This window comes from Chitinophagales bacterium, from assembly GCA_020636535.1.
Classification (GTDB): Bacteria; Bacteroidota; Bacteroidia; order Chitinophagales; family JADIYW01; genus JADJSS01.
The window spans coordinates 288,358-346,028 of sequence record JACJXT010000013.1 but is presented as its reverse complement, the minus strand read 5'-3'; the positions used below and the strand labels follow the sequence as shown (position 1 = coordinate 346,028).

52 protein-coding genes and 2 tRNA genes (2 of these 54 only partly in view) are annotated in these 57,671 nt (G+C 29.9%); 28 read left to right on the top strand and 26 right to left on the bottom strand.

Translation table 11 applies throughout. The features are described from left to right. The 4 genes from H6553_13760 to H6553_13745 all read left to right on the top strand — a co-directional run. On the top strand, positions 1-214 hold the end of the coding sequence (locus tag H6553_13760; protein MCB9034898.1) for an AAA family ATPase. 752 nt of this gene lie to the left of the window's left edge; the window shows 214 of its 966 coding nt (coding positions 753-966); its start codon lies beyond the left edge, outside the window; the stop codon is at positions 212-214. 302 nt (positions 215-516) lie between these two features. Next, complete coding sequence (locus H6553_13755; GenBank protein ID MCB9034897.1) at positions 517-1,713, top strand: hypothetical protein; 1,197 nt, start codon at positions 517-519, stop codon at positions 1,711-1,713. Between the two features lie 91 nt (positions 1,714-1,804). After that, a complete protein-coding gene (locus tag H6553_13750) occupies positions 1,805-2,299 on the top strand; it encodes a TlpA family protein disulfide reductase (GenBank protein ID MCB9034896.1) in 495 nt (164 codons plus the stop codon). A 1-nt stretch (position 2,300) separates the two neighbouring features. Continuing rightward, positions 2,301-2,966 carry a thioredoxin family protein gene (locus tag H6553_13745; protein MCB9034895.1) on the top strand — a complete coding sequence of 222 codons (666 nt, stop codon included), beginning with the start codon at positions 2,301-2,303 and terminating at the stop codon, positions 2,964-2,966. A gap of 455 nt (positions 2,967-3,421) precedes the next feature. On the opposite strand, the gene H6553_13740 is transcribed toward H6553_13745, so the two are convergent. The 7 genes from H6553_13740 to H6553_13710 all read right to left on the bottom strand — a co-directional run bounded on the left by H6553_13740 (position 3,422) and on the right by H6553_13710 (position 9,155). Continuing rightward, positions 3,422-3,751: a helix-turn-helix transcriptional regulator gene (locus H6553_13740; protein ID MCB9034894.1), complete on the bottom strand. Its 330-nt coding sequence runs from the start codon at positions 3,749-3,751 to the stop codon at positions 3,422-3,424. A gap of 120 nt (positions 3,752-3,871) precedes the next feature. Next, positions 3,872-4,204, bottom strand: a complete 333-nt coding sequence (locus tag H6553_13735; GenBank protein ID MCB9034893.1) for a helix-turn-helix transcriptional regulator — start codon at positions 4,202-4,204, stop codon at positions 3,872-3,874. A gap of 82 nt (positions 4,205-4,286) precedes the next feature. After that, positions 4,287-4,952 carry a tRNA (adenosine(37)-N6)-threonylcarbamoyltransferase complex dimerization subunit type 1 TsaB gene (gene tsaB, locus H6553_13730; GenBank protein ID MCB9034892.1) on the bottom strand — a complete coding sequence of 222 codons (666 nt, stop codon included), beginning with the start codon at positions 4,950-4,952 and terminating at the stop codon, positions 4,287-4,289. A gap of 123 nt (positions 4,953-5,075) precedes the next feature. Next, complete coding sequence (locus H6553_13725) at positions 5,076-6,719, bottom strand: S41 family peptidase (GenBank protein MCB9034891.1); 1,644 nt, start codon at positions 6,717-6,719, stop codon at positions 5,076-5,078. 123 nt (positions 6,720-6,842) lie between these two features. Further along, complete coding sequence (yidD, locus tag H6553_13720) at positions 6,843-7,076, bottom strand: membrane protein insertion efficiency factor YidD (GenBank protein ID MCB9034890.1); 234 nt, start codon at positions 7,074-7,076, stop codon at positions 6,843-6,845. Positions 7,077-7,331: 255 nt separating this feature from the next. Further along, positions 7,332-8,306: an AI-2E family transporter gene (locus tag H6553_13715; GenBank protein MCB9034889.1), complete on the bottom strand. Its 975-nt coding sequence runs from the start codon at positions 8,304-8,306 to the stop codon at positions 7,332-7,334. A 69-nt stretch (positions 8,307-8,375) separates the two neighbouring features. Then, the gene (locus H6553_13710) at positions 8,376-9,155 is read right to left on the bottom strand and encodes a diaminopimelate epimerase (GenBank protein MCB9034888.1); all 780 of its coding nucleotides are present in this window, start codon (positions 9,153-9,155) and stop codon (positions 8,376-8,378) included. Between the two features lie 143 nt (positions 9,156-9,298). Here H6553_13710 and H6553_13705 point away from each other — a divergent pair, with 143 nt between their 5' ends. Beyond that, complete coding sequence (locus tag H6553_13705; GenBank protein ID MCB9034887.1) at positions 9,299-10,789, top strand: Do family serine endopeptidase; 1,491 nt, start codon at positions 9,299-9,301, stop codon at positions 10,787-10,789. Positions 10,790-10,908: 119 nt separating this feature from the next. After that, on the top strand, positions 10,909-11,898 hold the full coding sequence (locus H6553_13700) for a hypothetical protein (GenBank protein ID MCB9034886.1): 990 nt from the start codon (positions 10,909-10,911) through the stop codon (positions 11,896-11,898). Between the two features lie 57 nt (positions 11,899-11,955). Here H6553_13700 and hemW read toward each other — a convergent pair whose 3' ends face one another. Further along, the gene (gene hemW / locus H6553_13695) at positions 11,956-13,101 is read right to left on the bottom strand and encodes a radical SAM family heme chaperone HemW (protein MCB9034885.1); all 1,146 of its coding nucleotides are present in this window, start codon (positions 13,099-13,101) and stop codon (positions 11,956-11,958) included. Positions 13,102-13,479: 378 nt separating this feature from the next. Here hemW and H6553_13690 point away from each other — a divergent pair, with 378 nt between their 5' ends. From H6553_13690 to gldN, 8 genes are all read left to right on the top strand, one after another. Next, positions 13,480-15,162, top strand: coding sequence for a hypothetical protein (locus H6553_13690; protein MCB9034884.1), 1,683 nt, complete (start codon positions 13,480-13,482; stop codon positions 15,160-15,162). 19 nt (positions 15,163-15,181) lie between these two features. After that, positions 15,182-15,991, top strand: a complete 810-nt coding sequence (locus H6553_13685) for a DUF4271 domain-containing protein (protein ID MCB9034883.1) — start codon at positions 15,182-15,184, stop codon at positions 15,989-15,991. A 12-nt stretch (positions 15,992-16,003) separates the two neighbouring features. Next, positions 16,004-16,855 (top strand): uroporphyrinogen-III synthase, encoded by an 852-nt coding sequence (locus H6553_13680; GenBank protein MCB9034882.1) that lies wholly within the window; start codon positions 16,004-16,006, stop codon positions 16,853-16,855. Between the two features lie 32 nt (positions 16,856-16,887). After that, complete coding sequence (locus tag H6553_13675) at positions 16,888-17,868, top strand: PorP/SprF family type IX secretion system membrane protein (protein ID MCB9034881.1); 981 nt, start codon at positions 16,888-16,890, stop codon at positions 17,866-17,868. A gap of 103 nt (positions 17,869-17,971) precedes the next feature. Next, the gene (locus H6553_13670) at positions 17,972-19,264 is read left to right on the top strand and encodes an SUMF1/EgtB/PvdO family nonheme iron enzyme (protein ID MCB9034880.1); all 1,293 of its coding nucleotides are present in this window, start codon (positions 17,972-17,974) and stop codon (positions 19,262-19,264) included. Between the two features lie 69 nt (positions 19,265-19,333). Beyond that, on the top strand, positions 19,334-20,188 hold the full coding sequence (gene gldL, locus H6553_13665; protein MCB9034879.1) for a gliding motility protein GldL: 855 nt from the start codon (positions 19,334-19,336) through the stop codon (positions 20,186-20,188). Between the two features lie 46 nt (positions 20,189-20,234). After that, positions 20,235-21,791 (top strand): gliding motility protein GldM, encoded by a 1,557-nt coding sequence (gldM, locus tag H6553_13660; protein MCB9034878.1) that lies wholly within the window; start codon positions 20,235-20,237, stop codon positions 21,789-21,791. Between the two features lie 20 nt (positions 21,792-21,811). Then, on the top strand, positions 21,812-22,675 hold the full coding sequence (gldN, locus tag H6553_13655; protein MCB9034877.1) for a gliding motility protein GldN: 864 nt from the start codon (positions 21,812-21,814) through the stop codon (positions 22,673-22,675). Between the two features lie 40 nt (positions 22,676-22,715). On the opposite strand, the gene H6553_13650 is transcribed toward gldN, so the two are convergent. From H6553_13650 to H6553_13640, 3 genes are all read right to left on the bottom strand, one after another. Beyond that, on the bottom strand, positions 22,716-24,506 hold the full coding sequence (locus H6553_13650) for an excinuclease ABC subunit C (protein ID MCB9034876.1): 1,791 nt from the start codon (positions 24,504-24,506) through the stop codon (positions 22,716-22,718). A gap of 311 nt (positions 24,507-24,817) precedes the next feature. Further along, entirely contained in the window at positions 24,818-27,046 is a 2,229-nt protein-coding gene (locus H6553_13645; GenBank protein MCB9034875.1) for a penicillin-binding protein, read from the bottom strand. Next, a complete protein-coding gene (locus tag H6553_13640) occupies positions 27,046-30,216 on the bottom strand; it encodes a tetratricopeptide repeat protein (protein ID MCB9034874.1) in 3,171 nt (1,056 codons plus the stop codon). The genes H6553_13645 and H6553_13640 overlap by 1 nt, the downstream gene beginning before the upstream one ends. Positions 30,217-30,297: 81 nt before the next feature. Here H6553_13640 and H6553_13635 point away from each other — a divergent pair, with 81 nt between their 5' ends. From H6553_13635 to H6553_13615, 5 genes are read left to right on the top strand one after another with little or no spacing between them, the layout of a single operon-like run. Next, positions 30,298-31,137 carry a hypothetical protein gene (locus H6553_13635; protein MCB9034873.1) on the top strand — a complete coding sequence of 280 codons (840 nt, stop codon included), beginning with the start codon at positions 30,298-30,300 and terminating at the stop codon, positions 31,135-31,137. A 4-nt stretch (positions 31,138-31,141) separates the two neighbouring features. Then, the gene (locus H6553_13630) at positions 31,142-31,549 is read left to right on the top strand and encodes a polymer-forming cytoskeletal protein (protein MCB9034872.1); all 408 of its coding nucleotides are present in this window, start codon (positions 31,142-31,144) and stop codon (positions 31,547-31,549) included. 31 nt (positions 31,550-31,580) lie between these two features. Further along, entirely contained in the window at positions 31,581-31,742 is a 162-nt protein-coding gene (locus tag H6553_13625) for an AtpZ/AtpI family protein (protein MCB9034871.1), read from the top strand. Further along, positions 31,743-32,123: a hypothetical protein gene (locus H6553_13620; protein MCB9034870.1), complete on the top strand. Its 381-nt coding sequence runs from the start codon at positions 31,743-31,745 to the stop codon at positions 32,121-32,123. Then, positions 32,113-32,868 carry a hypothetical protein gene (locus H6553_13615; protein ID MCB9034869.1) on the top strand — a complete coding sequence of 252 codons (756 nt, stop codon included), beginning with the start codon at positions 32,113-32,115 and terminating at the stop codon, positions 32,866-32,868. Before H6553_13620 ends, H6553_13615 begins: the two co-directional genes overlap by 11 nt. 17 nt (positions 32,869-32,885) lie before the next feature. Here H6553_13615 and H6553_13610 read toward each other — a convergent pair whose 3' ends face one another. The 5 genes from H6553_13610 to H6553_13590 all read right to left on the bottom strand — a co-directional run bounded on the left by H6553_13610 (position 32,886) and on the right by H6553_13590 (position 36,623). Next, on the bottom strand, positions 32,886-33,362 hold the full coding sequence (locus tag H6553_13610; GenBank protein MCB9034868.1) for a hypothetical protein: 477 nt from the start codon (positions 33,360-33,362) through the stop codon (positions 32,886-32,888). Beyond that, positions 33,362-34,480 (bottom strand): DUF4221 family protein, encoded by a 1,119-nt coding sequence (locus H6553_13605; protein MCB9034867.1) that lies wholly within the window; start codon positions 34,478-34,480, stop codon positions 33,362-33,364. Before H6553_13605 ends, H6553_13610 begins: the two co-directional genes overlap by 1 nt. Positions 34,481-34,485: 5 nt before the next feature. Beyond that, positions 34,486-34,836 carry a hypothetical protein gene (locus H6553_13600; GenBank protein ID MCB9034866.1) on the bottom strand — a complete coding sequence of 117 codons (351 nt, stop codon included), beginning with the start codon at positions 34,834-34,836 and terminating at the stop codon, positions 34,486-34,488. Positions 34,837-34,918: 82 nt separating this feature from the next. Beyond that, on the bottom strand, positions 34,919-35,833 hold the full coding sequence (locus H6553_13595; GenBank protein ID MCB9034865.1) for a hypothetical protein: 915 nt from the start codon (positions 35,831-35,833) through the stop codon (positions 34,919-34,921). 1 nt (position 35,834) lies between these two features. Further along, a complete protein-coding gene (locus tag H6553_13590; GenBank protein MCB9034864.1) occupies positions 35,835-36,623 on the bottom strand; it encodes a TatD family hydrolase in 789 nt (262 codons plus the stop codon). 318 nt (positions 36,624-36,941) lie between these two features. Here H6553_13590 and H6553_13585 point away from each other — a divergent pair, with 318 nt between their 5' ends. Both H6553_13585 and H6553_13580 read left to right on the top strand, forming a co-directional pair. After that, positions 36,942-37,787, top strand: a complete 846-nt coding sequence (locus H6553_13585; GenBank protein ID MCB9034863.1) for an SDR family oxidoreductase — start codon at positions 36,942-36,944, stop codon at positions 37,785-37,787. Positions 37,788-37,805: 18 nt separating this feature from the next. Continuing rightward, positions 37,806-39,185, top strand: coding sequence for an aldehyde dehydrogenase (locus H6553_13580; GenBank protein ID MCB9034862.1), 1,380 nt, complete (start codon positions 37,806-37,808; stop codon positions 39,183-39,185). Positions 39,186-39,556: 371 nt separating this feature from the next. Here H6553_13580 and H6553_13575 read toward each other — a convergent pair whose 3' ends face one another. The 4 genes from H6553_13575 to H6553_13560 all read right to left on the bottom strand — a co-directional run bounded on the left by H6553_13575 (position 39,557) and on the right by H6553_13560 (position 45,887). Continuing rightward, positions 39,557-41,167 carry an IS1634 family transposase gene (locus H6553_13575; GenBank protein ID MCB9034861.1) on the bottom strand — a complete coding sequence of 537 codons (1,611 nt, stop codon included), beginning with the start codon at positions 41,165-41,167 and terminating at the stop codon, positions 39,557-39,559. 202 nt (positions 41,168-41,369) lie between these two features. Then, the gene (locus H6553_13570; GenBank protein MCB9034860.1) at positions 41,370-43,889 is read right to left on the bottom strand and encodes a ribonucleoside-diphosphate reductase subunit alpha; all 2,520 of its coding nucleotides are present in this window, start codon (positions 43,887-43,889) and stop codon (positions 41,370-41,372) included. A 64-nt stretch (positions 43,890-43,953) separates the two neighbouring features. Continuing rightward, a complete protein-coding gene (locus tag H6553_13565) occupies positions 43,954-44,934 on the bottom strand; it encodes a ribonucleotide-diphosphate reductase subunit beta (protein MCB9034859.1) in 981 nt (326 codons plus the stop codon). A 335-nt stretch (positions 44,935-45,269) separates the two neighbouring features. Beyond that, positions 45,270-45,887, bottom strand: a complete 618-nt coding sequence (locus H6553_13560; protein MCB9034858.1) for a polysaccharide deacetylase family protein — start codon at positions 45,885-45,887, stop codon at positions 45,270-45,272. 391 nt (positions 45,888-46,278) lie between these two features. Between H6553_13560 and H6553_13555 the strand changes: the two genes are divergently transcribed. Then, positions 46,279-47,805: a glutamate--tRNA ligase gene (locus H6553_13555; GenBank protein MCB9034857.1), complete on the top strand. Its 1,527-nt coding sequence runs from the start codon at positions 46,279-46,281 to the stop codon at positions 47,803-47,805. 59 nt (positions 47,806-47,864) lie between these two features. Here H6553_13555 and H6553_13550 read toward each other — a convergent pair whose 3' ends face one another. The 3 genes from H6553_13550 to H6553_13540 all read right to left on the bottom strand — a co-directional run bounded on the left by H6553_13550 (position 47,865) and on the right by H6553_13540 (position 49,243). Further along, the gene (locus tag H6553_13550; GenBank protein MCB9034856.1) at positions 47,865-48,398 is read right to left on the bottom strand and encodes a dCTP deaminase; all 534 of its coding nucleotides are present in this window, start codon (positions 48,396-48,398) and stop codon (positions 47,865-47,867) included. A gap of 106 nt (positions 48,399-48,504) precedes the next feature. Further along, positions 48,505-48,786: an HU family DNA-binding protein gene (locus H6553_13545; protein MCB9034855.1), complete on the bottom strand. Its 282-nt coding sequence runs from the start codon at positions 48,784-48,786 to the stop codon at positions 48,505-48,507. Positions 48,787-48,907: 121 nt separating this feature from the next. Beyond that, positions 48,908-49,243, bottom strand: a complete 336-nt coding sequence (locus H6553_13540) for an iron-sulfur cluster assembly accessory protein (protein MCB9034854.1) — start codon at positions 49,241-49,243, stop codon at positions 48,908-48,910. 98 nt (positions 49,244-49,341) lie between these two features. On the opposite strand from H6553_13540, the gene H6553_13535 reads away from it, so the two are divergent. The 6 genes from H6553_13535 to H6553_13510 all read left to right on the top strand — a co-directional run bounded on the left by H6553_13535 (position 49,342) and on the right by H6553_13510 (position 53,292). Further along, complete coding sequence (locus H6553_13535; protein ID MCB9034853.1) at positions 49,342-49,878, top strand: hypothetical protein; 537 nt, start codon at positions 49,342-49,344, stop codon at positions 49,876-49,878. Then, on the top strand, positions 49,856-50,596 hold the full coding sequence (locus H6553_13530) for a 5'-nucleotidase C-terminal domain-containing protein (GenBank protein ID MCB9034852.1): 741 nt from the start codon (positions 49,856-49,858) through the stop codon (positions 50,594-50,596). Before H6553_13535 ends, H6553_13530 begins: the two co-directional genes overlap by 23 nt. Then, on the top strand, positions 50,586-51,518 hold the full coding sequence (locus tag H6553_13525) for a metallophosphatase (GenBank protein ID MCB9034851.1): 933 nt from the start codon (positions 50,586-50,588) through the stop codon (positions 51,516-51,518). The genes H6553_13530 and H6553_13525 overlap by 11 nt, the downstream gene beginning before the upstream one ends. Positions 51,519-51,596: 78 nt before the next feature. Then, positions 51,597-53,039 carry a chromosomal replication initiator protein DnaA gene (gene dnaA / locus H6553_13520; protein ID MCB9034850.1) on the top strand — a complete coding sequence of 481 codons (1,443 nt, stop codon included), beginning with the start codon at positions 51,597-51,599 and terminating at the stop codon, positions 53,037-53,039. Positions 53,040-53,114: 75 nt separating this feature from the next. Next, positions 53,115-53,201: transfer RNA gene (locus H6553_13515), tRNA-Ser, on the top strand. Between the two features lie 16 nt (positions 53,202-53,217). Then, positions 53,218-53,292: transfer RNA gene (locus H6553_13510), tRNA-Pro, on the top strand. Between the two features lie 251 nt (positions 53,293-53,543). On the opposite strand, the gene H6553_13505 is transcribed toward H6553_13510, so the two are convergent. The 3 genes in view from H6553_13505 to H6553_13495 are tightly spaced (each overlapping or abutting the next) and all read right to left on the bottom strand, a layout consistent with a single transcriptional unit that may run on beyond the window. After that, a complete protein-coding gene (locus tag H6553_13505) occupies positions 53,544-54,218 on the bottom strand; it encodes a DUF1361 domain-containing protein (GenBank protein ID MCB9034849.1) in 675 nt (224 codons plus the stop codon). Continuing rightward, positions 54,215-55,558 carry an exosortase N gene (xrtN, locus tag H6553_13500; GenBank protein MCB9034848.1) on the bottom strand — a complete coding sequence of 448 codons (1,344 nt, stop codon included), beginning with the start codon at positions 55,556-55,558 and terminating at the stop codon, positions 54,215-54,217. The genes H6553_13505 and xrtN overlap by 4 nt, the downstream gene beginning before the upstream one ends. Next, a protein-coding gene (locus tag H6553_13495) for an XrtN system VIT domain-containing protein (protein ID MCB9034847.1) crosses the window boundary here: on the bottom strand, positions 55,539-57,671 show its 3' portion. Its footprint extends 381 nt past the window's final position; only the last 2,133 of its 2,514 coding nucleotides appear in the window; its start codon lies off the right edge, out of view — the gene reads right to left on this strand; its stop codon occupies positions 55,539-55,541. The genes xrtN and H6553_13495 overlap by 20 nt, the downstream gene beginning before the upstream one ends.

Genomic DNA, 57,671 nt, shown 5'->3' with positions numbered 1-57,671 from the left:
AAATGAATTTGTAGCTTGGGGAGCAGGACCAAGAGCATCGCAAGCATTAGTTATAGCAGCCAAAGGATATGCTGCTATACATGGTAAATACTCACCAGACATAGAAGATGTACAAGCAGTAGCATTGCCAATATTACGACACAGAGTAATTAGAAACTTTAAAGCAGAAGCCGAATCAGTTTCTCTAGAAAAAATACTAAAAGAGTTGTTGTAGACTAATATATTTTATTATTATAATAGTATATTGTACTTCTATTGATTTCAGAAATAGTTAATACTAACTGCTTTTTATACCATGAGTTACGCACATGGTTACTTCAATTGAAGTATTTCATACAAATAGAAAGTAGTGCGTATTACTTTAACTTTATTAGCACGATACATGCTCTTTTAAGCAGTAAAGCGTGGCGTAACTACACAATCTAAAATAATAACCTATTTTTCCTAATGCGTAATTTGAGTTAATTCAAATTATTAAGATTTGCACAAATACTTTACCTTTGAACTTGCTAGTTGATGAAACCTAAATGGAGTATTATAAGTTTATTTTTCTTGTTCTTTGTAGCAAGTGTAGGAACACTACTTCGTTCAGCTCAATTTATTCCTAAACACTTTATCTTTCAAAACTTAGTACATGCACATTCGCATATTGGTTTCCAAGGTTGGATATATACTAGCTTATTTCTTTTCTTAACAACTAGTTATCTTACTCAACAGCAAATTGAAAATGGCAAATATATACTACAATTTAAACTTACTGTTTTTATTTTGTTAGCTATTTTACTAGCATTTGCCATACAAGGTTATGCTTTATTCTCTATTATCTTTTCAACCATATTTCAATTATTTAATTATTGGTTTATTATTAGATTTTTTAAAGATACACGCCAAAAGAAAGCATGGTCGCTGGTATTTATAAAAACAGGATTAATTGTAGGTATACTATCTACTTTAATGCCATTTTTAATAGGATTTTTAGCCGCCAAAGGTTTTAATGGAACAGAAATATATCACGCAGCAGTATATGCTTTCTTGCATTTACAATACAATGGTTGGTTTTTATTTGTAGTTATAGGTTTGTTGTTGCAATATGTAGAAGAACGACAGATAAAATACAAGACTACACCCATAAAATATTTCTATATATTAATGAGTGTTGCTGTAATTCCTGCAATTTCCTTGTCTTTTCTTGGAATGAGTTTTAGTCGTTATTTTTTAATTCCTGCTTACTTTGTAGCCATAATTCAACTAGGAGCATTGTTCTGTTTTATAAAATCATTTAGTGGTGTATGGAAATCAATTACAGTACAAAACAGTCAATGGATTCAAAGTTTATGGTGGATTTTTATTGTTTCTTTTATTTTTAAAATGATACTTCAATCGTTATCAGTAATACCATTATTTAATGCATTAGCATTCAACAACAAATTGATTATTCTTGCTTATTTACATTTAAATTTCTTAGGAATATTTACACCATTTATATTATTTATACTATTTACAAAACAATGGCTTCCATTAAACCATTTTACAAAAATGGCTTTACTATTATTTATATTTGGATTTATATTTACTGAACTAATTTTATTTACAGGTGGAATAGGATTGTACTATAATCTTACTAGTATAATTATTGCAAGTTTAGGTATTGTATTAGCAGTTGCTATTTTGATATTAAATAGTATATCATATAATTATATAAAAATAAAATAATATTAGGTATATTGCATAAATAAGTTAATTAGTATTAATTTTTATTTAGAACGATTCTAAACTTAAAAATGAATATTATATTTGGCTGATAATGAGATTATTTTTAATATCCTTTTTAACAATTACACTTGTTTCGTGTAAAACAAAAACAACCAAAGTAGTACCTATTCAACAAATAGTTGACTTTAATGGCTATCAATCGTATGTAGAAAATACAAAAGATACTTTATTATTGGTCAATTTTTGGGCAACTTGGTGTAAACCATGTGTAGAAGAATTGCCTTATTTTATTAAAGCAAGTCAGACTTATTCTAGCAAAAAATTTAAAACTGTTTTTGTTTCTTTAGATAGAGCTGCCGATTTTGAAACTAAAGTAATTCCGTTTACCACTGAAAAAAATATGCAAACAGACTTATTATTACTTAATGATGTTAAAAATATGAACACTTGGATTAGAGCCATCAATGAGCATTGGACTGGTGCAATTCCTGCTACTATTTTGTATAAAAATGGCAAGCAAATTTATTTTCACGAAGGTCAATTAAAAGAAGATGAATTAAATCAATTAATCAACAAATATTTATAATATGAAAAAAATCAACCTAATTGTAATGGCTTTGTTTTTAGTTGTAGTATTTACAGCTTGTAAGCAAAACGCAAAAGAAACAACAGAAGAAACCGAAACCGTTGTTGTAGAAGAAACAACACCTACTGGCTACAAAATTGGCGATGAAGCTACCGATTTCTCGCTTAAAAATGTAGATGGCAAAATGGTTTCATTAGCAGACTATCCAGATGCAAAAGGATTTATTATTGCTTTTACTTGTAACCACTGTCCGTATTCTATTGCTTACGAAGACAGAATTATTGCACTAGATGCAAAATATAAACCACTTGGTTATCCAGTAATTGCTATCAATCCAAACGATCCAGCAGTAAACGAAGATGATAGTTTTGATAAAATGGTAGTAAGAGCAAAAGAAAAAGGATTTACTTTTCCTTATTTGTTTGATGATGGACAAAAAATATTTCCGCAATATGGAGCTACAAAAACACCACATATGTTTGTATTGAATAAAGAAGATGGCAAAAATATTGTTAGGTATATTGGAGCAATAGACAATAATTATGAAAATGCAGATGATGTTTCTGAAAAATATGTAGAAGCAGCAGTAGATGCATTATTAGCAGGCGAACCAGTAAAAACTGAAACTACAGCTGCTGTTGGTTGTGGAATTAAAGTACAAGAATAAATAGTCAAATTTAATTTAAATCGAGAAAGAGTTGTCTTAATGGCAACTCTTTTTTTATTGCTAACCTGAGTTCGGTCTAAAAGTTATGATAAAATACTGTTTATCAATAATTTGGATTTAAACAAATATTATAAAGGTGATACAGCTACGCTGTATTTCATAAATTTTCTATCATTTCTAATAAGGTTGAAGTTCTACGCACTTCCTATTTAGAACAAGAAGTATGAAATACTTCAATTTGAGTAACCATGTGTGCAACTCATGGTATAAAAAGTACCTAATGCATAATTTGGGTTTATAAATCAACTTGGTATAAAAAACCAATATACAAAATATTGGTCTTGTTTATTATTCACTATAGTCTTACCTAATCAAGTTGAGATTCTTGTAAATAAAAAAATCCATAACTTAACAACTGCTAAGTTATGGATTTTGGGTTTTAAGAAAAAATAAATTTACTTTTTCTTAGCTTTTTTTGGAGCTGCTAATTGCTCATCAAATACTTCAATACCTTTGTGAAGTTTTTTGAATTTGTCTTCATTCAAAGAATAAAAGATTTTCTTGCCGTCTCTTCTTGTAGAAACAGCATTTACACCTCTTAATACTTTAAGGTGTTGAGAAGTAATTGATTGCTCAATTTTTAGTGTGTTGTAAATTACATTTACATTCACTTCTCCTTTTTCGTTAATCAACTTAATGATTTTGAAACGAAGTGGATGAGCCACTGCTTTTAATAGTTCAGCTGCTCTTTCCAATTGTCCTTGATTTAATTCAATTTTTGCCATAATTTTTTTTTAATTAATTATTAGTTATGTAGTACACAAATATAATAGAATATTGTTAAATAACAAACTAATATAAGAAAAAAATGAATTTTCTTAAAAAAAAATGTGGATAAGTCTATTCTAGCCAATTAATTCTCTTAGAATATGGTTGATTTCACTGATTCTATCTTTGTTTACAGAATAGTAAATATTTTTTCCGTCTCTTTCTGTTTCTAGTACACCAGATCTTCTTAATAAAGCCAAATGCTGAGAGGCAACAGATTGCTCTACTCTTAGTTTTACATAGATTTCTGTAACTGTCATTTTACCATTCGTTTCTATCAATTCTATGATTTCTTGTCTTAGTGCATGATTCACTGATCTTAGTACTAATACTGCTTTTTTTAGCGTATGCAAGTCAAAACTACCATTATTGTTTACTGCACTTGCTTGTTTTGGAATTCCCATTGTCATAATTAATTTGTTTTTTTATTGAATAAAGAGTTTGTTTACATATTAAGTAGTTATGTAATATCAAAAGGTTGCAAACAGATAATTATTTTTTTTGATTGGTGTAAAATGACTTGGTATAATTGGGTTTGGTATATGCTACATCTGCAAAGTTTTTTGCTTTTAATTCACTGATAGTTGGTAACCATAAATGTTTAGCAGAATAATTTGTATCATTACATATTGTAGTATTTAATGTGGATAACTTTTTGAATTTTTCTGCACCATTTCCAAAAATGAGATATTTTTTTTCGCTATTAATAAAGTTTGGCGACTCATTTACAACAATATATGGTTGGTCTGCTAGTACTTCTTTAAAGTTTTTATCATAAATAGCCATAAAAACTTCATCGCGTCTTGCATCTATAGTTGGTATAAAGTAATCATATTTGTTTTGTACTTCTATATGTGCGTAGCAAGACACTAATAATGTAGAACAAGTAATTAATGGAATATTGAGTGCATAACAAATTGCTTTTGCAGCGGCACTTACAATTCGTAGTCCTGTATAAGAACCTGGACCATTGGTAATAGCTACTGCTTCTATATCTTGCATAGTAATATTGTTGCGTTGCAAGATGTTTTGTATGAGTACATTTATTTTTTCTGAAGCATTGAATGCGTTGGCTTCTACTATTTCATCTACAATAACAGAAGTTGTAAAGAGTGCTACAGAACATTGTTTTACAGCTGCATCTAGTGCTAATATCATTATTTATATTTTATTATTTTTTCTCGCAGAAATCGCAGATTCTAGTAGAAGACATTTCTAATATTTTTAAGCAAAGTGTATTATAGTATACTTCTATTACTTATTACATATAAATAACATTGTTTAATTATTTATTCCTAATATTTTATGATACTCGCCTGTGTTGCTTAATATATCTACTGCTTTTTTTACTTCTTCATCAGATTGCAGTGCATTTTCTATTCTTCCTGCTTCGTAATTGTATCTGCTTACAATTTCTTGTTGTAGTAATTGTTTTATTTCGTTCTTGTATTTATAAATGTCTTGTTCTTTGTCGTGTTTTATTTTTTGTTCTAAGTCGTTGATTAAACTCATTACACTTGCTGACACACTATCTTTCTGAACATCTTTTTTTAATTCTGCTAAAGCATCTTCACTATAAGTAGTATAATCGTAATCTTTGCCTTTTAATGCATTTACAAAATCATCGTACTCTGCATCCGTTAATTTAAATTTATTGCCATCTCTTAGTGTTGGATGTTCTACAAAATATTTATTGGCATAATCAAATATAAAATAATCTCTAAATAAAGTAGCTGTAATAATTCCCCATTGATGTGATTCCATTTTAATATCTGGTTCAATACCTGCACCGTCTTTTACAATTCTACCGTTTTTAGTTTTGAAAGATTTTCTAAGAGAGTCTGGAACTGCATTTGCATTGCCATCATCATCTCTATGTGAGTAATCGATTCGTTGAATACATCTTCCGCTAGGAATATAATATTTAGAAATGGTAACTTTTAACTGAGATTTATAAGCAATTGGTTTGGTAATTTGCACTAATCCTTTTCCGTAAGTATTTTGTCCGATGATAACACCTCTGTCTAAATCTTGCATAGAACCAGAAACAATTTCTGATGCAGAAGCAGAACCACCATCGGTTAAAATAACCAAAGGAATGTTTACATCTACAGGATCTGCAAGCGTTGGATAATCTACATTGTAATCTGTAACCTTACCTTTAGTACTTACTATATTAATGCCTTTGTTTACAAATGTATTGCAAATGGTAATGGCTTCGTTAAGCAAACCTCCGCCATTTCCTCTTAAGTCTAAAACAATGCCTTTTGCACCTTGAGCTTTTAAATCTTTCAATGCATCTTGTACTTCTTTACCTGCATTTTCTGTGAAAGATTCTAGTTTCATATAGCCAATATTGTTGTTTAGCATTCCGAAGTATGGTACATTTTTAATTTTAATTTCTGCTCTATTAAAAGTATATGATGCTTCTTTATTGGTAACTGCTTTTATTACTTTCAACGATAATGGTGTGTTTGGTTCGCCTTTTAGCAATTCACTCACTTCATCTGGAGAATAATCCTTACAAGATTTTCCATCAATCTCTATAATTTTATCGCCAGCTTGTAAACCTGCTTTTTGTGCTGGATAACCTTCGTACGGTTCGGTAATCATTACCAAGCCATCTTGTCTGCCAATTCTTGCACCAATGCCACCATATTTACCAGTAGTTTGTAGGCGATATTCGTCTATATCTGCACCAGTAATATAATTGGTAAATGGATCTAAACCTTCTAGCATTTTATTAATACCATCGGTCATAATTTTATTTGGATCTATTTCATCTACATAGTTATAGTTTAACTCTTTATATAATGTAGTAAATATTTCTAAGTTTTTGGCTATTTCAAAATATCTATTATTGTCGTCGTTTGCTCGAGTGGTTAATACTAAAAACAATAATAAGATTAAGATGTATTTTTTCATAAATTGTCGATTAATTATTACAAGTACTAAACTACTATTTTATGAGCTTCAAAATAGTTAAAATTATTGAACTGAAAAGTAATTAGGTGAGAAATTGTTAAAATTTTAATTTTTAGTATTTTATTAAGGAACTGGATCGTAACCACTTCCACCCCAAGGATGACAAGACAATATTCTTTTTGCTGCTAGATATCCGCCTTTAAAAAGTCCATATTTTTGTAGTGCTTCTAATGCATATTTAGAACATGTTGGTTGATACCTACATTTACCTTGACCTAAATATGGTGATATTCCTACTCTATATAATGTAATTAATAGTATAAATGGAAAAGTAATTATTTTATTGAGTAGTTTCATTTTTTTATAGTAGTGAGGTTTTTTTGAAGATTGTTAGAACCAAGATTTTTAGATATTAGATTTTTTTGATTAATGAGATGATTATAAAAATATAAGCATTTTTGCTAACGCTTAGGTTGATGACATAAGATAACTATTTTTTATGCTAAATTAGTAATTTTATTGAAGTAATGAAAAGTATAGAAGTATTTAGATTTTATAGAAGATTGCTAGAACCAAGATTTTTAGATTTTTTGTCTTGGTAAATTTATACTTTTACTTCTTTATTCCATTTTGAGTGCCTAGTAGTCGTACAAAAATTTCGGCTCCTTCTATTTGTGCTAATACTACTTTTACTAATACTGTTAATGGAACTGATAGAAACATTCCTGGAATTCCCCATAAAAATCCCCAAAATAATAAACCTACTATTACTGCTATTATATTTAATGATGCTCCTTTACCTAAAAAATATGGTTCAATTGCAGATGCGAGTAGTGCATGATAAACATAAGCAATTACAATTAAAAATAAAGCAGTAAAAGCATTGTCAAATTGTATTAAACCTAGAAAGAATACTGGTACTAAGGCAATTAATGCTCCAACTAATGGTATGAAATTTAACATGAAACTTAAAAATCCCCACATAAAAGCAAATCTTAAGCCAAATAGTTTACAGATAATAAACACACCTATTCCATATAAAAAACTAGTAAAAAATTTTACTTCTACATAACTCACTATACCTGTTTTTACTTCTTCAAACGAAGAAATAAATTTTCCACTTTGTTCTTCTCCTGCTAAATAATGTAAATAGTTTTCATAACGCATTATTCCAGACATTAGAATAACTAAATAGACTATGGTTAGTAAAAATTCTTCTAGAAATTCTCCTACATTACCAATGAAAATAGTCGATTTATCGGTCATGAATTCTTTAGTAAAAGTATCTATCATTAAATCTATATCTAGTGTTTGCCCAGAAAATGATTCGTAGTGTGATAACAATTGGTCTAACTTTGTTTTTAGTTGAAATATAATTTCTTCTTTATCTCTAATTAGCTCTTGAAAAGTATTATAGAATAAATAGCCAACGCCTACCATAATACCTATGCTTAATAACCACAATAGTCCAACACCAACAAATAAAGGTACTTTTTTTTTGTCGAGCCATGCTAGTATTGGTTGAAACAAGACTGCTAGAAATAATGCTAATATTAATGGAACTAATATATCACTAAATAAGTTCATCAAAAATAAAATAGTTATTCCCGTAAAAAAGAATAATATATTTCTAATAGAGTTTAAGTGCTTTTCCATCTAAAGTTCAATCTTTCCGTTAAAAACATTTACAGCTGGACCTTCTAACCAAATATCACTAAACTGATGATTGTTTTGAGTAAAATAAACGCGTAATTCTCCACCTGGTGTTTGAATTGGTAATGAACCTGCATTTATTGCTTTTATACTTGCTACAGTTAAAGCAACAGCTACAGTTCCTGTACCACAAGAAAGCGTTTCATCTTCTACACCTCTTTCGTAAGTACGCATACTTATATTATCTATATCATTAGTATTAATAAAATTTACATTGATGCCTTCTTTAGCATAAGTATCATTGTATCTAATTGCTTTTGCTTGTGCTACAAAATCATCAATGGTGATATTATCTTTCATTAAAACAAAATGTGGCGAACCTGTAAACAAAACAAAAGCATCTCCATCTTTATCAATTTTATTTACATCTATCATCTTTAATTTTACTGCACCATCTGCTTTTATTTCAAAATCATGTTCTCCGTCAATAGCAATAAATTTGCCTTTATTCGTTGTAATACCTAACTGAAATGCATAGTGTGCAATACATCTTCCACCATTACCACACATGGTACTTTCATTGCCATCTGCATTGTAGTATACCATTTTAAAATCGTAGTGGTCATCGTTTTCTATCAACATTAAACCATCTGCACCTATACCAAATTTTCTATCGCATAGCTGTTGAATTAGTAATGTATTTTTATTAAAAATCAAATTTCTATTATCAATAATAATAAAATCGTTGCCTGTTCCTTGATATTTTGCAAATGTTTGAAGCATCAATCAAAGGTAGAAGTTTTAATTTACATTAGAATTTAAAATTGGTTAACTTTTCAGCACCCTATTTTTACACTTCTTTATATTTGAAAAGCAACTTAGGCATTTATTTTGTGTTTATAGTTTATAGATAAAATTTGATGCATATGAAAAAATATATAGTGATACTGTTTGTAGGAATTGCGAGTGCCTTATTAGCACTTGGCATTCAGAATAAAATAATTAATAAAAGACAAAATAATTTAAGTAATAACACTAGTAATAGTGCTAACTTTAAATTTGCCAATTACGGACCAACTACTTCTGAAAATGCTTTTGTTGTAGCTGCTAAAAATAGTACGCCTGCTGTAGTGCATATTAATACTTCTTATAAGGTAGATAAGAAGAGCATGCAACAAATGAATCCGTTTTACCAATTTTTTGGTTTGCCAGAAGGTTACGAAATGCCAGACCAAACGCAAGAAGGTGCTGGCTCAGGAGTTATCATTTCTAGCGATGGATATATTGTTACCAATAATCATGTGGTAGAAAATGCTAGTGCAATAAATGTAAGCTTATATGATAATAGAAACTACAAAGCTAAGGTAATTGGTACTGACCCAACTAGCGATTTAGCTGTGCTTAAAATTGATGCTAAAGATTTAGATTTTCTACAATTTGCTAACTCAGATAATGTTGAAGTTGGGCAATGGGTTTTAGCTGTAGGTAATCCGTTTAATTTAGCATCTACGGTTACTGCTGGAATTGTAAGTGCTAAGGCCAGAAATATTAATATTTTAAGAGAGAAAGCAGGCAATATGGCTGTTGAATCTTTTATACAGACAGACGCTGCTGTAAATCCTGGTAATAGTGGTGGTGCTTTGGTTGATTTGAATGGCAATTTAATTGGAATTAACGCTGCTATTGCTACACCAACTGGTTCTTATGCTGGTTATTCGTTTGCAATTCCGTCTAACTTAGCACAAAAAGTAGTGAAAGACATTATGGATTTTGGTATTGTGCAAAGAGGTTTTTTAGGTGTTAATATTAGAGAAGTTGATGATGAATTAGCAAAAGATTTAAAATTAAATAAAATTGCTGGTGCTTATGTGGTAGATGTTGTTAAAGGAAGTGCTGCTGCAGATGCTGGTATTAAAAATGGCGATGTGATTACTAAAATAGAAAATCAAGAGATAAAAAATACTGCCGATTTAACTGAACATGTTGCAAGATATAGACCTGGCGATAAAATTGATGTTACTATGATTAGAAATGGTGATGTAATAAACAAATCCGTTACACTTAAATCTAAAGACAATACAACGAGTTTAATTAGTAAAACTGATGTTGAAAGTAGTACATCTTCTGGTAATGTAATGCAAGACTTAGGTATAGAAGTAAGCGAAGTAAATTCATTAACTGCTAAAAAATTAGGTATTGCTGGTGGTTTAGAAATTAAGAAAGTTAACAACAATGGTTTGGTTGCAAAAAATACCAATATTAAAGCAGGATTTATTATTGTAGGAGTCAACAATCAAGCCGTAAGAAATAAAGATGATTTTGAAACTATTGTAGCCAATAGCAAAGGTGGTGGTATTTTATTACAAGGAAAATATGTAGGACAATCTGGTATTGAATACTTTGCTTTTGGTTATTAGTAATTTACTTCTGTAAGATAGACTGTTTTATAAACAGAAAGAAATGATTGCTATTTGATTGACAAATATCTATACATCAATACAAAGACTAGTCACAAATTATTATCTTGCATGATTAAATGCTTTATAAATATCTAACATTATTATTAAATATACCACTTTTATTAATAGGTTTTTTCTTATTGAATAGAAGTGCTGGTTTTTTTGTAGATGGAGCTTCTTCTATTGCTAGAAAAATAAAGTTGCCAGAATCTATGATTAGTTTTACTATAGTCGCTTTAGGTGCATCATTACCAAAACTCTTCACCAATATTTTAGCAGTTATGAATGGTTATGATGATTTAGTCATTGGCAATGTAATTGGTTCAAACATATTTAATTTATTAGGAATTATTGGTATTGTTGGATTATATCGACCAATAAGAGCCAATCGTTATACTTTATTTATTGGCATACCATTTTCAATTTTATCTGTAGTGTTATTGTATTTATTGTCTAATAATATATTGTTTGGTACAAAAAGTATAGTGCTAGGTTTATCTAATTTTGATGGTTATATTTTGCTCATTGGATTTATTGGATTTATGACCTATGGTTACTTCAATGTGAAAAAGCACAATGCAATTTGGTTTGAAGAAAGTCATCAAAAAATAGAACACTACGCTATATGGTTTGCTGTACTCATGTTTATTATTGGTTTGATTGGTTTGTATGCAGGAGCTATTTTAGTAGTCGATAATTTAATAGACATCTCAAGAAAATATCACTTGTCGCAACGATTTTTAGGTCAATTTGTACTAGCACTTGGTGGCTCTTTTACTATGTTGTGGTGGACACTCAACTTTAAGACACATCAAAGTAAATTTGAAGTTAGTTCATTAATAGGAACCAATGTGTTGAATATTTTTGGTATGTTAGGAGTCTGTGCAGTTATTGCACCAATGGCTTATAATACTTCATTTAATATAGATATTTATATATTAATTGCTATCTCTATTTTGTTAATGTTGTTTTTGTGGACAGGAAAAAAACTAAATCTAAGTTTAGCTAAGTGTAGGTTTTTAGTATTGTTATTAATAGTATATATGGTATATTTATTTGTTAGATGAAATTAGCACAAAAGAAAACAGTGCAAATTATTAATCAATTAATGAATTTATAAATTGTTAAACTGATTCCTCAACCCAAAATAATTGTTCAGTGATAAAATCGCAGAAGAGTTTGCCTTCGTCAGTTAGTATATAAGTACCATTATTGGCATTTACCCAAGCATTTCCAATAAACGGACTCACCTCAAATTCAAAGTAGCGTCTTAGTTCATTGCCAAATAATTTTTCAATTCTAGCAGACTGAACGCCCCATTTTGTTCGCATTCCTGTTAATACAAACTCATTGTATTGTTCTATATTGGTCAATGTTTCCTGTTCATTTGGAATATTATTTGAATTAATACTGTTAATATATTTTATATTGTTATTAATATTCCAAAATCTTGATTTGCCATTGTACGAGTGTGCAGATGGTCCAATACCTAAATAAGGTTTTCTATTCCAATAATTACTGTTGTGTATTGCATAGTTTTTATCGGTACAAAAGTTAGAAATTTCGTACTGAGTATAACCATGCATTTTGGTAATGGCTTGTAAAATTCTAAAGTGAGTTGCCATTTTCTCTTCATCTACATTAGCTACTTTATGATGTTCTATTTGATAGTGTAAAGCTGTTTTTTCTTCTACAGTTAAAGCATAACACGACAAATGTTTGATGCCAAATTCAATTAAGGTCAGTAAATTTTTTTCCCAATTTTTATCACTTAAAGTTGGTGTGCCATAAATCAAATCGCAAGTAATATTATCGAATTGTTGTTGCTGAGCTAGCGTAATACTATCATATGCTTGTTGAGTAGTATGTGCTCTGTTCATATATTTTAAATCATCTTCAAAAAAAGACTGAATACCAATTGATAGTCTGTTTATTGGTGTATATGCTTTTAAATCTTTTAAATATTGACTATTTAAATCATCTGGATTCGCTTCTAGAGTAATTTCAGGAAAATCATCAACATTAAAAGTATTGTATATTTTATTTAATACTTTAATTATATCTGCGGTATCTAAAATACTAGGTGTACCACCACCAAAATAAATACTACTAATTTGAGTGTTCGGTTCAAAAAAATTAGCTTGTAAATCAATCTCTTTAACCAAAGCATCAACTAAATCATTTGTGTTTTGTAGTTGCGTAGAAAAATAAAAATTACAATAACTACACGCTTGTTTACAATACGGAATATGTACATAAATTCCTGCCATAAACACAATATTAGAAACTATTACTGAATATTACCAATGTAATCAATAAAATAATTAGCGTTAACCTAAAAGTAAGAAGAACTTTTAGAGTATAATCAAGAGTGACCTTCAAGAAATTTAGTGAGAACAAATAAAAAAGCGTTAAGAAAATATTGTTGTTTGAGCAGAGCAAGTTTCAAGATTTTTAGCTTTTTTATGTGGTTCAAGCGTTAAGAATTTATTGTAGTCTTGATTTTTTGTTCCTTTTGTATCAAGACAAAAGGAAATGCTAATTTTATATAATGAAGTATTAATTTCAATATATTTAAAATGTATAATTTTATATAATTATAACTTGGTTGCTTTTTTATTGATATTTTTGACATTACAATTTTAGTATTGCATAAAATATTACTATATATAATATTTGTATTTTGTTTTTCCGTAGTTAAAGCAAATGATATTTTTCTGCTACAATTTAAAAGTAGTGATAAAGTAGTAAAGCAAAAACCGTTGACTTTTAAAAGTAAAGCAGCAATGGTTGAGTTTATTAAAAAGTATGCACAACAACAACAGCAAAAAGGATATGCTTCATTTTCGGTAGATAGTTTAAGTTGTACAAACGACTCGTGTATTGCTGAATTGTATTTTGGAAAAAAATATAAAAAGAATGACAATAGTATATATCATCTAAAACAAAACATCGAAACGCAATTAATCAGTTTAGAAAATAGTGGTTATCCATTCGCAAGTATTTCGTTAGATACTATTATTTGGGACAGTACTGCTATCAATTATCAATTATCAATAGATACAGGTCAGTTGATACGAATTGACAGCTTGTCAAATTTAGGAAACGCTAAAATTCATATTAATTATTTACAAAACTATCTTAATGTAAAACGAAATAAACCATATAACGAAAGCAAAATAAAAGCTATCGATGAATTATTGTATAAATTGCCATATGTAAATATTGCACAGCCAACAAAAATTTTATTTAAAGAAGATAAAGCCAATGTCTACTTTAACTTAGATAAAAGGAAAGTAAATAAGTTCGATTTTATTGTAGGATTTTTACCAAACTACAACAACACAGGAAAGTTTTTAGTTACTGGCGAAGTAAGAATAGACCTAAAAAATGCTTTTAAAAGAGGAGAGGAGATTTTTTTAGAATGGGTACGACTGCGTCCAAATTCTCAGCGACTCAACATTAAATTCAATTATCCTTTTTTGCTCAACACACCTTTAGGTATTCATTCTGATTTTAAATTAGACAAAAGAGATTCTACTGCTTTAGATTTAATTTTTAATGTAGGATTACCATACTATACTAAAACTAATAATTATATAAAAGGATATTATAATTTTTCACAAACTATAATGTTGCAAACCGATACATTGTATGCCAAAACTCAAAAAAAGCTACCTAACAATTTAGATGCATCGTACAATTTATATGGAATTGAAGCGTACTACGAAAATTTAGACTATCTCTTTAATCCTAAAAAAGGTTTTGAACTAAAACTCAATGCAGCTATCGGAACTAAAAAAATAAAACCAAACATTCAACTTACTACGCTTAGCGATGCTACAAATTTTAATTACGCTACTTTATATGATAGTATTCGATTAAAAACGGTGAAAAGTAATTTTGCTTGGTTGGCAAATTATTATCTTGGAATTGGCAAACGAAGTGTCTTTAAATTGTCCAATAGTGGAGCAGCTATTTTCAATCAACAATTGCTAAAAAACGAATTGCTACGAATTGGTGGCAATAAAATTTTACGAGGTTTCGATGAAGAATCTATTCTTGCATCGCAATATGTTTTAACTACTATTGAATATCGACTATTACTAGCAAAAAACTCTTATTTTTTTAATTTTATAGATTTTGCTTTTGTAAGGACCAACTTTGATGCACAAAAAATAAATAATTTTCCATTTGGATTTGGTGCTGGTATAAATTTTGAAACTAAAATTGGTATTTTTGGGCTCACTTATGCACTCGGAAGGCAAAATCAACAAGCAATTAGTTTTAGAAACTCCAAACTACATTTCGGTTATGTGGCATTGTTCTAAGTTATTTGCTTTTTTATGCTTGATTTTATGTTCGTTTACAATAAAATCACAAGTAGTCTATAATCCAGAATTTGTAATAAAAACACTACAAACACAAAGAGACACAACAGCATACAATCAATTTACTAATCAAGTATTTTTAGAAAAAGCTAAAACATCAGTACTACAAATAGAAAGTATCAAGCAAAATAAATTGAGCATCATTCCATTTGTAGTTATTTTAATTATATTAATAGTAATAATACTATCTAGATTACTTTGGAAAGATTATATCTCGTATATCGCTCAGTCTATATTTAGTACCAAAAATTATTTACTCTATTTCAATCTACATAGATTTGATAATGTTCCTGTAATAATTATATCTATTTTGCTAGAAATAGGTTTCGTACTTTTGCTATATACTATGTTCCTTTATTTTAATGGCATTCATTTAAAGGACTTCAATTTTACTACAATACTAATTATTGTACTTGCATTTGTAGTTGTAAGAAATATAATAGAAATACTTTTTAATTGGGCATCAGACAGTTTAAAACAATACTATCGATTTTTTTATTTTAATCAATTCCATACTATTCTAATACTCTCATTGCTAAGTCTTATTGCATTAATTGGCTATTATCATCCAAACATTATACAGCTTAAAAATGTCAATTACATAGGCGTAGTTTTATTGTCTGTTATAACTATAATAGTAATAATACAGAATATAATGTTAGCCAATAAAATTTCAAATGTTAATTTCCTGTACTTTTTTATGTATATTTGCACATTCAAATTACTACCACTAGCGTTGATAGTTAAAACAGTAATAACATATTTATAAAGAGATTGATATATGGCAAAAAGGGCTACAACATCTTCAAATAAAACAACAAAAACTACCGCTAAAACTCAAGCAAAAAAGCAAGAGGTAAAAGTGCATGCAGAAGATCCAAGACCAGTTAAATCGATACTTATTTCTTTACCTAAACCAGAAACAGGTAAATCGCCTTATATAGATTTAGCCAATAAATTTAAAATAAAATTAGATTGGCGACCTTTTACTCATGTGGAAGATATTAAAGCCAAAGAGTTTAGAAATCAGAAAATATATTTAGACCAATTTAAAAATATCATTTTTACTAGTAGAACTTCTGCCGAGCAATATTTTAGAATTTGCGAAGAGATGCGTATTAAAATCTCACTAGAAAATAAATATTTCTGTTTAAGTGAAGCCATTGCACTTTATTTACAAAAATACATTCAGTACAGAAAACGAAAAGTATTTTTTGCGAATGGTAAGATGGAAAACTTGATTGAAGTAATAAAAAAATATAAAGATGATAATGAAGAAGTCTTAATTTCTAGTTCAGAAACCAAAGACAAAGCATTGAATATTTTGTTAGAAAAAGCAAGTATCAATTATAAAGAAGCAACTTTGTATAGAACAGTAGCATCAGATTTATCAGATTTAAGCGATGTTAAATATGATATGTTGATATTTTTTAATACATCAGCTATTGATTCTTTGTATAGTAACTTTCCAGATTTCAAGCAAGATAAAACAAGGTTAGCAATATATGGAAATCTTACAGCACAAGCAGTAGCACAGCACAAACTAAAAATAAATGTTTTTGCACCATTACCAGATACGCCTTCTCTTGTAGATGCCATAAAAAAATATATAGAAGTAGGCAATAAAAAATAAATTTGTTCCAATTCTTTATTACATTTACACCAATGAAGTCGCAGATAAAATTTATCATATTTGTTCTTTTCGCTAGTATCGTGCTAAATATTCAAGCACAAATTGTTCCTATTAGCACACACTATACCGTACTTCGAGACAAGTATAATCCAGCGTTCAATGGATTAGAAGGTGGTTTAGGTGTTGTGGCTAACTATAGAACGCAATGGACAGAACTTCAAAAAGCACCAAAAACACTCAATCTAGTAGCAGATATTTATCTACCACAAATTAGTAGTGGTTTAGGATTAAATATTATGAACGATAGGTTAGGAGCATATAATCAAACAGCAATAGCAATAGCATATAATTATATTCAACCAATAAAAGAAAAATTTAAAATAGGTATTGGTATTCAAGCTGGTGCCAATATCTCAAAACTAGATGGTAGTTTACTAGTAACACCACAAGGCGATTATTCTACAGGTACTAATCATAACGATGATGTTTTATCTAGTAATACTGTAAAATCAATAGCACCAATTTTAGATTTTGGTGTAGCATTACATCATAAATATTTTGAATTAGGTGTAGCATTACAAAATCTAATCAATTACAAATATGAATATCAAGGAAATATTAGTAATTTGAATACAACATTTGGCAGAACACTTAATTTTACAGCAAAAGGCAATGTAGAATTAGGTCAAAATATACACTTAAAACCAGCTGTAAATTTCCTTACCGATTTTAAAAATATTCAGACAGATATAACACTAATGGCTGGCTTTAAATATTTTATTGATGCAGGAATTAATGTTAGAGGATATAATAAAAATTCATTCGAATCGTTATCTCCTATAATAATGATTGCACCAGTGAAAAATTTACAATTAACATATAGTTATGATTTTAATTTAAATGGATTAAAGCAAGTAAATGATGGTTCACACGAAATTTCCTTATCTTACTTTTTAGAGAGTAAAAACTTGTTTAAACAACCTAAAATGATTAATCATCCTAGATTTCTGTGAAAAAAATGCTAAAATTTTGATAAATTAATAAGATTGATAACAAAAAATTTTATTTTTATTTTTAAATTCACCAACTTAAAACCAAATATAAAAAGGTATACACATGAGAAAATTACATTTTTCTATAATTCTGTTAGCAGTAGTAATGTTATTAAACAGCTGTGGAGGCAAGAGCGGTTACGAAGGTCAGTTAATTGGTTCACAAGATAGACCAAGCTGGGACAATAATTTATTGCCATATGGTATGGTTTATGTTCCTTCAGGTGTTTTCCACTCAGGAGCATCAGATCAAGACATTAATTATGCCTTCAACAATAAGCTAAAGCAAGTATCTATTGTAGGTTTCTATATGGATGAAACAGAAATTACCAATAATGAATATCGTCAGTTTGTAGAATGGGTTAGAGATTCTATGGCTCACGAGTTATTAGGTGGCGATCACTTAATCGAATCAGAAAGTGGTGGACAAGCAATTAATTGGGATATGCCAATTGATATGGATTGGAATTCTGGTACTAGTATGAGCGAAGAAGGAGAGCAGCTAGAGTCTATGTTTTATAGTGAAGCAGATAGAATTCATGGTAAAAAAGAGTTAGATCCTAGAAAATTAACTTATGAGTATACTTGGTTTAGATGGAAAGATGCTGCTGATAGAGCAAATAAAGATAAACCTAGAAGCGAATTCATTGATAGAAAAACAGTTCCTGTTTATCCTGATGAAATGGTTTGGATTAGAGATTTCTCATATTCTTATAATGAACCAATGACTAGAGCTTATTTTACGCATCCAGCTTACGATGATTATCCTGTAGTTGGTGTAACTTGGGATCAGTCAAATGCATTTTGTGCTTGGAGAACAATGCAGTGGAATGCTTATCGTTTAGCACAAAGAGAAGCTCCAATTGATGAATTTAGATTGCCAACAGAATATGAGTGGGAATATGCTGCAAGAGGCGGAAGAGAGTTATCTCCTTATCCTTGGGGTGGTCCTTATATTAGAAATACTTTAGGTTGTTTGTTAGCCAACTTTAAGCCAGGAAGAGGAAACTATCCAGAAGATGGTGGATTCTATACTGTAGGTGTTAAATCTTATTGGCCAAATGACTATGGTTTATACCAAATGGCTGGTAATGTGTCAGAATGGACGCTTACTGCTTATGATGATAACTTAACTAACTTTGTTCATGATGAACAACCAGACTATAGATATGATGCTAAAGAAGATGATCCAACAGTTATGAAGAGAAAAGTAATTAGAGGCGGTTCTTGGAAAGATATAGGATACTTTCTACAGTGTGGTGTTAAATCATCAGAGTATCAAGATTCTGCAAAATCTTATATTGGTTTTAGATGTATATTGCCTTTCTTAGGAAGAAGCTTAGGTGATTTTAACTAATATTTAAACAATTATTTCAAAATTATATCGTTTTATAAATTAAACTAATCAATTAAAAAAAATTATTTTATGGCAAATTTCTTTAAAACAAAAAGTGGCAAAAAGTTAAAAAATGCCTTGTTTGGAATCGGAGCTTCTGTAGTAATTATCGGAGCTTGGGCAAAAATCTTACACATTGCTGATCCAAAAATTGCAGGTATTCCTTTTTACTCATATATGTTAACAGCAGGTTTATTAACAGAAGCAATTATCTTCTTAATTTCTGCTTTTATTCCACCTGAGCCAGATTATTACTGGGAAAAATTATATCCAGGTTTAGATATTTATGATGAAAAAATGGAAATAGATTCAGAAAAACATGGTCACGAACCAATGGCTTTAGCAACTTCTGCTCCTAGCAATAAAAAAAGCTTATCAGGAGAATTAGATAAAATGATGGAAGCAGCTAAAATAGATCAAAATTTAGTAACTAAATTTGGTCAAAATTTAGAAGGTTTTTCTAGTAATGTATCTAAATTAGGAGATTTGGCAAATGCAACTGTTGCGTCTAATGAATTTGCTGGTGCTGCTAAAAGTGCTGCTACTTCATTAAATGGCGTTAAAGATGCTTTTGCTTCTGCTGCAGATGGCATGGGTAAATTAGCTGCTGCTTCTGGAGATGCTTCTAAATATCATGAACAAGTACAATCTGCTACTAAAAACTTAGCAGCATTGAATGCCGTATATGAATTAGAATTACAAGACACTAACAATCACCTTAAAACTATGAATAAGTTTATAGGTAATTTAGGTAATGCTATGAGTAATTTAGAGTCTTCATTAGGTGAAACAGAGAAATTTAAAACAGAAATGTCTGGTTTAGCATCTAATTTAGAAAAAATGAATAGCGTTTATGGAAACATGTTGGCTGCAATGAAAGCTTAATTTGTTCCTTATTATTCTAATTTTTTAACCAATAAAAAAGTAAATTATGGCTATACCTAAGGAGAACCGTCAGCAGATGATTAATATGATGTATCTTGTATTGACCGCACTCTTAGCTTTAAATGTTTCTGCAGAAATCTTAAACGCTTTTAAGACTATCAATAAAAGTTTAAGTAACTCAAATGAAATAGCTCAACAAAATATTAATACAACTTATAATGCCTTTGCTTTGAAAAAAGCTAAAGAACCAGCAAATGCAAGTATTCCTAAATATGAAGCACTAGCAGGTCAAGCAATGAAAGATGTAGAAGGTTTGTTAGCGTATATTAAGAACTTAAAGCAATATATCGTAGATAATTCTGGTGGTCCAGATCCAGATGATCCACTTGGTATCATGCAAAGAAAAGATGATATGGATATTTCTACTGGTTATCTAGTAGAAGGTACTAGTGGAAAAAATGGTGAAGGTTACACTTTGAAGAAAAAAATAGATGAAACTTTAGCTAAGTTAATGGCTTATGTAGATGAACCTCAAAAAGAGTTGGTTGGCTCGCAAATTGCTTTATCTACCAAAGCAACTGATGGAAATAAAGATTGGGTAAGAGAGCAATTCTACCAAATGCCTGCAATTGCATCTTATTCTATGTTGACTAAAATTGAGAATGATGTTAAGAACTCAGAGAATTTAATTTTATCTTACTTATTTAGTAAAATTGGTCAATCTGAGGAATTAATGCCTGACGAAATTGTATTTAACAATTTCTCAGCACAAATAGCATCACCATCTAAATATGTATTAGAAGGAGAAGCTTTTGAAGCAGATGTATTCTTAGCTGCAACTTCATCTAATAAAGAAGGTACTGTTAGTATTAATGTAAATGGTAGTAACTTACCAGTGAATCAAGATGGTGTAGCACACTACACTTCTAGAGCAGGTGTTGGTGAACATACTGTAAATGCTACAGTTTCTGTTAAAAATCAAAAAACAGGGCAAGTAACATCATATAAAACGGAGCCACTTAAATATACTGTTGCTAAACCATTTGCAACAGTATCACCAGATAAAATGAATGTATTTTATATTGGTGTAGATAATCCAATTACCGTTTCTGCTGCTGGAATTGCTGCTGGTAGTTTACAAGTAGGAATGTCTAGTGGCAATGTTTCTGGTAGCGGTGGTAAATACTCTGTAAGAGTTTCACAACAAGGAACTACCAATGTAACAGTAAGTGCTAGTGGTAAAACTTATGGGACATTTCCATTCCGTGTAAAAATGATTCCTGATCCAATTGCTAAGGTAGCTGGAAAACCAGGTGGACAAATTAATCCAGCTGTTTTGAAAGCACAAAATGGTGTTTTAGCAGATTTAGAAAACTTTGACTTTGATGCAAAATTTGAAGTAATTAGTTATAATGTATTTTATCAGCCAAAATTGCAAGATCCAGCAGTATTGTCTAATAATGGACCAGTATTTAATGGTGCTACACAAGCTGCAATCAATAAGGCAAAACCAGGAGATATTTACTATTTTGAAGAAATTAAAGTTAGAGGTCCTGATGGCGTTACTAGGAAAATACCAGGTATTGCCTTTAAAATAAATTAATAGATAAGAATTAAAAGATTATGAGATATTTAGTGTCGTTTATATTGTTGAGTTTGTTTATCTTTTCTGCTAAAGCACAAGATCCAAGCAATCCAACTACTCCAGTAACAACAAGTGCTGATGTAAAGACTGAAGTGTTAAAACTTCCGTGGGAAAATGAAATCTCTGGAAAGAGAACACCTATGGCAGATGAATATATTAGAGAGTCTGATGTATTTTGGTATAAAACAGTTTGGAGAGTAATAGACTTAAGAGAGAAAATGAATTTACACTTTAAATGGCCTAAAAGTCCTTTTATTTCTATCTTATTAGATGCTATTAAAAGTGGAGAAGTACCTGTATATTCTGGTATGGACGATGAGTTTAGTGTGCCTATTAGTGCAGAAGAAGCAATGAGTGTAGCTGGAGGAAGTACTGATTCCATTTTAGTAACAGATGTATTGACTGGTTTACAAAATTGGAAAGTTATTACTAATGAGGTAAACTGGGATAATGTAAATAAGTTGAGAATTAAAGAAATTTGGTACTTTGATAAACAACACTCTGTAATGAAAGTTAAGATTATGGGTATTTGTCCTTTGATAGATAACTATGATCCTACAACTGGAAACTTTAGAGCTGTTGTTCCAGTTTTTTGGACTTATTTTCCATCGTTGAGAAAAACTTTTGTGAATGCAGAAGCATTTAATCCATTTCCTAATGGTGTTTTGTTAAATTGGGATCAGGTATTTTCATTAAGATTATTCTCTAGCTATATCTATAAAATTGATAATGTTCAAGATTTCAGAATTCAAGATTACAAATCTGGAATTGATATTTTATACGAATCTGAAGCTAAGAAACAAGAAATATTTAATTATGAACACGACATGTGGGAATATTAATTAGATTTATTTTAAATGATTAATAATAAGACGGACAACTTTATTGGTTGTCCGTTTTTGTTTTAAAATATGCTATAATATTATTGGCTTGTTTTTTATTAATTACTTTTACCAATTCCTCAAAGTTGGCTTGTTGAATGTTTTTTATTGAGCCAAAGTGTTGGAGTAGTTTTTTTGCAGTATTGTCTCCAATGGAATCAATGTTGGTTAATGCTGTTTTAAGTGTAGATTTATCTCTTTTTTGTCTGTGAAAGGTAATACCAAAACGATGTGCTTCATTTCTTAAGTGCTGTATTAGTTTTAAAGTTTCAGATTGTTTACTTAAATGTAATGGTATTGGATCGTTTGGATAATACAATTCTTCTAGTCGCTTGGCAATAGAAATGACTTGCACTTTATTGTAAATATCCAATTGTTTTAAACTTTCTATTGCTGCATTAAGTTGTCCTTTACCACCATCAATTACAATAAGTTGTGGCAATGCTTGCTGTTCTTCAATCATTCTGCTGTATCTTCTATATACAATTTCTTTCATCGAGTCGAAATCATTAGCACCAATTACTGTTTTTATATTAAAATGACGATAGTCTTTTTTACTTGGTTTGCCATTTTTAAAAACTACACAAGCAGCAACTGGAAATTTTCCTTGAAAGTTAGAGTTATCAAAACACTCGATATGTGTTGGAAGTGCATTCAACTTTAAATCTTTTTGTACTGTTGCTAACAAACGATTGCTTTTTTCTTGTTGTATATTTTTTCCTTTTAGTAAACTATATTTTGCATTTTTATTAGCAAGGTCTAACAGCTTTTTTTTGTCGCCAATTTTAGGAATAGTTGCTTTTAAATTTTTATCAAAAGTAGTATTGACTTCAAACGGAATTACAATTTCGTCTGCTATTTCATCAGTACCAAAAATTTCAATAAAAGCCATAGTAATAATATCTTCCTTGCTTTCTATTTGTCGATTGTTAAAATAGAGTTGCTTGGTTTTAGTAATGTATCCTTCTTTTATAAATAAATAATTGACACATGCTTTTTGTTCTTTTTCGTAATATCCAAATACATGCATGCTATTTAGTTTTGGATTTACTATAATTGACTGATGACTGTATTCGTCTAAAAATTGTAAGCGTTTTTTTAATGCTTCGGCAGTTTCAAAATTTAATTCATTGGCTGCTTCGTGCATTTGATTTTTAATAATGCTTTTTATTTCTGAAAGCTTACCATTGAGTATTGCTTTTATATTGTTAATGTTATTGTTATAATCTATTTCTGATTGATAGCCAACGCAAGGTGCTAGGCAATTACCAATATGATACTCTAAACAGACTTTGTATTTTTTCTGCTGAATATTTTTTGGTGAAAGATTAAGTGTACAATTTCGTATTGGATATAATTTCTTAATTAGATTCACCAAATTCTTCACTTGATATAAAGAAGTGTAAGGACCGAAATATTGACTACCATCTTTTATTAATTGTCTAGTGTATTCAATTCTAGGAAAATGTTCGTTGTATATTTTTATAAATGGATAGCTTTTGTCATCTTTTAAATTGATGTTGTACTTAGGTTGTAGTGTTTTTATTAATTCGTTTTCTAGTAGTAATGCATCTTTTTCGCTGTTTACAATACTGTATTCTATATTGTATATTTTTTTTACTAATAATTTTGTTTTGGTAGATTCTTGTTTTTTAAAGAAATATGAACTAACTCTTTTTTTTAGATTTTTAGCTTTGCCTACATATAGAATTTTGTTGTTTTTATCAAAATATCTATAAACACCAGGCAATTCTGGTAAATTTTTTACAATAGTTGCTAACTCGTTATGCATTTAAGTACAAAATAAAAATTAAAATTGTCTTTCTCAACCTGTCTGCCGACAGGCAAGGTTTGATTGGGAATCTTTTTTACAACAGATTGTTGTTTTCACAGCAATGACTTTAGAGACTCTTGATAAAAATTCTTTCATTTTACTACGAAATTTTCAAGAATGATGCTTACCTCACTACAGATTATAATAATTGTTTTGTGTCGAGACAAACCAAAATGTAGTTTTTAAGATTGCCTGTCTACCGACAGGTAGACCACAATTTTGTTTGTATCTCTCAAAATTTCGAATGACGGTTAATTCTTCTCTACAAATTAATCACCTAAATTATATTCTGTATCGTAGTTTTCTTCTGGTGCATCTAACCAATTACCACTGTCGTCAAGTTGAATTTCTACTTCATCATCATCGCAGACACTCTTTAACAACTGCTCGTTAGATGGTTTAAAGAACTTGGCTTGTTTATCTAACCCAATAGACTTATCGTTATATGCTTTGTTCATAAACTTACCAAATATTGGCATTGCAGCAGCAGAACCCATACCGTTTCCTGTGTACAAAATATGAATAATTGGCTCATCACAACCAACCCAAGCACCAGCAACTAATTGTGGTGTGTAGCCAATAAACCAAGCATCGGTATTGTTATTCGTAGTACCAGTTTTTCCTGCAATTTCAATTCCAGATAAACCAAACTTGCCTTTTAATGAAGCACCAGTTCCACCAGGACCAACTGGTCCTTTCATCATTTCTACCATTTTGTATGCAATATTATCGTTTAATACTTCTTTCATTTCTGTAGTAAAGTTTTGAATAACATTGCCATCTTTATCTTCTATTCTAACAATATATATAGGTTTTGAGTTAATTCCTGCATTAGGAAATGTACTATATACTTGCATCATTTCTATTAAAGAAATATCTGCAGCACCTAAACAAATTGGGCCATAAGGTGGTAAATCTGAAGTAATACCCATTCTTCTTGCCATATCTATTAAAGCTTTTACACCAAATTTTAGTGTAATATAAGCTGCTGCTTTATTGTTTGATTTAGTTAAAGCCATTTTTAATGTTTGTGGACCGCCACTTCCACCTCTAGGACACCAGCTTCCTATACAACCATTGCCTGGTGTAATAACCATACAAGGCGACCAACCGTTATCTACTGCTAGTGTATATACAATTGGTTTGAAAGTAGAACCTACTTGTCGTTGATTGGTACAGTGGTCAAATTTAAAGTACTGGTAATTTGGTCCACCAACCCAAGCTCTTACGAAGCCAGTAAATGGTTCAGTAACCATAAAACCAGCTTGTAACATAGATTGATAGTGTTTTACAGAATCGTAGGAAGAAGCAGTAACTTTTTTCATACCATTATAAGTATAAAGTTCCATTTCTCTCTTATCATTTTTAAAGAATTCCTCGATTTTTTTGTCCGACCAACCAGCTTGTTTAAGTGCGTACCAATGTTCTGTTTCTTTACATTTTCTAAGCAATATTTTTTTACCTATTTCTTTATTCCAAGGATTCCAACCACTTTTAAACTGTGCATCGATTATATTTTGATGTTTCTTTAGATGCTCTATAACAGCAGCTTCTGCATGTTGTTGCAATCTACTATCAATTGTAGTATATATTTTTAATCCATCTGTATAAATATTATAAGTTGTTCCATCACTTTTTGGATTATCTTTTGCCCACTGTTTTAAAAATTTAGACAATTCTGTTCTAAAGTATGGAGCAATACCATCATTAGCAGATTCTGGATGATAGTCTAACTTTATTGGTTTATTAATGGCTTGTTCGTATTGCGTATTAGTAATATAACCTAACTCTCGCATTTTGTATAAAACGGTATTTCTTCTTTTTTTTGCATTTTCTGGGAATTTTTTTGGATTGTGTAGTATTGGATTTTGTGCCATTCCTGCAAAAATTGCAGCTTCGTCTATGTTGAGTTCTCTTGGCTTTTTGTTGAAATAAATTCTAGAAGCACTTTCTATACCAACTGCGTTGTAAGTAAAATCGAACATATTGTAGTACATAGCAATGATTTCTTCTTTGGTATATCTTCGTTCAATCATTAATGCTAATATATATTCTTTTAATTTTTGAATAACCCTAGTAACTAAGTTGCTTGGTCTTCTATGAAACATCATTTTAGCCAATTGCTGAGTAATGGTACTACCACCACCTCTACTTCCCATAAAGACTATGGCTCTGAAAGTAGATTCTAAATCGACACCAGAGTGGTTATAAAACCTTTCATCTTCTATTGCTAAAAGTGCTTTTTCTGACCAAGGTGATAAATCTGAAAAAGCAATATTACTACGATTGTTGACATAGTATTTTCCAATTAGCACAGAATCTGCTGAATAGATTTCTGATGCTAAGTTGCTGTTTGGATTTTCGATTTCGTCGAATGTAGGTAGTTTTCCAAATAAACCTAATCTAACAAAGAGAAAAAATAAACTTACAAAAGCTATGGCTGCAATAAAATATCCCCACAAATATTTAGGAGAAAGTAGTTTTTTTATAAAATTCATTATTTATTAATATAATTTTTAAAGAAATAATTTTGATACTCGTCAAAATCTTCTTGTCTTTTTATGAGTTTAAAGTTTTGATTAGAAATAACAAACCAATCTACCTTGCTTGCTTTATCACCAAAGATGAGTTGTTTTTTCAGTTCTAACTTCATTAATATTGGTGTAACTTCTTCAATGGTATCAAATTTTTTAACTAAGATGATGGCTTTGTTTCCTTCTAAGAAAACAGGATCGAATTTAAGTTTAGTATCTGGTGTTTCGCTTTCTTTGAATGCTTGTAATTTAGACAGTACATTTTTAATGTTGATGTATTGGTCTTTTAGTCGAATGGCAATAAAGAAATCGGTAGTATCATAAACAAACTCTATTTTTGGTCTTGTAATAGTATCTACAATTGGTTTTTGTTCTTGAATGTTGGCAGTAGTATCTTCTATGCCTTTCTGAAACTGAATAAGCGTCATTAAATAGTTTTGTGCTTTTGCTTGTACTGCTGTGTTTGGATATTTGATAATAATATCTGATAGTAAATTTTTGTATTTAACTAGGTCTTGTTTTTTTCCATAAGATAAAGCTTCTAGAAAATCGAACTGTGGAATTTCTGCACTACCATTATATTTTTTTACTGCAACTAATTTGTTGGCAATTACTTGGTCGTAGTCTTCATTTTGAAATGCTTCGAAAGTAGTAGCATAGAAAGATTTAGCTGCATTGGCATTAGCTTCTACAGTTGCTTTTGGTGCATCTATGAGTTTAATTTTTTCTGCAATTTCACTTAATGGATAGTTGTCTAAAATATATTGTTTTTCTTTATCAGATAATCCATTATAATTTTGTTCTTTATAAATTAAGAGTAAGTAGTAGTGTGCAATGGCATCGTACTCGCTATTGGGAAATCGTTTAATGAGTTCATCAAACATTGCTTTTGACTTAGGAATATTGTTGAGCTTGTTTTTAAATATTTCTCCAGATTTGTATAATGATTCTGCAATGATATTATCTGAAGCAATAAATTCTTCTGGCGCTTTTGGTATTTTATATTGTACTACAGTATCTTTTTTAGTATTTGTTGTTTGATTATTAGTATTGGTATTATTATTGGTGTTGTTTTGATTTGTTTGTTCTTCAAATGCAGATTTCTGACTTCTTCTCCAGTTGGCTTGTAGCTGAATATCGCCCCAAATTGATTTGAATTGTGTATATCCTTTGCCTTTAATATCGTCGTTATAGAAATACCACAATCCGTTTGAAGTATATGAACTTGAACTTTGAATAGCACTTGGATCAACAATAGATATATTATTGTCTTCTATACTTAAATTCTTTTTCTTTTTTTCTGCTTTTTCTTTAGCAGCTTCAATCGATGCTAAATAATCTTTTAATTCTTTATCAGACATTTTGCCTAGTCGTTGTAAGCTATCTTGAATATGAATATTAGTAATGTAAGTATTTAGTTCATCTAAAATTGTTTTTCTTTTACTTGCTTCTGCATAGTTTTCATTTTCTTGATTTAAAAATGTAACAGTGCTATCGTAGTTGCCTTTTGCATTGGCATATTGTTCTCTGTCGTAATTAAGTTGAGCTAATTTTAAGTACGACAATCCTTTTTGATTTTGGTTGCTGATACTTTTTTCGATAGAAGTTACTAGACTTTCAATAGCTTGAGTTGTATCTTGCTCGCTTAAATACAATTGAGCCAATTGATAGTATACTTCATCTGCTTGTTCTTTATTTTTGCCAAAACGAACTAGTTTGTTGAGCATTTTTTCTGCATCAGTAGACGCTAGTTCTGGATACTCGCCAATGAGTTTTGCCATATTTAGTTTTGAGTAAAACGACATTCTTTCATCTACTGTATGTTTGATAGATTTTTCAAAATAGTCAATGGCATCTGCTGGTTGATTGTTTTTGCTATAGAGCTGTGCTAAGATAAATTCGTAATGTGCTTTTTCATCTTTCTTTTTAATGAGCATCATTGCATTTTCTAGCTTTTCAATAGCTAATAGAATATTGTTTCTTTTCAATTGATAATATGCATCAACTAAATATAAATCTTTTCTTTGTTTTTTAGTTAGTTTTCTAAGTGCTTTTCCGTATGCAATCATACTTTGAGCATCTGCATATCTATTGAGTTCTAATAAAGACTTTGACATCCAAACCAAAGCTTCTGGTCTACTTTTCTTGTGTTTGATTTTTTCCCAAAAACTCAGTTTGTCCCATTGCTCTTCTTCTTTTTTAGACAATAAATTTTCTAATGGTTTGTCTTCATCTCTATTGGTAGTGTCTTTATAAAAAGGATTTTTTACATATTCGTCATCTATTAAAACATAAGGTAGTTTTGGATCGAAGTTTGGTTTTTTATCATCTACTTTATCTTCAATTTTGGTATTGATGATAGTATCTTGTGAAGATTTTCCTTTTGCAATTTCTATGAGTTTTTCAGGAACTTTTTTGCCTTTCTTTCTAAGAGCAATTATTTTCTTCTTGGCTTTAATAATTTCTTCTAACTCTTTTTTCTTTTTTTCAATAGCTGCTTGTTGTTTATCTCTAGCATCTTCCACTTTCTGTTCGTTGGCTTTTTGTTGTTCTTTCCACTTAAACTCTATAAACTTTTTCTTTTCATCATTTTTCTTAGCAATTTCTTTTTGTCTTTGTTTTAAATACTTCATTCTTTCTTTGTTGCTCAAACCAACTTTTGCATTGAGTTTGTCTGGTTTCATAGTGGTAACTATGTACTGGAAAGTAATTAAAGAAGTATCATATTTTTGCATTAAGTACTGCGATTTTCCTAGCAGCAAATAACAATTGTCTCGCCATCTGCCATAATTTCTAATTTGCAATACAATACCCATTTTCTTTTCAATGGTTTGAAATTCGCTGGCATAGCTAGATAAATCTTTGTCGTGAAAATAAAACGGAATGATTGTAGCGTAATCTACATCTGCTGTATTATCTGCTCGATGCAAAATATCTTTATACAACTCGTTGGCATTAAAGTACCAATTGTTACGAGTAGTAATATCGCCATATGCTTTCTGTACGAAATTGGCTTGTTCGTACTGACTTTTGCTTTTAGTTTTACTTTTTTTCTTTTTTTGAGCAAAACTGCAAAAAGGTAAAATTGCTATTATTAGTAATAGCCACAACTTTTTAGAATATTTAAAGGACATGCTCAAATAATTTCGCTAATTTTAACGCAATTTCTAAAAATTATTTTACTTAAAGAAGTGAAATTATTTTAATTATGTTATATGATAGATAAAAAATCTAAATGGCAACAATTTTGGGAGAAATTAAGGTTAAAATACCGTTTTCAGATAGTAGATGACATAAGTTATGCTGTAAAATTTGTATTTGAACTCAATTTATTAAACATAATTACTATAAGTGGTATTTTAATTGCTCTTTTTATGTTTCTAAATTTCTTGCTGATTGCTTATACGCCACTTAAAAGATATATTCCTGGTTATGGAACTACTAGTAGTAGGAAAGAAGCAATAGAGTTGAGTTTAAAAACAGAGCAATTAGAAAAACAAATTGACGATTACGAGCAATATGTAAAAGATATTAAAGCAGTATTGAAAGATGAAGCAAGAACAGTAAAAAGAGATGAAGAGATTAAAACACCATCTATAGACTCTAGTTACTTGGTAGCAGTTACTGTAAACGAAGCTGCTTTTATTAATGAAATAGAAAAAGGGTTGAAAAATGCAGACTTGAACAAAAATATTCAAGATGCAAAAACAAATGTATTAGGTAATTTAAAAATTACAGCACCAAGTACTAACAAAATCAAAAAAGAATATTCTGACAAACACAAAAGAATTGAATATGCTAAAGGCGACTCTATTGTAAATCCTTTAGATGGAAAAGTAATTGTTCTAATAGATAATGATGATGGAACAACTACTTTGGCTATACAACACGAGCACGATTTGGTGTCTATTTTTAAAAATATTACTATAAATTCATTAAAAACTGGTACATTTGTAAAGGAATCGGCTAAAATTGCTGCCAATGAAAAAGGATTTGTTTATCAACTTTGGTATCAAGGAAAGCAAGTAAATCCAATTAAGTATTATAAAAAATAAGCATATGTTTTCTAGAAATGAAGTAAAATCTGCGTTAAACATGGTTGCCAATCACATTAGTAATGGTACAGAATTACAAGGCAACATTAAAGCAAATACCGATATGAGAATTGATGGTAAAGTTAGTGGAGATGTACATTGCAAAGAAAAAGTAGTGGTAGGAAAAACAGCAAGTATTATTGGTAATATTGTTTCGAAAGATTTAATTATTGAAGGAAGTGTTAAAGGCAATGTAATGATAGATGGATTATTGTACTTAAAAGCTTCGGCACAATTTGAAGGTGATGTACAATACGATAAAGTAGTAATAGAAGAAGGTGCTACTATAAAAGGAAGCTTAATGCCAAAGCCAGCAAATACCAAATTAAATGTCGCTCAACAAGCCAACAAAGAAACCGCTCAAACAGCGTAATACGGTTAAAGATTACTTGCAATACAGCGGAATGGCTTTCGAGATGTTTGCCATTATTGGCGTATTTGCAGCTGCAGGTTACTTTTTAGATAAAAGACTACAAATTAAATTTCCTATATTTTTATTAGCATTCTCTATGATAGGACTGTTTGGTGCTTTGTATAGAATTGTAAAATCATTAAATAAAAAATAGTTGAACTATAATTTTAAAGTATTGCTAAAATTTATAGTAGAAGCAGTAGTTGTTTTTTTGCTATCGTATTTTTTTGCAGTGCAAGTAGATGAAAGTTTAGTAATAGCCATTGTTTTTTTTAATGCACTTTTTTTGTTTTTAGGAATTGTTATTATTCAAATGTCATTTTCTAGTAAAGCTATAGATGCTAGTAAAAAAACAGCCAACTCATTAGCTACAGTAGTTTTTAAACTTATTATAACTTTAGTTGGATTTATATTATATATAATACTGTTTTATAATAATAACAAACTAGAAATAATTTTGGCATTTTTATTGTACTTTATTTATAGTATATTTATTTACTTTAATGTACTAAAACTCATAAAACATGAAACTTAGTTTTTTGTTGACTGCTTGTGTTGTATTTATTAATGTTTTTGCCAAGTACGAAAAAACATATTACTACGGAAAAATAAATAATAAATACAATATAATGATGGAAGTTACAAATAGTAACGAAGATTATATAGCTACTTATTTTTATGAAAATTCTTTTCAACCAATATTTCTGACAGGAACATTTGCTAACGAACTACTTACTTTGCAAACAGTAACTAATCAATCGTCAGATGAAAAATTTGTAGGAAGTATTAATGCTAATGAATTTAAAGGAAAGTGGTACTACAAAAATAAAAACTTGGTTTATACTTTTGATTTAAAACAATGTGATTATATAGAATATGTAAAAGAGAAATATACTGGTACTTATACTATATTAGAACTTTCTAATGAAGAGAAAAAAGAACTTGAAATTCCATTAAACGAAAATGGTGTAAATGGTACTTGCGAGATAAAACAAATCAGTGCAACAAAAATAGCATTTTCTTTATTTTATACTGATGGATTTCCAAGATATCACATAGGAGAGTTGTCTGGTTTTGCCAATTATAATAAAGCAGATAATTGTTTTGTTTATTCAGACGAAGAAGATGTTTGTACTATACAATTTAAGTTTCAAGGCAATGAGTTAATCATCGAACAAAAATCAACAGATATAGAATGTGGTTTTGGAGCTTTTGTAGACATAAGTAATGTATACCACTTCAACAGTAAAACCATACACTTTAATAATTGGTTTAAGTAGTTTTTTAGAAGATAAGATTATTTCTTTTTTTCTATATACTGTTTTATTTCGTCTTTAAGCGAATTGTCTATATTATTCCAATAAATAATTTTTTCATTTTTAATATCAAAAAAATAGTGAGTTGCATTATTTAGTCCATATTTTCGCAAGTTACTATCTTTGTCTATTATAATACTATATTTTCTAATATTTTTTTGAATGGATTGTTCCAATATAGAATCTTCTTTTGCAAAAACAAATATTTTATTTTGTTCCGTTGTATTTAAATCTAATTCTTTAAAAATTACATTCAAATCTCCAGAGCAATTACAAGCAGAATTGCTTATAATAAATAAGTAAAAACTAGTATCTTTTGTTGGAAAATTTTGTATTTCATTTAAATAACGAAATACATACGCTTCTCTATCAAATTTAGTTGTTCTTTTACAAGAAATAAGTAAAAAAGTGGAGAATAATAATAAAATTATAATATATTGTATAGTAGTTTTTAACATTATAAGCCATTTATTTTTAGCAAAGTAACTTGTGCATTTTTTATAATATAAAATCCATCTTTACCAACCAAACCAAAATTGGTAAAGATGCCATCTTTTTTTGGAAACTTAAATTCATTTATTAAGGTGAAATTTTCATCAAATACCATCAATATTACATCCTTATCTTTTAAAGAGTTAAATAGACCATCTTCGTTTTTTTCAGGAATAGCATCAGTATAAAATCTATAAAATAGTTTTCTGTATGGATCAACATAAACTCTACTATAATCATAAGCAGTAACTAAATGTTGTATTTTCTTATCTCCATATTTATTATCACGATATTTTCCATCTAAAGGCGTGGCATCTTTTAACTGGTAAGTACTTTTTCCACCAACTATTTTTTGTTCTAAAGTTTTTAAATCAACAATATAAATATTTGGGTCTATAGGGTAAGATATATAAATATTTTTATTATCATTAGATATATATGCCTTGTTTAAAAAGCCATAATAGTTGGTAAAATATTTTTTAGAATAAGTAATATTGGGTGTTCTGTGAGTACTGTTTTTTATGTTAAAAAAGGCAATAGGACTTACTGTAAAAAAAGAATCAGAATCAAAATCATAACCACAACCATATTGTTCTACTATTAATTCTTGTGTTGTTTTATTAAAATAGGGAATATTTTGATCTAGCTGACTTAAACATGCTACGGTATTCGTATCATAATTAATACTCCATGAGTTAATAATTTTATTATTATGTAGCAGAGAAATACTATCAAAATCCAATAAAAAAATAGTGTCTAAACTAACTATATATGTTCCTCCTATAAAACGGTTCATTACAGGATATGTTAATATTGTTTTTTCTTGAGTAATATTATATAAATAAAATAAACTATCTTTCTGATTTACAAATGCAATATATTCATTAGAGTCTTTTATAAAGAGATTACTAACGGCATATTTACCACCTGCAACCTTTGCACTATCAACAAAACTAACATCTATCAACTGATAATCTAATTGATTATTGATGTTTACTTTAGTTTCAATTAATTTGTATTTTTTGTCAGTAATTTTACAGGCAATACATAATAATATTGCAATTAAAATAAAATATTTATTCATAAATATTATTTTGTTTCTTTAGGCAAACTATTCCAATATTTCATTACTTCTTCTTTTGGTGTATTAGGATATAGCCCAAATATTGATACACAACCTGTTGGTTGCGAGCAGGTACCTCCACCACCATTTTTACATATTACTCCAGGGTCTCCTTGGTTTGTAGTACAAGCAGTTGCATCATAGGACTGTTTCCAATTATTTGTTGTTGTTTCTTCTAGTGCATCTATTTGAGAAGAACTGTTATAACTTGTTCCCAAATTTTTAGGACTTGTGTTTGGCTCTACAATTTGTTCTTTGTTACAACTTACACTTGCTATCAGTGTTAATAAGATGATAATTAAGTTTGACTTTTTCATATTACTTTGTTTTTATTAATCAAATTTAAATTAAAAAAACAATATAAACAAATAATTCTAATGAAAAATAAACTTATGTAGTTTATTCTCTATAAGGAATTAAACCTCTAATTCCCATATCTACAACAGAGTCTAATTTAGCATTATTATTCATACCATCAACAGGTTCAAAAATATTATCGCCATATACATCATACCATTCAAAACTATTATTTACAGAAAGTGATACTACAATAACAATATCTTCGGTTTCGTTTCCAGTAATAGTTAAGTTAGATAAAAATCGACCAGTAACAACACAAGAACCAGCAGGAATTGGCGAAGTTAAACTTATTGGATTTGGAACAGTTGTTGCACCAGCTAGAGCTTGCCATGAAAAAGCAGGAACATTTATATCGTAAGGAATGTTATACGCTTTAGCAGCACCATAACCTTGTTTTCTATTGCCATTTACAGTTATGGTTTCTCCTTTAATATTATATGATGTAATATAAGTATTAAATCCAACAAAAGAAGCAACTTCTGCATTTAACATTTCATCAACCAAGCCAACAACAGGCAAGTTGGCTCTATATCTAAATTGTATGTCATAATTTTGATATGCTAAAGAAACACGCAACCATTTATAAGTTCCAGCAGTTACATTTTTAAGCGGAACACTATAAAAAATTTCTCCATTGCCTTTTATAATTGCTTTAGAGAAATCAATAGCATTTTCACCACCAAGTGAAGTTTCAGATGCTTTATAAAGAATATCACCTTTGCCAATTTGTGTTAAAGAGTCTGGTGCCAATTCTATATAGTGAGCACTCATGCCATGCATAATTGGCGATTGTGTTCCATGATTGGCAGGAATTGTAGCTGTTTGTCCAAAGTTATTGAGTCGAGTTTGAGTAGAATCAAATTTGAATTTAAAAATTAACTTCGGATTATTTTCTTTTTTACAAGCAGTACTTAGTAATGCAATGCTCAATAATATTAAAATATGTTTTTTCATACTATAAATTTTTAATATATTTTTCTAAATTAAACAACTTCTTCGCATTTTGTGTAGTGATAGCAGCAACTTCATCATAAGATAATTGATATATGGTACACAAAAATTCTGCCACTAGTGTAATATAACTGCTTTCATTTCTTTTTCCACGATAGGGAACTGGTGGCAAATATGGTGCATCTGTTTCTAAAACGAGATGTTGTAGTGAAATATTGCGTAGCGTGTTTTTTAAATCAGAATTTTTATAAGTAACTACGCCACCAATGCCTAAATAAAAACCTAAGTCAATAATTTGTTTAGCTTCGGTTTCATTTCCAGTAAAACAATGAAAAACACCACTCGGATTTTGAGTTCTGCTTTTTAAAATATCAATTATGAGTGGAATACTTTCTCTAGAATGAATAGCAATTGGCAATTGATGTTGTATAGCTAAATCGCACTGAATATGAAACGCTTCTTCTTGTATTTGTTGAGTAGATTTATCCCAATATAAATCAATACCAATTTCACCAACAGCAATGTATTTGTTATTTTCTAATTTATTTTGAACTATAGCTAATTCGTCTTTGTAAGATGTTGCTTTCACAGAACAAGGATGCAAGCCCATCATTGGAAAAATCTGTTTTGGAAACTTCTGACACAATAAATGCATTGAATCAATAGTCGTACTATCTACATTTGGAATCAGCATATAATTAATGTGCTTAGCAAATGCTCTTGAAAGCATATCAATTCTGTCATCATTAAACTGCTCATCATTTAAATGTGTATGCGTATCAACTAAAACCATAGTACAAAGATAGGAATTAGTTGTTAGTCTCTGATTGCTCTGCTTATAGTTGTCTATATTATAATATAGTCCTTTTATAATACATAAAATTCAAAGCCGAATCTTCTAATAGCTTCTGTGAAATACTTGCTACATTAGAGTTGAGTAATAAAGTTTAGTAGAGTCTTATATGAAAAAGCAATAATTTAATTTTATGGCAAATCAATAATCTATTTAAATCATTGCTTCATTAAAAAACTATCTTAAGTTAAGAAATAAAACTACATTATACAAAATAGATTATTTTCATTTAACTTTAAACTATTAAACTTTATTATCATGTCTAAAATTAAAGATACAAATGTATTGGTAACAGGTGGAGCCAACGGAATAGGAAAACTAATGGCACTTAGTTGTTTACAAGAAGGTTGTGCCACTATGGTACTATGGGATATCAACGAAGAAAACTTAGCCAAAACTCAAAAAGAATTTGCCAATCGTGGCTATAACAATGTACATACTTATGTAGTAGATGTTGCAGATGTAAAAGATATAGAATCTGCCGCTACTAAAGTACTATTAGATATAGGAAATATAGATATTTTATTTAATAATGCAGGAATTGTAGCAGGTAAAAAATATTTTTGGGAATATAATTCAAGAGATATTGAAAAAACAATCAATATAAATGTAAATGGAGTAATGCATGTTACTAGAGTTTTTATTAAAGATATGATTAGACAAAACAAAGGTCATATAATTAATATAGCATCTGCTTCTTCATTTATTAGTTTACCAAAAGGATCTGTTTATGCAGCAAGTAAATGGGCTGTTTTAGGTTGGAGTGAATCACTTAGAAAAGAACTAGAACAGGCAAAAACTAATGTTCATGTTACTACTATATGTCCAAGTTATATAGATACAGGTATGTTTAAAGGCGTAAAAGCACCAATGTTATTTCCATTATTACAACCAGAAGAAATTGTAGAGAAAATTATTAAAGCAGTTAAGAAAAATGAGATTATAATTATGGAACCTGGAAATCTAAGTTTAGTTCCTATATTTAAAGGAATAATGCCTACTAAAATATTTGATGTTTTTGCAGATTGGTTAGGTGTTTATAACTCTATGGATTCTTTTGAAGGAAGAAACGAAAAAGAAAGAATTCCAGATAAAAAAGTATAATTTTAAAATAAAAATATCATGACAGCTACAACAGTTGCTAATAGCATTCAATCAATTATTGATAAACAAAGAGTATTCTTTAATTCGCATCAAACCAAGTCAGTTAGCTTTAGACTAAAACAACTAAAGAAATTTAAAGATGCAGTTAAACAAAATGAGTCTGCTATTATCAACGCACTGTATCAAGACTTTAAAAAGTCGGCCTTTGAAACTTATACTTCAGAAATAGCAATGGTCTATGATGAAATAGACTTCATGATAAAACATTTAAAAGCGTGGACAACACCACAATTAGTTAAAGATAATATTGCCAACTTCCCATCAAAAAATTATATCTACGCAGAACCTTATGGCGTTGCTTTAATTATAGGTGCATGGAACTATCCAGTACAACTAACATTAGTACCAATGGTTGGAGCTATGGCTGCAGGAAATACCATTGTAGTAAAACCACCAAGAGCATCAATGCATTCCTATAAAGTGATGCAAAAAATACTACAAGTATTCGATGAAAATTACATTACGGTATTAGATGAACATAGCAATAATGATGAAATGTTGGCTTGTCGTTACGATTATATTTTCTTTACAGGAAGTGTACCAGTAGGAAAAATTGTAGCCAAAGCAGCAGCAGAATATCTTACGCCAGTTACATTAGAGTTAGGAGGCAAGAGTCCTTGTATTGTAGATAGCAAAGCAGATGTTGCACTAGCTGCAAAACGAATTGCTTTTGGTAAATTTTTTAATGCTGGACAAACTTGTGTAGCACCAGATTATTTATTATTGAACAAGCAAATAAAAGATGAATTTTATACTGCTTTTGCTAAAACTGTCCGAGAATTTTATGGTACTAATCCAAAAGAAAGTCCAGATTTTCCAAGAATTATCAGTGATAGACATTTTGATAGATTGGCAGACATGATTAAAGACGGCAATATTATAGTAGGTGGCGATGTCGACAAATCACAACGATACATTGCTCCAACGCTTATAGAAATTGACAGCTTAAGCCATCCAACCATGTACGATGAAATTTTTGGACCAATACTACCAGTTTTAGTAGTAGATGATATTGACGAAAGCGTAAACATTATTCAGCAATTTGAAAAACCATTAGCATTTTATATTTTCTCCAACGATTATAAAACACAACAAGAACTAATTAAGAACATGCCATTTGGTGGAGGTTGTGTCAACGATTGCATTTCTCATGTAGTGAATCACAATTTACCATTTGGAGGAGTTGGCAACAGTGGATTAGGAGCATATCATGGTAAATTCAGCTTTGATACTTTTACCCATTATAAAGGTGTAGTCAATAAAGTTACTTGGCCAGATGTTCCATTACGCTATCCACCATATAAATCAAAACTACCAATCATTAAGCAGATTATGTAGTAAACTGAATTGGTGTAAAGTATAGTTAAACCCAAATTACACATTAGAAATTTATTCCGAACATTCTTCTACTTTATATTTTCGTAGCGTTGCTTTGAAGTGAAAACTTATCGCAGTGTCCTCTACGAGAGACACTGCTTGGAAAGAATATATACTTTTATTAAAAGATGCTGAAACAAGTTCAGCATGGTGCAGAGCATAAGCATAAGAATAGAAATTACACTTAACTTCCGCACATTTCGCAGCCATCTGGATTGTCGAGTGAGCATGCTTGTTGTGCTGCTATAAACTCTCAAGTTTGACACGATATTGAGTTAATTAATTGATTATCAACAATAGTGTTATTGGATTGGCTCACTACAAATTGGATTTTATAGTGTTAGTTTGTCTTTTGGAATGATGGGTTGTAATGGCATTAAACCTATTGCTCTTTGAAGTGCAATTTCGTTTTCTGTTGGTCTTGAACGTACATAGATTTGCTCTTTATTGTGTTGTAACAAGCTTACTTGCATTTTATTTAGCGTAGTTCTTAGCGTATTCTCTGTGAGTTTTAGTCCGCTTTTATTGGTTCTTTGTAGTGTGTAGTTTAATAGTGTATAAGCGATATAGCATAAACAAATATGTCCTTTAATTCGTTTGTCTGTCCAATGAAACATGGGTCTTATTTCTAAGTGTGCTTTAAAGGTTCTAAAGGTGTGTTCTATTTTATAAAGTTGTTTGTATTGTTCTAATACTTGTGTTGCTGTAAGGGTTTTGTTGTTGGTGCTAATAGCCAAAATGCCATCGTACTTTGCATCGTTTATTAGTTTTTGTTCATTCAGTTCATAGCTGCCTTTTGGGTTTTGTTGTATATAAAACCTACTTGCTTTTTTGGTAATTAGAGCTGTATTTTTTAATAGTATTTTAGCTGTAGCTTCTTTGTCTTCTCTATCTTGTTTGTCTTTTTTTGCTCGTTTTTGGCTGTGTGTTACGATGATTGTTTTACCATCGTGTTCTACGGTTTTATATGTAATTACAATGGCTTCGCCAGTTGTATCATGGTATATCCATTGTTTGGTAAAAGAAGCTAAATCGGTAAGCTCGGTTTGTAATGTTTTAGGTAAACTTTTGATGCGTTCGCCAAGTATAAATTCGTAGCCATTGTTTTTGGTAATTTCGATGTTATGTTTCGATAACATACCTCTATCTGCTACCATAATTATTTTTTCTATTTGATATTGTTTTTTTAAATCGATTAATGCTTTTTCAAAAGTATGTCCTTCGTAGGTATTGCCTTCAAAAATTTGATAACCAATCGGATTTTTATCAGTATCTATGAGCATACAAAACAAGATTTGTGTGTTTCCTATTTTGCCATCTTTACTAAATCCTTTTTGCCTAAGTTTGCCTTGTTGTTCTACTTCACTTTCAAAATACAAAGTGGTTACATCATAAAATACAACATCCAATTTTTGATTAAATAAATCTCTGCCTGTTTGGAAAATTTGTTGTTGAATGAGCGATTGATTGTCGGCTAATTTATCTAAAGTTCGATACAAGTGATGTAGCGAAACAGTAGGCAAATTAAGATATTCCGACTGATGTAGATAATTTTGATGTTTACTACACGGATCTTGTAATCGCTCTAAAAGCATCAACAAAACAGCATCCGAAAAATTAAATTGTAGTTTGTTTTTTGAGGCTATTCTGCGAAACACATCTTGCAAACCATAATGCTGTAATACTTTTTGGTAGAGGTATTGATAGCCATAATTGTATCTGCCTAATTCTAACAAATCGCCAGTTAGCAATGCCTTTACTTCGCCACCACCTAACTCAAATAATTGGATACCGATGGCTCGCAATTGGGCTGGTTTATAATCTTCTACTTTGCCAAGTGTGTGTAATATTTTGTGCTTTGATTTGCCCTCATCATTTCGATAGCTTTCTAAGATACGCAAATACGTGCCTGATGATTTTTTCTCTATCCGCAAAAATGACATACTGCAAAAATAGAGCGGATAAACTAATTATAAAAGCAACCAAAAAAAAATCGGCTCACTACAAATTTGAAAAAATAAAAACAAAACTCAATAAAATAAGGCGTTCTCAGTCATATTTTATGAAAAGGTGTCAAACTCGAGAAAAGATGCTGAAACAAGTTCAGCATGGTGCAGAGCATAAGCATAAGAATAGAAATTACACTTAACTTCCGCACATTTCGCAGCCATCTGGATTGTCGAGTGAGCATGCTTGTTGTGCTGCTATAAACTCATCTACGGTCATACCTCGTTCTGCTGCGGCTTCTTCTATTGTTTTTGCTTTTACTTCTACTTTTTCTTCGGTTTCACTAAAAATACTTTGTTGTGCATCTGCTACTTTCTCGTAAATTGGTGCTGCTACTTCAACTACTTTTTCAGTAATTACTTCTGCTTTTGCTTGTGTTTGCTTTGCTTTTTCAAAATCTACCGTAAATTTAATTGGATCTACTGCTGGTCTAGAACGCAAGTAATACATTCCTGTTTTTAAACCTTGTTCCCAAGCGTAAAAGTGTGCTGAAGTCAGTTTTTTGTAATCTGGACTTTCCATAAACAAATTCAAACTCTGACTTTGGTCTATGAATGCTCCTCTATCAGCAGCCATATCTATAATTGCTCTTTGTTTAATTTCCCAAGAGGTTTTGTATAAGTCTTTTACTTCTTGTGGTATGCCTTCAATTGCTTGTATAGAGCCATTGTTTGCAATAATAGCATTCTTCATTTCATCGCTCCACATGCCTAGTGCTATTAAATCTTTTAAAAGATGTTTGTTTACAATTACAAACTCGCCACTTAAAACTCGTCTAGTATAAATATTAGTAGTATAAGGTTCAAAACATTCATTATTTCCTAATATTTGTGATGTAGAAGCTGTTGGCATTGGTGCTACCAATAAGCTATTTCTTACACCATATTGTTTAATTTCTGCTCTTAATGCATTCCAATCCCAACGATTGGTTGGCTCTACGCCCCACATATCAAACTGAAAAATACCTTGCGATATTGGCGATCCTTCATAACTTTGATATGGACCATCTACTTTTGCTAAGTCTTTAGAAGCACACATTGCAGCATAATATATTGTTTCAAATATATTTTTATTTAGAATTTTAGCTTCTTCACTTTCAAATGGATGTTTCAACATTAAAAAAGCATCTGCTAAACCTTGTACGCCTAATCCAACTGGACGATGACGCATATTAGAATTTTTAGCTTCAACTACTGGATAATAATTTACATCAATTACTTTATTTAGATTCTTAGTAACGATATAAGTAATATCGTATAGTTTTTGAAAATCAAACGATCTTTTCTCTACATCAACAAACTTACTTAAATTGATAGATGCTAAGTTACAAACAGCGACTTCATCTTTAGAAGTGTATTCCATTATTTCTGTACACAAGTTACTAGAACGAATAACGCCTAAATTCTTCTGATTATTTTTTCTGTTGACATGATCTTTGTACAACATATATGGTGTACCTGTTTCAATCTGACTGTCTAGTATATGAAACCAAAGTTCTTGTGCTTTAATTGTTTTTCTTGCTTTGCCTTCTTTCTCGTATTGTTCATACAATGCTTCAAATTCTTTTCCGTAGGTATTGTACAAGTTTGGACATTCATTTGGACAGAACAAAGACCAATCGCCATTAGCTTTAACTCTCTTCATAAATAAATCTGGAATCCACATCGCATAGAATAAATCTCTTGCTCTTAATTCTTCTTTACCATGATTTTTTTTCAGTTCTAAGAAATCAAAAACATCAGCATGCCAAGGTTCTAAGTAAACTGCAAAAGCACCTTTTCTTTTTCCTCCACCTTGATCTACATATCGTGCAGTAGCATTAAACACTTGCAACATTGGTACTAAACCATTTGATGCACCACCAGTTCCTTTTATATAACTGCCTTTAGCTCTAACATTGTGAATGCTTAGTCCGATACCACCAGCAGACTGCGAAATTTCTGCACACTGTTTTAGTGTGTCATAAATGCCTTTAATGCTATCATCTTGAGCTGTTAATAAGAAGCAAGATGACAATTGTGGTTTTGGTGTTCCTGCATTAAACAAAGTTGGTGTAGCATGTGTAAACCATTTTTCTGACATTAAGTTATAGGTTTCAATAGCTGCATCAATATTATTTTGATGAATACCAACGGCAACACGCATTAACATATGTTGTGGTCTTTCTACAATTTTATTATTTACTTTTAATAAATATGCTCTTTCTAATGTCTTAAATCCAAAGAAATCGTAGTTGAAATCTCTGTGATGAACAATTGCTCCATTTAATTTTTCTTTATTTTGCATAATGATTTCATATATATCATCTGCAATTAATGGTGCTTTTTCTCCAGTTTTTGGATCGATATAATTGTATAAATCTTCTATAACTAATGAGAAGGATTTTTTAGTATTTTTATGTAAGTTAGAAACGGCAATTCTGGCAGCAAGTATGGCGTAATCTGGATGAATAACCGTCATAGAAGCACAAGTTCTAGCAGCTAATTCATCTAGTTGAGTAGTAGTAACTCCTTCGTAAATGCCTTTAATTACATTTTGTGCTACTTTAAATGGTGTAACAAACTTTGGACTTAAACCAAAAGACAACTTACTGATTCTAGCTGTTATTTTGTCAAAATGGACTGGCTCTTTTCTGCCGTCTCTTTTAATTACGAACATAATTAAATATTTTTATAAAATTCTATAATATATTTAGTGCAATTATTAGTTAATTACACGAGTTTTAAAATTCATCTGTAAAGCCAAATACTTGTTCTTCTTTTTTAACGCCAACGCCTGCTTTTTTGTATTCAGAAACGCGTCTTTCAAAGAAATTAGTTTTGCCTTCCATAGAAATTGCTTCCATAAATGGAAACGGATTGGTTACGCTATATACTTTTGGATAACCAAGAGATACAATTAATCTGTCTGCTACAAATTCTATGTACTGACACATTAAATCTGCATTCATTCCAATAAGATGTACTGGTAAAGAGTCTTTAACAAATATTTTTTCTGCTTCCACTGCATCACAAATAATGGAGTAAATTTCTTCTTTACTCAATTTATTTACAAGCATGGAATACAATAAACAAGCAAAATCGCAGTGTAAACCTTCATCTCTACTAATTAATTCATTAGAGTGTCCAAGTCCTGGCATTAGACCTCTGTTTTTCAGCCAAAAGATAGAACAAAAACTACCACTAAAGAAAATACCTTCTACAGCAGCAAATGCTACTAGTCGATGTGCAAAAGAAGGAGCAGACTCAATCCATTTTAATGCCCAATTTGCTTTTAATTTTACACAGTCTAGATTTTCAATAGCATTAAATAATTTATCTTTTTCTTCATTATCTTTAATGTAAGTATCTATTAAAAGAGAATATGTTTCAGAGTGTATATTTTCCATAGCTACTTGAAAGCCATAAAAACATCTTGCTTCAGGAATGGTAACATCTTGCATAAAGTTAACCACTAGATTTTCATTAACGATACCATCACTAGCGGCAAAGAAAGCCAACACATGTTTTATAAAATGTTTTTCATCTTTGTTGAGTTGTTCCCAATGTGTTAAATCTTGACTTAAGTCAATTTCTTCTGCAATCCAAAAAGCTTGTACATGTGTTTTGTACATTTTCCAAATTTCGTCATACTTAATAGGAAATAATACAAAGCGATTGTCTGCTTCTTGTAATATTGGTTCGTCGATATTATTAATGTTCATTCTATGGTTGATTTAAGATGAAAAATAAACTTTTGGAGCGTGGAAAATTGTCCATTCTCACACTATAAAGCTACTTATATACATTTGTTTTTCCAATTCCTACTTTTCAACACATGTTTAGTTTTGCTGTTAAGTTTATTGATTATCAATTAATTATAAATTTAAATTTTATGCTCAAAAAATTTAAACATTATGAAAAACAAAATGTGTAAAAAAGGTGAACTTTTTTTTTGGTAGTACACAAATCTTGTAAAACTCTTGCTATTTATGAAATTTAATGCCACAAAAGAGCTAGTTCTAAAAACTAAAAATAAAATCAAATATAATATATTTTATTAGAAACTAATGATTTTTGTAAGCATTTTTTGTTGTTGAACAAACGACAATAATTGTGGTAATACAAACTGTATTTTTTCAGTTGCTTTATCATTATCGTGCATACAAACAATACTACCTACTTCAAGGTTATCTGTTATATTTTTTAAGCATTGTTCACTACTAATGGTAGAATCAAAATCGCCACACATAATGCTATAATTAATAATCTTATCTATATGTTTTACAAGCTTAAATTTTCCGTATGGTGGTCTAAAAAATATTTTTTCTTGATTAGAAATTTGTTGTATAGCCATTTTCCCTTTATCAATATTCTCTAAATAAGTACTACGATTAATTTTCCAAGCATCTAAATGTTCATAACCATGATTGGCAATCAAGTGTCCTTCTGCTACAATTTGTTGTGTTAAATCTGGATATTGTTCTACATTTCTTCCCAAACAAAAAAACGAAGCTTTAGCATTGTATTGTTGTAGTGTTTTTAAAATAAATGGCGTAGTATTTGGGTTTGGTCCATCATCAAATGATAAAAATATAGCATTATCATTATTTGGCATTTTCCAAACTACATTAGGAAACAACCATGAATAAATAATAGGTGTTTTTACAAAATACATAATCAATTAAAATGCTTTCTAAAGAATAATCAAAAAAAACATATTATAAATATATCATTATAGATACTGTTCTTAATTCAATCAGTATCTACTTTTGTCTTGATACAAAAGTAGCAAAAAATCAAGACTGCAATAAATTCTTAACGCTCGAACTACTTAAAAAAGCTAAAAATCTTGAAACTCACTTCGTTCAAACAGCAAGATTTTCTTTACGCCTTTTTATTTGTTCTCACTAAATTTATTGAATGTCATTTTAATTACTTACTGAATAAAAATCTGCACTTCGTAAATGTTTTGTATAATTTTATCTCATCACAAATTCCTAATGTGTAATCTATAATTATCCTAAATAAAATTTTTACTTTTGTTGCAAGTTAGAAAAAAAACACCAATGTCAGTAAGAACAAGATTTGCACCAAGTCCAACAGGACCATTACATTTAGGAGGCGTAAGAACCGCTTTATATTGTTATTTATTTACCAAACATCAAGGCGGTCAATTTTTATTACGAATAGAAGATACCGACCAAAATCGTTTTGTAGAAGGTGCAGAACAATATATTAATGATGCTTTGGCTTGGGCTGGTATTCCTATTGATGAAGGCGTAAATGAAGGTGGCAATTTTGGACCATATAAACAAAGCGAAAGAAAGCATTTATATAAACAGTATGTAGATCAATTAATTGAAAATGGCAATGCCTACATGGCTTTTGATACTCCAGAGGAACTCGAAGCAATGCGTGAACAGTATAAAGCACAAGGTGTTCCAAATCCTGCATACAATGGTGTTACTAGGCAGTATATGAAAAATTCTTTAGCATTGCCTAAAGATGAAGTAGATAAACGATTAGCAGAAAATCAACCTTTTGTAGTGCGATTAAAAATGCCAAGAAATGAAGAAATTCGTTTTGAAGATAAAGTGCGTGGTTGGGTAGTTTTTCATTCATCGCAATTAGACGATAAAGTGATTTTTAAAAGTGATGGCATGCCTACTTATCATTTAGCGAATGTGGTAGATGATTATTTAATGCAAATTACTCATGTAATTAGAGGTGAAGAATGGTTACCAAGTACACCAACACATATTATGTTGTATAAAGCTTTAGGTTGGGAAGATAAAATGCCAGCATTTGCTCATTTACCTTTGATATTAAAACCAGATGGACATGGAAAATTATCAAAACGAGATGGTGATAGATTAGGATTTCCTGTATTTCCTTTGAATTGGACAAATCCTGAAACTGGCGAAGTGAGTCAAGGTTACAAAGAAAGAGGTTTTTTACCAGAAGCATTTGTAAACATGTTGGCTTTTTTAGGTTGGAATCCTGGAACAAACCAAGAGTTGTTTACTATGGACGAACTCATTCAAGCTTTTTCTATAGAAAGAATTGGTAAATCTGGTGCTAAGTTCGATTTTGAAAAAGCAAAGTGGTACAATCAGCAGTTTATAAAAATGAAAAGTGACGATGATTTGTATAATATGGTAGCACCAATGATGCAATCACAAATTGATGCAAAAGGAACAGACTATGTTAAAAAATATATTTCATTTTTTAAAGAACGAGTAACCTTTTTAGAAGAATTTCCTACAGTAGGTTATTTTATGTTTGAAGCACCTAAAACTTTTGATGAGAAAGTAGTTCAAACAAAATGGAATGACAATGTAAAACCTTTATTCGAAGATTTAATCAATCAGTTTCAAGCATTGCCAAATTTTACTCATGATGCTATAGAACAAACTGTAAAACAAGCTGTAGAAACCAATGGATTGAAAATAGGTATGGTATTTCCTGTATTAAGAGTAATGCTAACTGGCGAAGCTGGTGGTCCTCCATTATTTGAATTAATAGAAATGCTAGGACAAGCAACTACTGTATCAAGAATGCAAGCGTTTGTAGAAAAATATAATATAGCTTAAAATGACAATTTAGTCAAAAATGGAATTATTTTTTGACCACATTACCTACACAAATACAACTAAAAATTCTTCCACATCATACTTTCCATTGGCAATGGTGTTTTCTGATTGTATTTTGCATTTTGCTTTTTGTTATAATAGTGTTCTATACTTCCTTTTACTTCAAAATAAATTAATTGTCCAACAGGCATGCCTGCATAAATTCTTACTGGTTGTATACAAGAAATTTCTAAAGTCCAATGGTTACAAAAACCAACATCACCTTTTCCAGCAGTAGCATGTATATCTATGCCTAATCTTCCCATACTCGACTTACCTTCTAAAAATGGAACATGTGCATGAGTCTCAGTATATTCTAGCGTAGCACCTAAGTATAAAATTCCTGGTTGCAAAACAAAACCATCTTCTGGTATTTCAAAATGTGTTATAGTATTGTGTTGCTTTGCATCTAGTATTTCATTGTCGTAAGTAGCTAAGTATTTAGATAAATGTACATCATAAGAGTTAGTACCTAACTTTTTTCTGTCGTATGGTTCAATTACAATAGCACCATTGTCAATTGCTACAAGTATTTCTTTATCAGATAATATCATGTTGCAAAAATAATTAAAATGCAGAGCTTTATCTAATATCAATTCCTTTAAAATGAAAAAGCTCTACATAAATTGTAGAGCTTTCTTTTTTAAATTACTTATGTAATTATTTTTTCTTGTTAACTGTGTCAGTTAATGCTTTACCAGCTTTAAACTTTACTGTAGTTTTAGCAGGAATTTTAATTGTAGCACCAGTTGCTGGGTTTCTACCAGATCTTGCAGCTCTCTTAGAAGTTGAGAAAGTTCCAAAACCAACTAATGTTACTTTATCACCTTTTTTTAAGGTTTTTGTGATGCTGTCAATTAATGCATCTAATGCGCTTGTAGCAGCTGCGTTTGTTGTTCCAGCAGCGTCAGCGATTACTTTTACTAAATCTCCTTTGTTCATATTAAAATGTTTATTGGTTAATTAATTTGTGCTACAAAGATATATGCTTATTCGATTTGTGCAAGGAAAATGTTTACAATGTTAATAAAATAAACCAGTTTGTGTGTAAAATCAACCAAAATTAGGCAGAAAATGAAGTTCCACAGCCACAAGTCTCCTTTGCATTTGGATTTTCATAGATAAATCCACGGTTATCTAAACCAGACTTAAAGTCAATAACAGTGTCTAATAAGTATAATTCATGTGCTTTATTAATGATAATGGTTAAATTATCAAGCTCATATATATTGTCATTATCTAATATACTATCGAATTTCAATACATAACTAAAACCAGCACAACCACCACCTTCTACACCAATTCTCAATCCATCAAAATCGGCAGACGATTGTTTTAAATACAATACTTCTTTCAAAGCAGCATCAGTTAACTGTATAGGTAAAACTTTAGTATCCATATCAACATAACAGTTTTGTTTAAAATAAAGTTCAAAGTTAATAACAAATAACTATTATAAATGCCATAGGTTCTTTATTTTTAACCCAAATTCAATTTATGCAAACATTCTTAGAAATTTTAAAATATACCGTTCCATCTATTATAGTACTAATAGGCATGTATCTTATTTTAAGTAAATTTTTTGAAGAAGAAAGAGCCAAGCAAAATACCGCTATCAGAAAACTATTGATTAAAGAGAATAGCAAAATATCTTTACCACTTCGCTTACAAGCTTATGAAAGAGCAACACTTTTCTTAGAAAGAATCAATCCATACACACTATTACATAGAGTTTACAAACATGGAATGACCATTAAAGAACTCAATTTGGCAATGCTCAGTGTAATAAGAAGTGAGTATGAATATAACCTATCGCAACAAATGTATATGAGTAACGATGCATGGACAATGTTAGTAAGAGCGAAAGAAGAAACACAGAAAATAATAAATACTATAGCAATTCAACTACCAGAAGATGGAGATGGCATGATATTAAGTAAAGCCATTTTAGAATATTATATGGAAGACGATAAACAAATGCCAGTCCAAATTGCACTAAACTTTATAAAAGATGATGTTAAAACGCTATTTTAAAATAGTACTATCAATTATATTTTTTTGTTTGATTACTACTGCTTGTAAAACATTTGTAGCAACACAAGAGCAGTTTGAACGCAAGGCAATAGAAAATCTAGTATTCGATACTTCAATTGTCAACCAATATCAACCATATAAAGATTCGTTAGACAAAAGCATGAAAGTTAAAATTGCAACATTACAAAACGATGTTGTAAAAGCACAGCCAAGTTCAACGCTTACTAATTTATTGGCAGATATTTTATTTGAACAAGCAACCAAATACATCAAACAACCAATTGATTTTGCAGTAATGAATTATGGCGGAATTAGATTGCCAAGCTTAAGTAAAGGAGATTTACTAGTAGAACATGCTTACCAATTAATGCCTTTTGATAATTATATTGTAGCATTACAATTAAATGGAACACAAGTACAAGAATTATGTAATAGTATAGCAAAAAGTGGAGGTTGGCCAGTGAGTCACATTCAATTCACGATAGATGATGCCAACGCAAACAATATTCAAATTAATAATGAAGCACTGCAAAACAACAAATTGTATACTGTTGCAATGATAGACTATATTGCTAATGGTGGTGATAATATGACGATGTTAAAAACAATTACTCAAATACCAACAGGAGTTTTGTTAAGAAATGGCATTATAGACTATTTTAAAACTAAACAGATAATTATTCCAGACGATACTAAAAGAATTCAACATGCAGAGTAGAAGACACTTTTTAAAATCGACTTTAGTAGGAAGCACTGTTTTATTAGCCAATAATCCACAACAAGTATTTGCAGCAAATGCAGCAACAGACTTATGCATTTTACATACTAATGATGTACACAGTAGAATAGAACCATTTCCATCAAACGATAAAAAATATCCAAATATGGGTGGAATTGCTATGCGAAAAACATTGTTAGACAATATCAGAAAACAAGAAAGTAATACACTACTATTAGACGCAGGCGATATTTTTCAAGGCACACCATATTTTAATTTCTTTCATGGCGATGTAGAAATAGACATGATGAATTTATTAGGATACAATGCTGCAACAATTGGCAATCACGATTTTGATGGTGGAATTGATGTATTAGCCAAACAAATAAAACGAGCCAACTTTCCGTTTGTAAATTGTAATTACGATTTTTCTAATACAATTGTCAACGGATTAGTACATAAAAAAGTAATCATTAAAAAAGGAAAATTAAAAATAGGTATCACAGGTTGTGGGGTAGCTTTAGATGGATTAGTTCCAAATCAATTATATAAAGAAACCAAATACATAGAACCAATTGAAGCAGTTCAAGAACAAGTCAATCAATTAAAACAACAAGACCAATGCGATTTAATTATATGTTTATCACATTTAGGTTATAAATACGATAATGACAAAGTATCAGACCATACACTAGCTAATGCAGTAAAAAATTTAGATTTAATTATTGGCGGACATACACATACCTTTTTAGAAGTGCCAACTATGATTACAAATAAATGGAATCAGCAAGTAATTATTAATCAAGTTGGTTGGGCAGGACTTTACTTAGGTCAACTCAACTTTAAATTTGAAAAAAAATCAAAAAAATACTTATCAAAACACCACACTGTAATTGTGGATAAAAAATCAATAGAAAAATAATTTTTTTTATACAGAAAAGTTTGTGATATTAGCAAAGTTATTTGATTCAGAATTTTTAAAAGCCATTTAGTTAAGATTATGAAGAGCAAGCATGAACTTGTGTGGGAAAACTGCCTTAAAATTATAAAAGATAATATTAACCTTCAGAGTTATAACACTTGGTTTAAACCTATTGTTCCAGTAAAGTTAGATGATGATGTATTAACAATACAAGTTCCAAGTCAATTCTTTTATGAATGGATAGAAGAACATTTTATAGCACTACTTAGAAAAACTATTCAACGAGAATTAGGTTCAAACGGAAAACTAGAATATCGTATAAAAATGGAAAGCGATAATTTAGTAAATGCAAAAACTATTAATGTACCTAATCAAAAAGAAGGTGTGGTAGAATCTAATGAAGTAGATATACCAATGCTCTTTAGTAAACCAATTGTAAAAAATCCGTTTATAGCACTTGGGCTAAAGAAAATAAAAATACCATCACAATTAAATTCAAATTACACCTTTGATAATTTTATAGAAGGCGATTCTAATAAGTTTGCTAGAAATGCAGCGAAAGCAATTGCAAAAGCACCAGGCGTTACTTCTTTCAATCCACTAGTAATTTACGGTGGTTCTGGTTTAGGAAAAACACACTTAGCACAAGCAATTGGCAACTATATTAAAGCAAATAATCCAAACAAATCAGTATTGTATGTTGCATCTGAAAAGTTTACTAGTCAGTTTGTAGCAGCAGCAATGGATAAAGAAAATCAAAATAGTACTAGCGACTTTGTTCATTTTTATCAACAAATAGATGTTTTAATTATAGACGACATTCATTACTTCTCTAATAAACCAAAAACTCAAGATATCTTTTTTCATATATTTAATCACTTACATCAAAATGGTAAGCAATTAATCTTAACTTCAGATAGACCACCTAAAGATTTAGAAGGTATTGAAGAAAGATTATTGTCTAGATTTAAATGGGGATTAACTACAGATATTCAAGTTCCAGATTATGAAACAAGATATGCTATCTTACAAAATAAAATACACAAAGATGGCATGGAGTTAGAAGAAGATATAGTACGATTCATTGCTACCAATATCAAAACTAATGTAAGAGATTTAGAAGGTGTACTCACTACTTTATTTGCACAAGCTACTTTTAATAAGCAAGAAATATCATTAGACTTAGCTAAGAAAACAGTAATTAATTTTGTTAAACATGCTACTAAAGAAATTTCTTTAGACATGATTCAAAAAACAGTATGCGATTATTTTGAAGTACCAGTAGAAAAATTAAAAGAATCTACTAGAAAAAGACAGTTTGTACAAGCACGACAATTGTCTATGTATTTTGCAAAAGAATATACTAAGTTTTCATTAAAAGCAATAGGTAGCGAGTTTGGAGGTAGAGACCACAGTACGGTAATACACTCTTGTCAAGCAGTAAAAAATCTTATAGACACAGATGAAGAGTTTAAAGATGCTGTAGACGAGTTAAAAAAACGCATAGAATTAAGTTTATAATCATTTATTAATAGAAAGTGTTGTATAGTTGTATCAAAACAATTATCTTTGCACACCTTAAAAGTTCTTTACAGAGGTGAGATGGGTGAGTGGCTGAAACCAACAGTTTGCTAAACTGTCGAACGGGAAACTGTTCCGCGGGTTCGAATCCCGCTCTCACCGCAACAATAAATAAATTCGGGGTGTAGCGCAGTCCGGTTAGCGCACCTGGTTTGGGACCAGGGGGTCGCAGGTTCGAATCCTGCCACCCCGACACTTTTAAAACCTATCTATTACAGATAGGTTTTTTGTTTTTATAAAGTGTTGGTTTTTGAGGTGGTTGTAGTGAAAAGTAAAAATTACTAAAATCAGTCAAAATTATCATTTTCTAGTATTTTAACACTTTTTGGCTACCTATAGGTATACTGTCTTGTCCTAAAATAACTTGTCTTTTTTTCATTTTTTAGACTCTTATTACTTGTTAATTGTGTAAACCTATTATAGAACAAGACAGGAACTACAGTACTACTCAGCAACTTTCTTATTCAACTCTAAACTATAATAAGCAACTAATATAAAACTGCCTAGCAAAAAAGTAATAGTTACAGCTTCTACATGTTGATGTGGAAATACTATATGTTTTAAAATATCTTTGGCAACGCTATCAAAATTAAAGACAAAATCCCATGAATTATATCTTAAAAATCGACCTATATATACACCAAATGCACAGATAAATGGAATGGTTAGCGTAAACAGCATACTCCATTTTTTTCCATATTTTAATTGTATTATTTGCTGCAAGTCTTTGATAGAGTACAAACACATCATCAAACCTGTCCATGCATAAAATAGTAAGATGATTAAATCTAATACCAATGGAAATCCTTCTCTAATTCTCAAATGAATTAAATCTGTAAGAATGTATGGTGCATTAGGTAAGAATATCAACCAGAGAAAAAATAGGATAATATATTTAAACGATTTAAAATTTTCTCTTCTTTTGGAAAATAAATATAGTCCAATAACATATGGAATAGTTGCTAAAATTAAATTCCAAATTAAGAATACATAAATTGGCATTTTAGTTTGATATACTCTAAAGAAGACCAAAAATACACTAAGTGCACTTGTGATACTTAACGAAATAACTACACTTAATCTTTCGTTTTGTTGTAATGTTTGAATTATTTTTTTCATTTTGTATTTTCTTTTATTAATTGATTGGTTAAATGAATTAGCGTTTCTTTATGATTACTCGACACACTTACTAAATAAAATGGTTCTTGGTTGATAAAACTTTTCCAACGCCATTGTAATTGTTTGGTAGTACAAATTTTACCATTAGAATAAAACCAAGCTGTGTAAATGGTACTTTTGTTTTTTACAATATCTCCAATATAAACAGTGTTATTATTGATATTATATTTATTAAACTGTTTCATTTTATAACCACTTCCTTTCCAACAATACATTGGATTGTGTTCACTGCTAAAAAAGTAAGGCATTGGTTTTACATAAATCAACTGGTTATTGTTTTTGTATTTTACAATATCATGCGTAATGGTTTCTTTTTCAAAATTGTGTAGCGATTGTAATGGTAACTGTTTAATTGGTTGAATTTTTTCTTGCTGAAATAACATTAAATAAGTACCTATTAATATAATAACTATAAACAAAGTATAAACTATATTTTGTTGTTTAGTAGATACTGTTTCTGATGACCTAATATACACTTTGCCCATTTTTTTAAACAAATATTTTAATAAAAAGTATGAAGGCAACATAGTATAAATTACAAATACAATAATACCAATACCGTAATGCATATTGTTTTCCGGAAAAACTTTAAAAGCAACCAACAATAAAATTCTTATTAAATTATTAGTTATAATACTTATTAATACAAATGCATAAAATCCAAATAGTGCCAAAAAAGATAGTGTTTGCTGCTGTTTCTTTTTAAAGTGTTCTACTAAGAGTACAGCAAACACCAATCCTGCTAAAAGCATGTGTAAACCTGCACACGCTTCGTCTATAATAAATGGCTGTTGATTAATTAATAATTGATTGCCTTCTGCTACGCAATTGTTTGTCCAAAGATTGAGTAATACAGATGTCCAATAAGTGAGTTTTAAACGAAGTGGAAAACCTATAATACTCGATACCATAGTAAAAATTGGTGAACACAATATTGCCATGATATAAGCATTGATAGACAACCGACCGAGTACCACACTTAAAAATTCTATGACTAAAATTAGTGTTGATAGATATAGAAACGATGTAATTTGTGTGTGCCAATACAACAACATACAGATTAAACTGAAGAGCAATACAAAGTGATTGGCTTTTTTGGTTGCTTGTATTGGTGCTACCATTGCGTAACCAATTATAGCACCAAGTTGTAGTGTTGAAACTCTTAGATAATCACTTATAAATAAGAATGAAAGTATACAGTACACTAATATACAACTATATAGTATTATAGTGTGATTGATATTGTATTGACTATTGGTATCAACGGAATAAGTACGCATATCTTGACGATTTTATGTTGATATAAATTACACTTACGAGTAATAGTATAATGAGCATCCATTCATGTGGTTCAGGAACAGCACCATCGTTGTGAATATCTGCATTCGCTAAAGCATCATTGTCTTTTTTAATGTCGAATCTGTCGTAATCATGTTGTGTTTCTAAAACGATTAAGCTACTAATTGGACTTACCACATTGGCATCACTTACTAAGTTGTACGCTATTGGTGCAATACTGTCGTTTTGTATTGTTTCTAAAGTCATTTGATGCATAGCTTGATTATAAGCAAATAATCGAAACACATGGTCTGGTGCATTTTTAGGAACATCTAACAAAGGAATACTCGCAATTTTTGTTTGATTGTCTAAATGAATAACAGAATCGCTTGTTGATATATTAGGAAATTGATTATTTTTTATCGTAGTAATTGCTGTTTGTAAATTGGTATTGTAAATTTGTACAGCACTATATTCTTTCAAAGTTTTAAACATAGCATTGCTTTCATCGCCAATATTAATTACATTTAATTTATGATTTATAAAATATCTATTAGTATAATTAAAATATAAATTATCTTTTAACTCTTTTAAACTTGGTCCTTTTTGTTCACTTTTTGTAATGATTATACTGTGTGCTGCATCTTTAATTTCGTACAATGGAAGCACATTAAAGTTGATTTGTTTTAGTTCTTTATATAGTGTTTGTTTATTATCTGCTGTAATTTTTATCCACTTATTTAGATAAACGAATAAGTTTTTATTACTTAAATCGGTTGTAATTTTGTTCCACTCTGTTTTATTCCATGATTTATTAACATCTAAAAAAATATTATTTGCAATAAATGGTTTGTGCTGTATTTTATCTTCACTCAACAAATAAGTATTGTCTTTATAGTGAAAAATACCGTTTACAATTTCTGGTGCATTAAACGACAGTTTCCAAGTATTATAATCGTGTTTACCAATTAGATAGTCTGTGCCACTTTTTTTCAAGAAATATGGTTTAGATAAATTGTCAATAGTATCTGTAAAATTAACTTGAACAATTTCTTTAGTACGCAATAAGTCTGGTCCTTTACAAGAAATATTTTTATATGATAATTCATTATCTTTAAATGCTAATGGTGCAGTAATTCCTAATTTAAATTTTCTGTTTTCTTGTGGTGTACAAGGAAAAATACGCACACTTACTTTATTGCCTTCTTGCCAATGCACTACAGATGGATCTCTTTTTTCTACACCAACAATAGTATTGTATGCTGTTTTGGCTTTTTGTTTACTAGTTAAATATGCTTTTTCCTCAACGCCATTAATCCAAAGCGAGAGCGAACTTACCGTAGCACCTTCTGGTAAGTAAAAGGTATATATTGCTTCTTGTTGATTCCAAGTATAAGCATTATTATTTTTTATATTAATTGTTTTCTCAGTATAAGATAATCTTTGTTTTGGATAAATTCTAATATTGGTAGTGATGCTTTCAGTCTTCAAATCATCGCCACGCCACAATCTACTTTCTGTAAGATGCGATGCATCGTAGTTAGATTCTAAAATTCTAATGATGTCATTTTCTGTTAGGTTGATGTCACTAGAAAAAGCACTGCTAATTAAAACTAATGGATCATGTACTTTGTCTATGTTATAATTGCTGTTGCTTCTGCCAAATCCAAAAATATCAAAATCAAACATATCATCAATATTTGGATAAAGTATATTATTTAATAGTATTTTTTTAGACTCATTATTATTAGGTAGTCGTTGTGCAATATACATCCATTTTGGAATAGCTTTTTCTTTTTGTAATTCTAAGTATTGTGTTTGTGTATTAATTCGGTTGACTTGTACATTCCATCTTATAACATAAAATACTACTGTACTAAACAGTATAACAAATATAAACAAGTATATTTTTTTATAGTATTTATATAACACTGCTTCTTTGTACAACACATTAGTAATGTATATAAAGGAGAACAATGGTATAAATGCATGAATACCAATTCCTAGTACGATGATACCAATCAATCCGAATAAATAATTTGGAATTAATATAATTGAATAATATAATAGTATTACTGCTGAACAAAATAAAGAACTATAAAGTATTGTTTTGAT

Bases quoted from the DNA above. Each gene is read 5' to 3' on its own strand.
- gldL (MCB9034879.1), top strand. From the start codon at position 19,334: ATGGCAAATTTCTTTAAAACAAAAAGTGGCAAAAAGTTAAAAAATGCC.
- H6553_13540 (MCB9034854.1), bottom strand. From the start codon at position 49,243: ATGGATACTAAAGTTTTACCTATACAGTTAACTGATGCTGCTTTGAAA.
- H6553_13575 (MCB9034861.1), bottom strand. From the start codon at position 41,167: ATGTCATTTTTGCGGATAGAGAAAAAATCATCAGGCACGTATTTGCGT.
- H6553_13755 (MCB9034897.1), top strand. From the start codon at position 517: ATGAAACCTAAATGGAGTATTATAAGTTTATTTTTCTTGTTCTTTGTA.
- H6553_13680 (MCB9034882.1), top strand. From the start codon at position 16,004: ATGGCAAAAAGGGCTACAACATCTTCAAATAAAACAACAAAAACTACC.
- H6553_13545 (MCB9034855.1), bottom strand. From the start codon at position 48,786: ATGAACAAAGGAGATTTAGTAAAAGTAATCGCTGACGCTGCTGGAACA.
- H6553_13595 (MCB9034865.1), bottom strand. From the start codon at position 35,833: ATGAAAAAACATATTTTAATATTATTGAGCATTGCATTACTAAGTACT.
- H6553_13525 (MCB9034851.1), top strand. From the start codon at position 50,586: ATGCAGAGTAGAAGACACTTTTTAAAATCGACTTTAGTAGGAAGCACT.
- H6553_13505 (MCB9034849.1), bottom strand. From the start codon at position 54,218: ATGAAAAAAATAATTCAAACATTACAACAAAACGAAAGATTAAGTGTA.
- H6553_13600 (MCB9034866.1), bottom strand. From the start codon at position 34,836: ATGAAAAAGTCAAACTTAATTATCATCTTATTAACACTGATAGCAAGT.
- yidD (MCB9034890.1), bottom strand. From the start codon at position 7,076: ATGAAACTACTCAATAAAATAATTACTTTTCCATTTATACTATTAATT.
- H6553_13590 (MCB9034864.1), bottom strand. From the start codon at position 36,623: ATGGTTTTAGTTGATACGCATACACATTTAAATGATGAGCAGTTTAAT.
- dnaA (MCB9034850.1), top strand. From the start codon at position 51,597: ATGAAGAGCAAGCATGAACTTGTGTGGGAAAACTGCCTTAAAATTATA.
- H6553_13615 (MCB9034869.1), top strand. From the start codon at position 32,113: ATGAAACTTAGTTTTTTGTTGACTGCTTGTGTTGTATTTATTAATGTT.
- H6553_13585 (MCB9034863.1), top strand. From the start codon at position 36,942: ATGTCTAAAATTAAAGATACAAATGTATTGGTAACAGGTGGAGCCAAC.
- H6553_13605 (MCB9034867.1), bottom strand. From the start codon at position 34,480: ATGAATAAATATTTTATTTTAATTGCAATATTATTATGTATTGCCTGT.
- H6553_13740 (MCB9034894.1), bottom strand. From the start codon at position 3,751: ATGGCAAAAATTGAATTAAATCAAGGACAATTGGAAAGAGCAGCTGAA.
- H6553_13530 (MCB9034852.1), top strand. From the start codon at position 49,856: ATGATGTTAAAACGCTATTTTAAAATAGTACTATCAATTATATTTTTT.
- xrtN (MCB9034848.1), bottom strand. From the start codon at position 55,558: ATGCGTACTTATTCCGTTGATACCAATAGTCAATACAATATCAATCAC.
- H6553_13715 (MCB9034889.1), bottom strand. From the start codon at position 8,306: ATGAACTTATTTAGTGATATATTAGTTCCATTAATATTAGCATTATTT.
- H6553_13640 (MCB9034874.1), bottom strand. From the start codon at position 30,216: ATGTCCTTTAAATATTCTAAAAAGTTGTGGCTATTACTAATAATAGCA.
- H6553_13630 (MCB9034872.1), top strand. From the start codon at position 31,142: ATGTTTTCTAGAAATGAAGTAAAATCTGCGTTAAACATGGTTGCCAAT.
- H6553_13735 (MCB9034893.1), bottom strand. From the start codon at position 4,204: ATGACAATGGGAATTCCAAAACAAGCAAGTGCAGTAAACAATAATGGT.
- H6553_13725 (MCB9034891.1), bottom strand. From the start codon at position 6,719: ATGAAAAAATACATCTTAATCTTATTATTGTTTTTAGTATTAACCACT.
- H6553_13580 (MCB9034862.1), top strand. From the start codon at position 37,806: ATGACAGCTACAACAGTTGCTAATAGCATTCAATCAATTATTGATAAA.
- H6553_13565 (MCB9034859.1), bottom strand. From the start codon at position 44,934: ATGAACATTAATAATATCGACGAACCAATATTACAAGAAGCAGACAAT.
- H6553_13650 (MCB9034876.1), bottom strand. From the start codon at position 24,506: ATGCATAACGAGTTAGCAACTATTGTAAAAAATTTACCAGAATTGCCT.
- H6553_13700 (MCB9034886.1), top strand. From the start codon at position 10,909: ATGCTTTATAAATATCTAACATTATTATTAAATATACCACTTTTATTA.
- gldN (MCB9034877.1), top strand. From the start codon at position 21,812: ATGAGATATTTAGTGTCGTTTATATTGTTGAGTTTGTTTATCTTTTCT.
- hemW (MCB9034885.1), bottom strand. From the start codon at position 13,101: ATGGCAGGAATTTATGTACATATTCCGTATTGTAAACAAGCGTGTAGT.
- H6553_13710 (MCB9034888.1), bottom strand. From the start codon at position 9,155: ATGCTTCAAACATTTGCAAAATATCAAGGAACAGGCAACGATTTTATT.
- H6553_13570 (MCB9034860.1), bottom strand. From the start codon at position 43,889: ATGTTCGTAATTAAAAGAGACGGCAGAAAAGAGCCAGTCCATTTTGAC.
- H6553_13555 (MCB9034857.1), top strand. From the start codon at position 46,279: ATGTCAGTAAGAACAAGATTTGCACCAAGTCCAACAGGACCATTACAT.
- H6553_13750 (MCB9034896.1), top strand. From the start codon at position 1,805: ATGAGATTATTTTTAATATCCTTTTTAACAATTACACTTGTTTCGTGT.
- H6553_13635 (MCB9034873.1), top strand. From the start codon at position 30,298: ATGATAGATAAAAAATCTAAATGGCAACAATTTTGGGAGAAATTAAGG.
- H6553_13645 (MCB9034875.1), bottom strand. From the start codon at position 27,046: ATGAATTTTATAAAAAAACTACTTTCTCCTAAATATTTGTGGGGATAT.
- H6553_13560 (MCB9034858.1), bottom strand. From the start codon at position 45,887: ATGTATTTTGTAAAAACACCTATTATTTATTCATGGTTGTTTCCTAAT.
- H6553_13675 (MCB9034881.1), top strand. From the start codon at position 16,888: ATGAAGTCGCAGATAAAATTTATCATATTTGTTCTTTTCGCTAGTATC.
- H6553_13670 (MCB9034880.1), top strand. From the start codon at position 17,972: ATGAGAAAATTACATTTTTCTATAATTCTGTTAGCAGTAGTAATGTTA.
- H6553_13535 (MCB9034853.1), top strand. From the start codon at position 49,342: ATGCAAACATTCTTAGAAATTTTAAAATATACCGTTCCATCTATTATA.
- H6553_13550 (MCB9034856.1), bottom strand. From the start codon at position 48,398: ATGATATTATCTGATAAAGAAATACTTGTAGCAATTGACAATGGTGCT.
- gldM (MCB9034878.1), top strand. From the start codon at position 20,235: ATGGCTATACCTAAGGAGAACCGTCAGCAGATGATTAATATGATGTAT.
- H6553_13625 (MCB9034871.1), top strand. From the start codon at position 31,581: ATGGCTTTCGAGATGTTTGCCATTATTGGCGTATTTGCAGCTGCAGGT.
- H6553_13610 (MCB9034868.1), bottom strand. From the start codon at position 33,362: ATGTTAAAAACTACTATACAATATATTATAATTTTATTATTATTCTCC.
- H6553_13705 (MCB9034887.1), top strand. From the start codon at position 9,299: ATGAAAAAATATATAGTGATACTGTTTGTAGGAATTGCGAGTGCCTTA.
- tsaB (MCB9034892.1), bottom strand. From the start codon at position 4,952: ATGATATTAGCACTAGATGCAGCTGTAAAACAATGTTCTGTAGCACTC.
- H6553_13745 (MCB9034895.1), top strand. From the start codon at position 2,301: ATGAAAAAAATCAACCTAATTGTAATGGCTTTGTTTTTAGTTGTAGTA.